The following is a 56,047-nucleotide window of genomic DNA, read 5'->3' as shown; positions in this document are numbered from 1 at the left end:
TTTCCGCTACCGGGAACATGCCTTCCCTGAATCCCTGTGCCCGATACAAACTCAGCAAGTGGATCGGTGGGTAGTGATAGCCGATGCCCACGCCCTGAGCCTGCATGCGCTCCATAAACGTGGCGCGGGCCGGCAGGCCATCCCCACGCTCAGGCAGTACCAGTTGGAACAGGTGCCAGTTGCTGTTTTCAAAGTCCGCAGGCGGTAATTGTGCGCCGTACGTTGTCTCGAAGTCGCTGCCAAAACACTCGAAATAATGCCGGGCCAGCGCTTGGCGATGGGCAGTTATCTGCTCGATATGGGCAAACTGGCCCAGGCCAATGGCGGCGGCGATATCGGTCATGTTGAACTTGCCGCCCAATACATCCACGTCCAGGCCATCAAACCCGCTGCGGGTCACGCCTTGCAGGCGGTACTTCTCTGCCAGGCGCGCCTCCTCAGCATTGTTCAATACCAGGCAACCGCCTTCGGAACAGGTGATGTTCTTGTTCGCCTGGAAACTGAACGAGACAAAATCCCCGGTGGCGCCAATGCGCTGGCCATCCCAACGGGAGCCCAGCGCCTGGGCGGCATCCTCGATGATCCGCAGACCGTACTTGTTGGCCAGCGCGTAAAGCATCGGCATGTCCAGCGGCAGGCCGGCCAGGTACACCGGGATGATCGCCTTGGTGCGCGGCGTAATAGCCGCTTCCAGTCGGGCCAGGTCGATATTGCGGGTCACCGGATCAATATCGGCAAACACCGGCGTGGCGCCCACCTCCAGAATCACATTGGCCGTTGCCACCCAGGAAATCGGCGTGGTGATCACTTCATCCCCCGGCCCGACACCGGCGATGCGCAAGGCAATCTCCATGGTGCAGGTGCCGGAGTTGAAGGTGCGTACCGGCCGGCCGCCAAAATATTCCGACAGCTGCGCTTCGAACGCCTGCACCTTGGGCCCGCTGGTGATCCAGCCGGAACGCAACACATCACCGACCGCCGCGATGGTGGCTTCATCAATGGTAGGTTTTGAAAACGGCAGGAAGGGCAGTTGGCTCATGACGTTGAAGGCATCCGTTTTAAGAAGAACTAAGAATAAAAGCTCATATCAACCCCGGCATCGTCGCACGGGGCAACTGAATATAGCCTGTCGTCCGTGAACGAATCGTCGAACGACGAGCGCAAAAAAGCCGCTTCATAAGCGGCTTTTTTGCGTGTCGTGTATTACTCGGCGGCGATGGCGTTCTTCGCCAGGATGGCGTTGGCCAGTTCCATGTCAGTGGCCTTCAGGCCGGGGTTGTCGGCACGCACTTTCTGCATGGCGGCTTCCAGGTAAGGGCCACGGATGCCGCCGTCGCTGGCGACGAAGCTACCGGCGTCGTCCTGGGCGGCGACTACCAGCTTGTGGTCCTTGAAGGTCAGGTACGTGGAGCCGGTGGTGGCGCCCGATGAGATGACATTACGCCAGAAGCTGTCGGCCATGGCCGATCCAACTGGGAGAGAGAGCACGGCGAGGGTGGCGACAGCATATTTGAGACGCATGATGGGTGACTCCGACTGGGTTATCTGAACGGTTTGATTGTAGATAACCCAGCCTAGTTCCATGACTGACTAAACAGTTTCGATCCGTAAAATCACGCCGTCCTGACCAATCACCCGTACTTGAGCCCCTACAGGCGCATCGGGGCCGGTGACCATCCAGACGCCGTCACCGACCTTGATCTTGCCCCGACCGTCGATAATTGCCTGATGCACCACAAAGGTGCGGCCAACCAGCTCCGATCCGCGCATATTCAGCCCTGGCTGGTCGCTGGCCTTGGCACTGCTGCGCTGGCGCTTCCACCAGTACACCGCCGTCAGTATGGACAGCACGGCAAACAGCAGCAGTTGCAGTTCCAGCCCAAGCCCCGGAATCAGGAACTTGAGTACGCCAACGGCCGCCGCCGCGATCCCCATCCACAGCAGATAACCGCCGGCACCAAACACTTCAAGAATCAACAGCACCGTGCCCAGCGCCAGCCAATCCCAGAACGACAGGTGTTGCAGGAATTCCCACATGGTGCCGGCCTCAGGCTTTCTTGTTGTCGAAGGTAGCCTTGACGATTTCGCCGATGCCGCCCACCGCACCGATGACCTGGCTGGCCTCCAGCGGCATCAGAATCACTTTGCTGTTGTTGGCCGAAGCCAGCTTGCCCAGGGCATCAATGTATTTCTGCGCGACAAAGTAGTTGATGGCCTGCACGTTACCGGTGGCAATCGCTTCCGACACGACCTGCGTAGCGCGGGCTTCCGCCTCGGCCTGACGTTCACGGGCTTCGGATTCGAGGAACGCGGCCTGACGACCCCCTTCAGCCTCGAGGATCTGCGCCTGTTTCTTGCCTTCAGCGGTCAGGATTGCAGAAGCCCGCAGGCCTTCGGCTTCGAGGATCTGGGCACGCTTGATCCGCTCGGCCTTCATCTGACCGGACATGGCAGCCATCAAGTCGGCAGGCGGGCTGATGTCCTTGATCTCGATACGGGTGATCTTGATGCCCCAGGGAGCAGTGGCTTCATCGACCGTGCGCAGCAGCTTCTCGTTGATGCCGTCGCGCTGGCTGAGCATGGCGTCCAGCTCCATGGAGCCGAGCACCGTACGGATATTGGTTTGCAGCAGGTTGCGGATCGCATGTTCGAGGTTGTTCACCTCGTACGCCGCCTGGGCGGTGTTCACCACCTGGAAGAAACACACTGCGTCGATCTGCACCGTGGCGTTATCGGCGGTGATCACTTCCTGAGGTGGAATATCCAGCACGCTTTCCATGACGTTGATCTTGCGACCGATGCGGTCCATCACCGGAATGATGATATTCAGGCCCGGCTTGAGCGTATTGGTGTAGCGGCCGAAGCGCTCCACTGTCCACTGGTAGCCCTGGGGTACGACCTTGAAGCCCATGAACAGGATGGCGATGGCCAAGCCTACGAAGAGAAGAAGCACTGTTCCGATCTGCATAACGATTCCTTGTCTGGTGGTGGCGGTAACGCGAGGTCTGTCGATTGTAACGGGCTTGTCGCAGATAAGAACGGTTTACTCGTTCGCAGGCGTGACCCTTAACACTTCTTCCAGGGTGGTCAGCCCCGCCGCAACCTTGTGGGCGCCCGACAATCGCAGGCTGTGCATGCCGCCCTTGAGCGCCTCGCGACGCAAGGCCTGCAGATCGGTATCGGCGCCGACCACGGCCTTCGCCGCGTCATTCATCAGCATGATCTCGTAGACCCCGATGCGTCCACGATAGCCACTTTCCCGACACTCTGCGCATCCGTTGGCCCGGTATACGCTGGCGGGGGGCGGCGTGCAGGACTGGGTGGCGCTGCGCCAATCGTCCTGGTTCAGTGCCACCGGGCTTTTACAGTGCGGGCACAACCGGCGCACCAGACGCTGGGCCATGACCCCAATTAATGTGGCCTTGATCAAGTAATGGGGGATGCCCAGTTCCAGCAGGCGACTGATCGCGCTGGGGGCGTCGTTGGTGTGCAGGGTCGACAGCACCAGGTGGCCGGTCAATGCCGCCTGGATCGCCATTTCAGCGGTTTCCAGGTCGCGGATCTCGCCGATCATGATGATGTCCGGATCCTGGCGCATCAGCGCGCGGATGCCGCTGGCAAAGGTCAGGTCGATATTGTGCTGGACCTGCATCTGGTTGAAGGCGGGCTCCACCATCTCGATCGGATCTTCCACCGTACACAGGTTGACCGTGCGGGTCGCCAGCTGTCGCAGGGTGGTATAGAGCGTGCTGGTCTTGCCTGATCCGGTGGGGCCTGTGACCAGGATGATACCGTTGGCCTGGCCGGTCATATGTTGCCAGCGCTGCAGGTCATCGGCCGACAGTCCCAACTGCGGGAAGTCCTGAAGCAGCACCTGGGGATCGAAAATCCGCATCACCAGCTTCTCGCCGAAGGCCGTGGGCAGGGTCGCAAGGCGCAGTTCCACTTCGATACCCGTGGGCGTCTTGGTCTTGACCCGGCCATCCTGGGGTTTGCGCTTCTCGGCGACATTCATCCGGCCGAGGCTTTTCAGGCGGCTGACCACGGCGGTCGTGACCTGGGGCGGAAACTGATAGACATCGTGCAGCAACCCATCAATACGGAAACGCACGCGGCCCTGGTCGCCACCGGGTTCGATATGGATATCGCTGGCGCGCTGGCCGAAGGCAAATTGCAGCAACCAGTCGACAATGTTGACGATGTGCGCATCGTTGGCATCGGGCTCCTGGTCGCCGGCACCCAGGTGCAGCAGTTGTTCGGCAGGGACCGCCGTGGGGGTGGTCTGGTCGGCCCCGCTGACCGACCGGGCCAGCCGGAAGAACTCCTGGGTACAACTGCGGATCGTCTGGGGGTTGGCCAGTACGCGCTTGATCGAGCGTTTCAACACGTGGGCCAGGCCGGCCTCCCACTCTCGCAGGTACGGTTCGGCACTGGCCACCGTCACGCTGTCGCGATCAAGGGCGACGGCAAGGATATGGTGGCGCTGGGCGAAGGCGTGGGACATCAGGGGCACCATGCTTGCTACGTCGATTTTCAGCGGGTCGATGCGCAGATAGGGTTGCCCCACATGACTGGCGAGCCATTGCGTCAGTTGCTCCAGGGACAGCGCCATGCCGGGCCGGGCGGGATCGGGCAGTGACTGGTTGGCAAGCAATTCCAGCGGGTGCAAGCCATTGCCCGGGGTGCGCCGCAAGCGCTCGGCCAGGGCGTTGTCGAGCATGCCGTGGGCGGTGAGGGCGGGCAGCAGTTCGTCGAGGCAAAGCCTGCGATCCTGAAGTTCTGGCGCAGCGGGCATGGTGGTTTCCTGGGCGGTTTCAAGTGGTAGCGCCAAGGCTAGTCCGGTCCTGGTTGCTGTCGCCCCGAGGGTTGTTGCCGCTTTTTACTGCGCCACTGCCTGTACGGTTTGCAGCCTCGTGGATTCAACGGGTTGCAGTTCGAGCGAGCACACGCTGATCAGGTTACGAAGTTTTTCGCCGATCACCTGGGCGCGGTGCCAGCTCAGGCCATCCATCACCACGTCGATGTTCAGCAGGTCTTCGTCGCGTGTCACGCTCACCTGTTGTGGCACCAAAAACTGCAAGGCGAAGTAATTGAGGATCCGACACAGCACATCGGGTTCAGCCTCGGCGAGGATCTGATAGCGCGCCTGGCAATGGCTGTTGCTGACTGCCCAGGCGTCGAGGCGCGTGGCTGGGCTGGCGGGGACTGAATGCATGGCCGTTCTCCGAGTTTGACTGGAGAAATTTTTACATGGGCTGTGGGGTATTTCTTATCTATGTTGGAGTGATATGCCTTATAAATGAATCAGACAATTCGCAGAATATGGATTGAAAGGTATTTTTATGCACAGTGAGTTGGATATCTACGACCGCCGGATTCTGGCGCTGCTCCAGGAAGACGCATCGCTCTCCAGCGCGCAGATTGCCGAACAGGTCGGCCTGTCGCAGTCGCCCTGCTGGCGACGGATCCAGCGGCTCAAGGAGGAGGGGGTGATTCGAGGCCAGGTGACGTTGCTCGACCGCAAGAAAATCGGCCTTAACACGCAGATCTTTGCCGAGGTCAAACTCAACGCCCACGGGCGTTCCAACTTCACGGAATTCACCGAGGCGATTCGCGGGTTCCCGCAAGTGCTGGAGTGTTATGTGCTGATGGGGTCGGTGGATTTTCTACTGCGCATTGTCACCTCGGATATCGAGGCATATGAGCGTTTCTTCTTCGAGAAACTGTCGATGGTGCCGGGGATACAGGAGGTCAACTCGATTGTGGCACTGTCGGAGATCAAGTCCACTACCAGTCTGCCAGTGTTGCGGTGAGAGGGCGGGTGTCATCGCGGGCAAGCCCACCTTCAAACCGGTCTCCTCTAGAAAGCTCGGTCAAATGTGTGTGGGCTTGCCCGCGATAGCAATCTTACATGCGCAACAAGGTCTTCCAGGCACGGTTCTGATACACCGCAATCACCTGATGCATCCGCGCATCCAGCGACTCATCGGTGATCGGCTGGTTGGCCAGTGCCGCCAACTTGTTCAGTTCACCGTACAAGCGATCCAGTTCTGGAACCTCCAGCAGGTGACGGGCATGGTGCAGCCAGGCCTGCAGACGCTCGATGCGCGGCAGTTGCTCGGCCAGGTCTTCCGGCTGTTGCTGGTAGCGCGGCAGGCGTAGGGCGACGGCTTCGTCGGCCAGCAGGCGTGGCAGCCAGTTGGCGACCTGGGCCGCACCTTGGCGGTTGCCGCGCACATTGCGCTCCAGGGTCCAGGTGCGGGCCAGCACCCAGCGGGACGTGTTCAGTGAGAACAGGCCCCAGCGCACGTCGGTCAATTCTTCGAGGAACTGTTCCGGCGCGGCCTTGCGCACGTCTTCATCGTCTTCACCGGCCTGGACCAGCGGGCGCCAGTCTTCCAGCAGGGCGTCGAGGGCGCTGCGCAGTTCGCTGGTGGATTGGCGTGGCGCGGCCTGGCCAAGGCTGCCGATCAGGGCGCGCATTTCGGCGAGGTTGTCTACCCAGTCCTGCAACAGGCGCCAGTGACCGTTGAAACGGTACTGTTCGGCCAGGCGCTGGCTGCTGCCCAGCAAATGCCAGGTCAGCGCGGCGAAGGCGTCGTCCAGGGGCATTTCTGGTTGCAGTTGCGGGGCCGGCAGGCTCAGGGAATAGCTGTTGGCGTCGAACAGGCGATAACCGCGCTCGGCCTTGCTGATATCGCAGGGCATCAGCGCCAGGGTTTGGGCCAGTTCGGCAGCCAGTTCCAGCAGGGCGGCAGGTTCGCCTTCGCGCAGCTCCAGCTCCAGCTCGCAGATTTCTTCCTTCTGCTTGCCGGCAATCACATGGCCTAGGTCCAGGGCGGCTTCGATCACCACCTTGGCCTTGCCACGGCCCCAGGCGATCTCGGCACGTTCACGCACGAAGTCGGTGGTGAAGATCGGCTTGAGGGTCTTTTTGTCCAGCTCGGCCAGTTGCTCGGGCCAGCATTCGCCGTCGAGTTTCTTCACGTCGAGCTTGGCCTTGGCCAGTTTCCAGTCGTATTCATTACGCTCCGACAAGCCGGCAACGCTGTGGCCGCGGGTCTTGAGGGTCTGGATCACTTCGTCGCCATCCTTGCGCAGGCGCAGGGCAACCTTGGCCTGGGCCAGGTCGCGCTCGGGGGTGTCGAAGTACTGGTTCATCAACTCACGGCGTTCCCAGCCACTTTTGTTGCGTTTTTTCAGGAGCGGGTGCTCACGCAGCGCGGCGAGGGTCTCGCGACTGACGCGGAGCTTGATTTCGGTTTCTTTTTGCATGGCCGGAACATCCAGGATCGGGAGTGCAGCCGGGAGAATAGGTGGCTGCCAAGGTCGTGCAGTGTACAGGACTGAGCCGGGCAACGTGCCGCAACGGGTTTATTGTGCAGCGCAGATGGTTCTATGATGGGTTTCATCTGTGGAAGTTGAGAGACAGCGCATGCCTTTACCGTCCATGAAAGAACAATTTGCCGCCCTGATTGCCGCGCCCTCTGTCAGTTGTACCCAAGCGTCTCTCGACCAGACCAACCGCCCGGTGATCGACTTGCTTGCCACCTGGCTCGGCGACCTGGGTTTTGCCTGCGATATCCAGCAAGTCAGCCCCGGCAAATTCAACCTGTTGGCCAGCTTCGGCAGCGGCCCCGGTGGCCTGGTGCTGGCGGGGCACAGCGATACGGTGCCGTACGATGAAGCGCTGTGGCAGACCGATCCGCTGAAGCTGACGGAAGTCGACGGCCGTTGGGTAGGGCTGGGTAGCTGCGACATGAAGGGGTTTTTCGCGCTGGCCATCGAAGCGGTCCTGCCGCTGTTGGATCAACCGTTCAAGCAGCCGCTGCTGATTCTCGCCACCTGTGATGAAGAAAGCTCCATGGCCGGCGCCCGCGCCCTGGCTGCAGCCGGACGCCCGCTGGGGCGTGCCGCGGTGATTGGCGAGCCCACAGGCCTCAAGCCGATCCGCCTGCACAAAGGCGTGATGATGGAACGCATTGATATCCTCGGCCGCAGCGGCCATTCGTCGGACCCGAGCCTGGGCCACAGCGCCCTCGAAGCCATGCATGACGCCATGGGCGAGCTGCGCGGCCTGCGCCTGGCCTGGCAACGGGAGTACCGCAACCCACAGTTCAGTGTGCCCCAGCCGACCTTGAATTTCGGCTGCATCCACGGTGGCGATAACCCCAATCGCATTTGCGGCCAGTGCTCCCTGGAGTTCGACCTGCGGCCCTTGCCCGGCATGGATCCCCAGGTGTTGCGCGAGGCCATCCGCCAGAAACTGCGGCCCATCGCCGAGCGCCATCAGGTGCAGATCGACTACGCGCCGCTGTTCCCCGAAGTACCGCCCTTCGAGCAGCCTGAAGACGCCGAACTGGTGCGGGTCGCGGAACGATTGACCGGTCATCGTGCCGAAGCAGTAGCGTTCGGCACTGAAGCGCCTTATCTTCAGCGCCTTGGTTGTGAAACCCTGGTACTCGGCCCTGGGGACATCGCCTGCGCCCACCAGCCGGGCGAGTACCTTGAAATGTCACGCTTGACGCCTACAGTGCGTCTATTGCGGGAATTGATTGAACATTACTGCCTCAAGCCTGCATAAATTAACCCCATTGCATCCCGTACTTAAAAGGAGAGCGAGCGTGTCGCCAAGCCTGTTCCGACGATAACCATCAGCCCGCTGTGCGTTTAGCGATTCATCCTTTTTTGGCTGCTTTTTATTACAGGCCCAGGTTTTATGCCCGAATACGTCAATTGGCTTCGCCACGCTTCGCCCTACATCAATGCCCACCGTGACTGCACCTTTGTGGTCATGCTGCCGGGTGATGGTGTGGATCACCCCAACTTCGGCAATATCGTCCATGACCTGGTGCTGCTGCACAGCCTCGGCGTGCGCCTGGTACTGGTGCATGGTTCGCGCCCGCAAATCGAAACCCGCCTCGCCGCTCGCGGCCTGACCCCGCATTACCACGATGGGATGCGCATCACCGATGCCGCGACCCTGGAGTGCGTGATCGACGCGGTCGGCCACCTGCGTATCGCTATCGAAGCGCGGCTGTCCATGGACATGGCGTCCTCGCCGATGCAGGGCTCGCGCCTGCGGGTGGCCAGCGGCAACCTGGTGACCGCGCGGCCTATCGGCGTGCTGGACGGCATCGACTACCACCACACCGGCGAAGTGCGCCGGGTCGACCGCAAGGGTATCAACCGCCTGCTCGACGAACGCTCCATTGTCGTCCTGTCGCCCCTGGGCTATTCGCCGACCGGGGAGATTTTCAACCTGGCCTGTGAAGATGTGGCCACCCGCGCCGCCATCGACCTGGGCGCCGACAAGCTGCTGCTGTTTGGCGCAGACCTGGGCCTGATCGACGAAAACGGCCGGCTGGTGCGCGAACTGCGCCCGCAACAAGTACCGGTGCACCTGCAGCGCCTGGGCAACAATTACCAGGCCGAACTGCTGGATGCGGCGGCCGAGGCCTGTCGTGGGGGCGTGGGGCGCAGCCATATCGTCAGTTATGTCGAGGACGGTGCGCTGTTGACCGAGCTTTTTACCCGCGACGGCGGCGGTACCCTGGTGGCCCAGGAGCAGTTCGAACTGGTGCGTGAGGCGGCGATTGAAGATGTCGGCGGCTTGCTGGACCTGATCAGCCCACTGGAAGAACAGGGCATTCTGGTACGCCGCTCCCGGGAAGTGCTGGAGCGGGAAATCGAGCAATTCAGCGTAGTGGAACGCGAAGGCATGATCATCGCCTGCGCTGCGCTGTACCCGATTGCCGACTCGGATGCTGGCGAACTGGCGTGCCTGGCGGTCAATCCGGAGTATCGCCATGGCGGCCGTGGCGATGAGCTGTTGGAGCGCATCGAAACCCGCGCCCGCACCCAAGGCTTGAAGACCTTGTTCGTGCTGACGACCCGCACCGCCCACTGGTTCCGCGAGCGCGGCTTTGTGCCGAGCAGCGTGGATCGCCTGCCGTCGGCGCGGGCCTCGTTGTACAACTTCCAGCGTAACTCGAAGATCTTCGAAAAGACCCTGTAAACACGGTATTCGGTACACCCAATACCTAATGTGGGAGCGGGCAAGCCCGCTCCCACATTCTTTGTCCGGGTTTATTCTTTGATGAATTTTCCGGTCACATAGGCCGAATAGTCCGGTAACACGGTCTCTACTTTCCCTTGTTCCTTAAGAAACTTCGCCGTCTCCCCAATGGCCTTGGCTGTCCCACCATTGAGCAAGGCGTCGGTTCGCTGCGCCTGTGCATCGGGGAAGGTGCTGCCTTCCAGCAGTTCGGGGATGTCTGCGGCGTTTGCGCCGGTCAACCGGGCGATCTTTTGCACCGGGGCGGAATCCACCGTCCAGCTGCTTTTATTGGCTGCATAGTCGGCAAACGAATCCAGGGTGATCTTGGCAAACTTGGCCACGACCTCCGGATGTTTCTCGGCAAAGTCCTTGCGCACTACCCACACCTCGAACGTCGGCGCGCCCCATTGGCCCACCTCGGTGGCGTCGGTCAACGTCTTGCCGGTCTTGCGGATTTCTCCCAGGGCCGGCGACCAGACAAAGGCGCCGTCGATATCCCCGCGTTTCCAGGCTGCGGCAATTTGCGCCGGTTGCAGGTTCACCACTTTCACCTGGCGGGTGTCCAGGCCCCAGTGTTTCAAGGCCCCGAGCAGGCTGTAGTGGGATGTGGAGACAAAAGGAGTGGCAATGGTTTTGCCGATCAGGTCCTTGGGTGCGTCAATTTGGCTACCGTTACGCACTACCAAAGCTTCAGAACTATTGATTTGAGCCGATACGATGAACGCCACAATGGGTAGATTACGGGATGCGGCGGCCGCCAACGGGCTGGAGCCGAGATTGCCGATCTGCACATCGCCTGAGGCAATCGCGGTGATGACTTGCGGGCCACTGTTGAAGCGGCGCCAGTCGATTTTCTCGCCAATGGCTTGTTCGTAAAGACCATCGGCCTGGGGCACTTTGCTCGGATCAATGCCGGTCTGGTAGCCGATGGTGAGGTTGGCTGCCTGCACGCCAATAGAAAGTGTAAGCGATAGTAAAACTGTAACAAATTGACTAGAGGATGCGCGTTTGGCCATGATGGCGTCGCCTTTTTGATCGTGAGTGACGTGTGCAAGATTCTGCTCACACTAAACGATCTAAAAAATGGCCAACAAATACCCTTTGGGAATTAGCTTATGGAGCGATACCCCACTGCGGGCTAGTTGCTCCATGGAAAGTGTTATTCCTGAATAGTATGAAAAAGGATGAAATAATTCTTTTTGGGTGTATGAAAAACTCATTACCCTGCAAGGACCAAATCAACTGCGGTTAGACGAAAGTAGTAGACACACAAGGTTACGATTGACTTGTCAGTCACTATCTGGCGCTAATCGCGCATCTGTGGATCGAGGGCGTCAGACCCGAGACCAAAGAACTACAAAAATTAGAAACGAGAGGAGCGGTACATGAAGAAGTCCACATTGGCGTTCGCCATCGCGGCTGGGGTTTTGGCTCAGCAAGCAGGCGCCGCTGGTTTTGTTGAAGACACCAAGGCATCCGTCAGTTCTCGGACCCTGTATTTTGATAACGATCAACGCGAAGGCGGTGCTGACCAGCGCGAAACGGCCACTGGCCTGAAGTTCAACGTCCAGTCTGGTTTCACTGAGGGCACCGTTGGTTTTGGTATTGATGCCCAGGCATTGGTCGGCATTCACCTGGACGGTGGCCGTGGTCATCACCCAGACAACAACTCTTTCGTTCCAAGCGACACCGACGGTTCGGCTGTGAGCAATTGGAGCAGCGCGAGCGCCAACGTCAAAGCCCGCTTCTCCAAGACCGAAGCGCACCTGGGTGGCGCTCTGGCGCCAAACCTGCCGATTCTGATTGCAAGCGACGGCCGTCTGCTGCCACAGACCTTTGAAGGCGGCACTGTCACTTCCAAAGAAATCGACAATGTGACGTTTAACGCCGGTCAACTTGAGCACGCCACCGGCCGTGCTTCGACCAACAGCACGGGCCTGTCTATCGCGGGCGCTACTCAGGAAAGTAACCAGTTCCGCTTTGGCGGTGCTGATTGGAAGGTCACCAAAGACCTGACCTTGCAGTACTACTACGCCAACCTGGAAGACTTCTATAAGCAACACTTCCTGGGCCTGGTTCACGTCTACCCGATCACCGAAGGTCAGTCGTTCAAAACCGACGTGCGCTACTTCGATAGCAGCTCCGACGGCAAGAATGGCCAGGCTGGCTATCAGTTCAGCAACAACGGCGGTTACGCGAAGGACGCTGGCGAGGTTAATAACAAAACCTGGAGCGCCATGTTCACTTACACCTTGGGTGGCAGTGCGTTCCTGCTGGGTCACCAGCGCGTCAATGATGATGGCGGTTTTGTCTGGATGAACCAAGGCAACGTTGTCGACGGCAATGGTCGTAACGAAGGTGCCGGTGGTTCCAGCTTCTACCTCTTCACCGATAGCATGATCAACCCTTTCGTGCGTGCGGGTGAAAACACCACCTTCGGTCAGTACTCCTATGACTTCGCTGCGTTGGGCGTTCCAGGTCTGAAAACCTCGATTGTTTACCTGCGTGGCGACAACATCAAAGCCAAGAACGGTGGCAGCGACCAGTCCGAGTGGGAGCGCGATATGCGCATCGACTACACCATCCAGCAGGGTGCCCTGAAAGGCTTCGGCACCACGCTGCGTCACGGTGTCTATCGCGGTAGCGGTACCGGCGTTCAGGACCAGGATCAGACTCGTCTGATCTTTAACTACACTTACAGCTTCCTGTAAGCCAAGTTAAGAAAAAAACCTCGCGTTTATCGCGAGGTTTTTTTTTGCATGATGGCCCACGTGCAGACTATTCATATTCATTTATCATCTAAACAAATCGATATTTATTCTTTTTAAATTACTCCAGGCACAGGCACAGTGGGTTCCATAAGCACCCATCAGGAGCCACACCATGAGCCTCAGACTGGGCGATATCGCCCCCGACTTTGAACAGGATTCCAGCGCCGGCAAGATTCGTTTCCACGAGTGGCTGGGCGACAGCTGGGGTGTGTTGTTTTCCCACCCGGCGGACTTCACCCCGGTGTGCACCACCGAGCTGGGTTTTACCGCCAAGCTCAAGGACGAGTTCGCCAACCGTGGGGTCAAGGCCATTGCCCTGTCGGTGGATCCGGTGGACTCCCACCACAAGTGGATCGAGGACATCAACGAAACCCAGCACACCGTCGTCAACTTCCCGATCCTGGCGGATGCCGACCGCAAGGTCTCGGACCTGTACGACCTGATCCATCCCAATGCCAATGACACGCTTACTGTGCGTTCGCTGTTCGTGATCGACCCGAACAAAAAGATTCGCCTGACCATCACCTACCCGGCCAGCACCGGGCGTAACTTCCATGAAATCCTGCGGGTCATTGACTCGCTGCAGCTGACCGACAACTACAAGGTCGCGACGCCGGCCAACTGGCAGGACGGTGATGAGGTGGTGATCGTGCCTTCGCTCAAGGATGAGGAAGAGATCAAGAAACGCTTTCCCAAGGGCTATCGTGCGGTTAAGCCCTATCTGCGGCTGACCCCGCAGCCCAACCGGTAACCCGAATCCAATGTGGGAGCGGGCTTGCTCGCGAATGCGGTGGTTCAGCAAGAAATGTGCTGACTGATACGCCGCAATCGCGAGCAAGCCCGCTCCCACAAGTTAATCGCATTTCAGGACTCACATAGCAGGGGTTTTCAGGCCGTTTCGACGGCCTTTTTTTTCGCCCGCCGAATGCTCTTTCTCATATGCAATTTAAGAATAAACAAATGAATAAATAAGATTTATAGATATATAAATCTGCTGATATGGTCTGTTCCATCTTGGCGCCATCGCTGCACTGCGAACCGCCGACACTTGCTCAAGGAAACTCCAGATGCTGGTCGTAACACTTGGTGGCAGTCCCAGTCAGCGTTCCCGCTCCGGGGTCTTGCTGGATCATTCCCGGCGCTGGTTGCAGCAGCAAGGCGTGGAAGTGGTGAGTTATCAGGTGCGGGACTTCCCGGCCGAAGATTTGCTGTATGCCCGCTTTGACAGCCCGAAGGTGCTCGACCTGCTGGCCCAAGTGGCCAATGCCGATGGTCTGGTGATTGCCACGCCGGTGTACAAGGCCTCGTTTTCCGGCGCGTTGAAAACCGTCCTCGACCTGCTGCCGGAACGGGCCCTGGCCCACAAAGTGGTGTTGCCCATGGCCACCGGCGGCAGCATTGCCCACATGCTGGCAGTGGATTACGCCTTGAAACCGGTGCTGTCGGCGCTGAAAGCCCAGGAGCTGCTGCATGGGATTTTTGCCGAAGACAGCCAAATTGCCTACGGCGAAGGCAGTGCCCAGGCGCAGTTGGTGCCGATCCTTGAACAACGCTTGAGCGAAGCCCTGGAGCAGTTCTACAGCGCCATGGCTCGCCGCCCGCAACTGCTGGACCCCCATGTGTTGAATGAACGTTTGTTGAGTGCTCGCTGGAGCATCTAAGCCGAACCCGAATACCAGAAACCCTCACCTTACTCAGCCGCCAACGGCCAAGCAGGTGCAGCCACAACCCTCATCGTCAATTTGGAGAGCGCCATGCGCACTGTCATCTTGCGTCGGGGCCTGGTCGCACTGTTTGCTGCGGCTGTGTCCTTCGGCGCCATTGTTCAAGCCCAAGCCGCAGAAATCCTGCGGATCGGTTATCAGAAGTACGGCACCCTGGTGCTGCTCAAGGCCAAGGGTACCCTGGAAAAACGCCTGGCTGAGCAGGGCGTGAACGTGCAGTGGACCGAATTTCCCGGTGGCCCGCAGTTGCTGGAAGGGCTGAATGTGGGCTCCATCGACTTTGGCGTCACCGGCGAGACTCCGCCGGTGTTCGCCCAGGCCGCCGGTGCCGATCTGCTCTACGTCGCCTACGAACCGCCAGCGCCGACCAGCGAAGCCATCCTGGTACCCAAGGACTCGCCGATCACATCGGTGGCCGAGCTCAAGGGCAAGAAAGTCGTGCTCAATAAGGGCTCCAACGTGCATTACCTGCTGGTGCGCGCCCTGGAAGACGCTGGCCTGAAATACACCGACGTACAGACCGTGTTCCTGCCACCCGCCGACGCCCGTGCCGCCTTCGAGCGTGGCAGTGTCGACGCCTGGGTCATCTGGGACCCGTACCAGGCGGCTACCGAGAAGCAACTGCAAGCCCGCACCCTGCGTGACGCCACCGGCATTGCCGATAACCACCAGTTCTACCTGGCCACCAAGCCTTACACCGAAAAACACCCCGAGGTAATCAAGGCGCTGATTGAGGAAGTGCGCGCCGTGGGCGAATGGTCCAAGGCCAACCCTCAGGAAGTCACTGAGCAAGTCGCACCGCTGCTCGGCCTGCCGGCTGACATCACCCTGACTTCGGTGAAGCGCCAAGGCTACGGCGCGCTGTTCCTGACCCCGGCAGTGGTCGCCGCCCAGCAGAAAATCGCCGACAGCTTCTACCAACTCAAATTGATTCCCAAGCCCTTGAGCATCAAGGACGTGATCTGGACGCCACCTGCGAGCGTTGCCAAAGCGCCGTAATCCGATTTCTTCAGGAGACAACTCCATGAGCCTCACTATTTTCTGGTTCCTGCCTACCCATGGCGACGGCCATTATCTGGGCACCGCTGAAGGCGCTCGCGCCGTGGATCACGGTTATCTGCAACAGGTGGCCCAGGCCGCTGATCGCCTGGGCTTTGGCGGGGTGTTGATCCCTACCGGACGCTCCTGCGAAGACTCGTGGCTGGTGGCCGCCTCGTTGATCCCGGTGACCCAGCGTTTGAAGTTTCTTGTCGCTCTGCGCCCCGGGATCATTTCCCCGACGGTGGCGGCGCGGCAGGCGGCGACCCTGGACCGGCTGTCCGGTGGCCGGGCGCTGTTCAACCTGGTGACCGGCGGTGATCCGGAGGAGTTGGCCGGCGACGGTCTGTTCCTCAGCCATGAGGAGCGTTACCAGGCCTCGGTGGAATTCACCCGCATCTGGCGTCGCGTGCTGGAAGGCGAAACCGTGGACTACGACGGCCAGCACATCAGCGTCAAAGGCGCCAAGCTGCTGTACCCGCCGATCCAGCAACCTCGGCCGCCGCTGTACTTCGGCGGATCTTCCGAAGCGGCCCAGGACCTGGCAGCCGAACAAGTGGAAATGGTCCTGACCTGGGGCGAACCGCCGGCTGCGGTGGCGGAAAAAATCGAACAGGTGCGGGCCAAGGCGGCCAAGCTCGGGCGCACTGTGCGCTTCGGTATTCGCCTGCATGTGATCGTGCGTGAAACCAACGAGGAGGCATGGAAAGCCGCCGACAAACTGATCTCCCACCTGGACGACGACACCATTGCGCGGGCCCAGGCATCCCTGGCGCGCTTTGATTCGGTGGGCCAGCAACGCATGGCCGCCCTGCATGGTGGCAGCCGCGACAACCTCGAAGTCAGCCCCAACCTGTGGGCCGGTGTCGGCCTGGTACGTGGCGGGGCCGGCACGGCGCTGGTGGGCGACGGCCCGACCGTGGCGGCGCGGGTCAAGGAGTACGCGGACCTGGGCATCGACACCTTTATCTTCTCCGGCTATCCCCACCTGGAAGAGTCGTACCGGGTCGCGGAGCTGCTGTTCCCGCACCTGGATATCGAACGTCCCGAGCTGCCGAAAAGCGCCGGCTACGTCAGCCCGTTTGGCGAAATGGTGGCCAACGACATTCTTCCCAAAGCCGCGTCACAGAGCTGAGGCGCCGTCATGAACAGTCAACGGATTTTGCATCGACTGGCACCCTGGGCGCTGCCGATCCTGTTGCTGGCGGTGTGGCAGTTGTCGGTGTCGGCGGGCTGGTTGTCGACACGGATTCTGCCGGCCCCCAGCGCGGTGATTGCAGCCGGGGTGCACCTGGTCAGCAGCGGTGAAATCTGGACGCACCTGGCCATCAGCGGCTGGCGCGCCGGCCTCGGTTTTGTGATCGGCGGCGGCATCGGCCTGGCCCTGGGGTTTATCACCGGCCTGTCGAAATGGGGTGAGCGCCTGCTGGACAGCTCGGTGCAGATGATTCGCAACGTGCCGCACCTGGCGCTGATCCCGCTGGTGATTCTGTGGTTTGGCATTGATGAAACGGCGAAGATTTTCCTGGTCGCCCTCGGCACGCTGTTCCCGATCTACCTCAACACCTATCACGGTATCCGCAACGTCGACCCGGCGCTGGTGGAGATGGCACGCAGTTATGGTTTGTCGGGCTTCAGCCTGTTTCGCCAGGTGATCCTGCCCGGGGCCTTGCCCTCGATCCTGGTGGGGGTGCGTTTTGCCCTGGGCTTTATGTGGCTGACGCTGATCGTTGCGGAAACCATCTCTGCCAGTTCCGGTATTGGCTACCTGGCGATGAATGCCCGGGAGTTCCTGCAAACCGACGTGGTGGTGCTGGCGATTGTGCTGTACGCGGTACTCGGCAAGTTGGCGGACCTTGCCGCGCGTGGCCTGGAGCGGGTTTGGCTGCGCTGGCATCCGGCCTATCAAGTGCATAAAGGAGGTGCGGCATGACCGCCCAACAACCTCCACGTCTGCTGCGGGGCATCCCGTTGGCGGTGCGCACATTGCGCAAGGCATTTGGCGCGCGGGAGGTGCTCAAGGGCATCGACCTGCATATTCCGGCGGGTCAATTTGTCGCCGTGGTCGGGCGCAGCGGCTGCGGCAAAAGTACCTTGCTGCGCCTGCTGGCCGGCCTGGATGAAGCCAGCAGCGGCGAGTTGCTGGCCGGCTCTGCAGCGTTGAGCGAAGCCCTGGAAGACACGCGGCTGATGTTCCAGGAAGCGCGCCTGCTGCCGTGGAAAAAGATCATTGATAACGTCGGCCTGGGCCTTAAGGGCAACTGGCGACCCCAGGCCATGGAGGCCTTGGAAGCGGTCGGCCTGGCCGAGCGTGCCGATGAATGGCCAGCGGTGTTGTCCGGTGGCCAGAAACAACGGGTGGCCCTGGCCCGCGCCTTGATTCACCAACCGCGCCTGTTGCTGCTGGATGAACCCTTGGGCGCGCTGGATGCCCTGACCCGGATCGAGATGCAGCAACTGATCGAGAACCTGTGGCGCAAACACGGGTTTACCGTGTTGCTGGTGACCCATGACGTCAGCGAAGCCGTGGCCATTGCCGATCGGGTGATCCTGATCGAAGACGGCGAAATCGGCCTCGACCTGCACGTCGAACTACCGCGCCCGCGGGTCCGTGGCTCCCATCGCCTGGCGGCCCTGGAAACCGAAGTGCTTAACCGTGTGCTGTCACTGCCCGGCACGCCGCCTGAGCCGGAACCTGTTTCACCGTTGCCTACGCAGTTGCGTTGGGCGCACTAACTCACTTGTCCCTTGAGGAATAACACCATGACTATCAAAGCGATCAACGTGCGTAACCAGTTCAAAGGCACCATCAAGGAAATCGTCGAAGGCGACGTACTGTCGGAAATCGACGTGCAGACCGCGTCCGGTATCGTCACGTCGGTGATCACCACCCGCTCGGTGAAAGAGCTGGAGCTGGTGATTGGCAGTGAAGTGATTGCCTTTGTGAAATCCACCGAGGTGTCGATCGCTAAACTGTGATGATCGTTCCCACGCTCTGCATGGGAATGCACCCCGTGACGCTCTGCGTCACAAGAGCGGACGCAGAGCGTCCTATGAGGCGTTCCCACGCAGAGCGTGGGAACGATCATTGAGGGCGCTTGGGCAAAAACACCGGCAAATAAAGCCCCACATACGCATCAAACACCCGCATCCCTTCCTCCGCCATGCGCGGGGTGATCTGCCCATGCTGATGCACCGAGCGTGCATACACGCGGTCGCTCAGCTCCAGCGCCAGGGCAAACACGTCCACATCCGCCGGCAGCACCGGCACTTCAAAGTGGCGGTTGAACACTTGCTGCATCAAGTCCCCCAACTCCAGGTCATGCTGGCGGTCGGCCTGGGTCACTTCGGTGAGGCCGTGCTGGGCGAGGATCAGTTGGCGGGCGGCGGCGTCCTTGCTGTAGATCGCCAGCATGCGCAACTCCACCAGGCGCGACAGGTCGCGCCAGTGGTGCAGGCTGTCGTGGTCGATGGGGGCTTGCAGCGCGGCGCGGAAGGCGGCGTGAATGTCAGCGGTCAGGGCTTCGAGCAAGGCCGGGACGCTGGCGAAAAAGTGATACACCGATGACGGCGGAATCTGCGCCCGTTCGGCCACGCTGTAAATCGACAGACTGGCCACGCCTTCGGCGGCCAGCAGGGTGCGGGCAGCATCGAGGATCGCGTCGATCCGGGCCTGGCTGCGGGCGCGGGGTTTGCGAGGGGCGGCGGGGCGGGTCATGGATGTCTCCTACAGGGCAGCGGGCATTGTACGCGACCTTGATCGTTCCCACGCTCTGCGTGGGCACGCCTCTTAGGACGCTCTGCGTCCGCTGTTGTGACGCAGAGCACCACGGGCTGCATTCCCACGCAGAGCGTAGGAACGAGATAGCAGGCCATAAAAAACGCCGCAGGCCATAAGCCTGCAGCGTTCATTTGTTGCAGCATCCGCTTACACGGTATGCAGGTACCAGTTGTACTCAAGGTCGGAGATGGAGTGTTCAAACTCCTCCAGCTCACTTTCCTTACAGGCGACGAAGATATCGATGTATTTCGGGTCGATGTACTTGGCCATCACCTCGCTGTCGTCCAACTCGCGCAGGGCATCGCGCAGGTTGTTCGGCAGGCTTTGCTCGTTCTGCTCGTAGCTGTTGCCTTCCACCGGTGCGCCAGGTTCGATCTTGTTGGTCAGACCGTGGTGCACGCCCGCCAGGACCGAAGCCATCAGCAGGTAAGGGTTGGCATCGGCGCCGGCCACGCGGTGTTCGATACGGACGGCGTCGGACGAGCCGGTCGGTACGCGAATCGCCACGGTGCGGTTGTCCAGGCCCCAGCACGGCGAGTTCGGCACGTAGAACTGTGCGCCGAAACGACGGTAGGAGTTGACGTTGGGGCACAGGAAGGCCATTTGTGCAGGCAGGGTCTCCAGCACACCGCCGATCGCGTGACGCAATGCGGCGTTCTGCTCGGGATCCTCGCTGGCAAAGATGTTCTTGCCGTCTTTGTCCAGGATCGAAATATGCACGTGCAAACCATTGCCGGCCTGGCCTGGGTAAGGCTTGGCCATGAAGGTGGTGTCCATCTCATGGTCGTAGGCAATGTTCTTGATCAAACGCTTGAGCAGTACCGCGTAGTCGCACGCCTTGATCGGGTCGGCGACGTGGTGCAGGTTCACTTCGAACTGCGCCGGGGCACTTTCCTTGACGATGGCGTCAGCCGGGATGCCTTGCTCTTTGGCACCTTCCAGAATGTCCTGGAGGCAGTCGACGTATTCGTCGAGGTCGTCGATCAGGTAGACCTGTGTCGAGTGCGGGCGTTTGCCGGAAATCGGCGAGCGGGGAGGTTGTGGCCGGCCGTTCACGTTCTCCTGGTCGATCAGGTAGAACTCAAGCTCGAAGGCGGCGCAGATGGTCAGGCCCATGTCGTCAAACTTGGTTACAACTTGGCGGAGCACTTCGCGCGGATCGGCGAAGAAAGGTTCACCTTCAAGTTCGTGCATGGTCATCAGCAGTTGCGCGGTAGGGCGCTTTTGCCAGGGTTCATTGCACAGGGTGTCGGGGATTGGATAACAGATTCGGTCAGCATCACCGATGTCCAGACCCAGGCCGGTGCTTTCCACCGTTGAGCCATTGATATCCAGGGCAAATAAAGAGGCCGGCAAGTTGATGCCTTTCTCGTAAACCTTGTGGAGGCTGGTGCGTTCGATGCGCTTACCGCGCACCACACCATTCATATCCGCAATTAGAAGGTCTACGTACAGAACCTCAGGATGATCCTTAAGGAACGCGTTCGCTTCGTTAAGCTGAACGGCACGCGGGGGTACCGACATGATGCAACACCTTTGTTGTTAAAAATATCAATCATTGATCTTTTCTGGTTTCAGTCAACCCGAACGGCTTGCCGAAGTCAAGCGAGGCCTTTTTTGCCCTAAAAAAGCGCCTTGAGGGGTTTTTTGCGGCTTTTTTGGGCAGTTTTGCCAGTTTGACCGGCTTGGGACTAGCAGGCTTGAGCGGGCCGTGTTGTATTTTTTACGGGGGTGTTGTGTAAAAAAATGAACAAGGCTAAGCTCGATTCAAACCCATAACAGCAATAATACCGGGGTGCTTCATGTCTGGCCTGCCGTTAATCGGCGTCACCGCCTGCTCCAAACAGGTTGGTCTGCATGCTTATCACATCAGTGGCGACAAATACGTCCGCGCCGTGGCAGTCGCTGCCAAGGGCCTGCCATTGATTATTCCGTCCCTGGCGGAGCTGTTCGAACCGGCCAATATTCTTGACGGTCTGGATGGCATTCTCTTTACCGGCTCCCCTTCCAATATCGAACCCTATCATTACGACGGTCCGGCCAGCGCGCCCGGGACTGCTCATGATCCTGCACGGGACCAGAGCACCCTGCCGCTGATTCGTGCTGCGATTGCCGCAGGTGTGCCGGTGCTGGGGATCTGCCGGGGCTTCCAGGAAATGAACGTGGCCCTGGGCGGCAGCCTGCACCAGAAGGTTCATGAGTTGCCGGGTATGCTTGATCATCGCGAAGACGATACCCAGCCGCTGGATATCCAGTACGGCCCGGCGCACGCCGTGGCGATCACGCCGGGCGGGGTATTGGCGGGCCTGGGCTTGCCGGCCACGATCCAGGTCAATTCGATCCACAGCCAGGGCGTTGAGCGCCTGGCGCCGGGCCTGCAGGTCGAAGCGACCGCGCCGGATGGCCTGATCGAGGCTTTTTCGCTCAAACAGGGCAAGGCATTTGCAGACGCTTTTGCATTAGGAGTGCAATGGCACCCCGAATGGCAGGTAAGCTCCAACCCGTACTACCTCGCGATCTTCCAGGCATTTGGCGATGCCTGCCGAACGCGGGCGAAACAAAGAGACGCACACGCGTCAAACAACGCCTGACCTTTAATGGATGTCAGGAAACCCAGCCCAGAGGCATTTATGAGTAACAACCTCGACCAGCTCACCGATTGGTTGAAAGACCACAAGATCACAGAAGTCGAATGCATGATTGGCGACCTCACGGGGATCACCCGGGGCAAGATCTCGCCGACCAACAAGTTCATTGCCGAAAAAGGCATGCGCCTGCCCGAGAGCGTTCTGTTGCAGACCGTGACCGGCGACTATGTCGAAGACGACATCTATTACGAATTGCTCGACCCGGCCGACATCGACATGATCTGCCGTCCCGACCAGAACGCGGTGTTCCTGGTGCCCTGGGCCATCGAGCCCACCGCCCAGGTGATCCACGACACCTACGACAAGCAAGGCAACCCGATCGAGCTGTCGCCGCGCAACGTGCTCAAGAAAGTCCTCAAGCTCTACGCCGACAAAGGCTGGCAGCCCATCGTGGCGCCGGAGATGGAGTTCTACCTGACCAAGCGCTGCGAAGACCCGGACTTCCCGTTGCAACCGCCGATTGGCCGTTCCGGCCGCCCGGAAACCGGTCGCCAGTCCTTCTCTATAGAAGCGGCCAACGAATTCGACCCGCTGTTCGAAGACGTCTACGACTGGTGCGAGCTGCAGGAGCTGGACCTGGACACCCTGATCCACGAGGACGGCACGGCGCAGATGGAAATCAACTTCCGTCACGGCGATGCCCTGTCCCTGGCCGACCAGATCCTGGTGTTCAAGCGCACCATGCGTGAAGCCGCGCTCAAGCACAACGTGGCCGCCACCTTTATGGCCAAGCCGATGACCGGCGAGCCCGGCAGTGCCATGCACCTGCACCAGAGCATCATTGATATCGCCACCGGCAAAAATGTGTTCTCCAATGAGGACGGCTCCAAGAGCGAGCTGTTCCTGCACCACATCGGTGGCCTGCAGAAGTTCATCCCCGAGCTGTTGCCGCTGTTTGCGCCCAACGTCAACTCGTTCCGCCGCTTCCTGCCCGACACCTCGGCGCCGGTGAACGTGGAGTGGGGTGAAGAGAACCGCACCGTGGGCCTGCGCGTGCCGGATGCCGGCCCGCAGAACCGCCGCGTGGAAAACCGCCTGCCGGGCGCCGATGCCAACCCGTACCTGGCCATCGCCGCCAGCCTGCTGTGCGGTTATATCGGCATGGTCGAAGGCATCAGCCCGAGCGCCCCGGTGGTCGGTCGTGGCTACGAGCGACGCAACCTGCGCCTGCCGTTGACCATCGAAGATGCACTGGAACGCATGGAAAACAGCAAGACCATCGAGAAATACCTGGGTCACAAATTCATCACTGGCTACGTCGCGGTCAAGCGGGCCGAGCATGAAAACTTCAAGCGCGTGATCAGTTCGTGGGAGCGGGAATTCCTGCTCTTCGCCGTCTGATGCGCCGGGTGCGGCCAGGATGGGCCGCACCTTCACCTACTTTTTGGAGATTGGTATGTCCAGCAACAACCCGCAAACCCGTGAATGGCAAGCCCTGAGCAACGATCATCACCTGGCGCCGTTCAGCGACTTCAAGCAGTTGAAAGAGAAAGGCCCGCGCATCATCACCAACGCCAAGGGCGTTTACCTGTGGGACAGCGAAGGCAACAAGATCCTCGACGGCATGGCCGGCCTGTGGTGTGTGGCCATCGGTTATGGCCGCGATGAGCTGGCTGACGCCGCCGCCAAGCAGATGAAACAACTGCCTTACTACAACCTGTTCTTCCAGACTGCCCACCCGCCGGTGCTGGAACTGGCCAAGGCCATCGCCGATATCGCCCCGGCCGGCATGAACCACGTGTTCTTCACCGGCTCCGGCTCCGAAGGCAACGACACCATGTTGCGCATGGTCCGCCACTACTGGGCGATCAAGGGCCAGCCGAACAAGAAAACCATCATCAGCCGCAAGAATGGCTACCACGGTTCCACCGTGGCCGGCGCCAGCCTGGGCGGCATGACTTATATGCACGAGCAGGGCGACTTGCCGATCCCGGGCATCGTGCATATCGCCCAGCCGTACTGGTTCGGCGAAGGCGGCGACATGAGCCCTGAAGAGTTCGGGGTGTGGGCCGCCAACCAACTGGAAGAGAAAATTCTGGAACTGGGCGTGGACAACGTCGGAGCCTTTATTGCCGAGCCGATCCAGGGCGCCGGCGGTGTGATCGTGCCGCCAGCCAGCTACTGGCCGCGCATCAAGGAAATCCTCGCCAAGTACGACATCCTGTTTGTCGCCGACGAAGTGATCTGTGGCTTTGGCCGCACCGGTGAGTGGTTCGGTAGCGATTTCTACGATCTCAAGCCGGACATGATGACCATCGCCAAGGGCCTGACCTCGGGCTATATCCCCATGGGCGGCCTGATTGTGCGCGACGAAGTGGTGGCGGTGCTCAACGAAGGCGGCGATTTCAACCACGGCTTCACCTATTCCGGGCACCCGGTGGCTGCTGCGGTGGCCCTGGAAAACATCCGCATCATGCGCGATGAAAAAATTGTCAGCCGCGTCCATGACGAAACGGCACCGTATTTGCAGAAGCGTCTACGCGAGCTGGCGGATCATCCGCTGGTGGGCGAAGTGCGCGGTGTCGGCATGTTGGGTGCGATCGAGCTGGTCCAGGACAAGGCCACGCGCAAGCGTTATGAAGGAAAGGGCGTGGGTATGATCTGCCGCACCTTCTGCTTCGAAAATGGCCTGATCATGCGCGCCGTGGGCGACACCATGATCATTTCGCCGCCGCTGGTGATCAGCAAGGCCGAGATTGACGAGCTGGTGACCAAGGCTCGCCATTGCCTGGACCTGACTTTGGCGGCATTGCAGGGCTAAGTGCTAGGCTCAGGATGCAGCGGCTGCGGCTGTTGCATTCGGGTAATGATAAATGCGGGGCTTTGGTTGAAAGCCGGCCCCTGAACTTGCCAGACTGTCGCCCTGTTTTGTCGCCCTTCGACGGGCCATGAAACGTAGAAAAATGTGGCCCAAAAAAGAAAAATTGGAGCATGACCGAATGAAGGCATTAGGTTTGAAGAACGCCGGCAAGACCCTCCTGGCCTTGTCCCTGATGGGCGCAATGGCAGGCACGGCCCAGGCTGCCGACAAAGTGCTGCACGTCTACAACTGGTCCGACTACATTGCACCGGACACCGTAGCCAACTTTGAGAAAGAGTCCGGCATCAAGGTGGTGTACGACGTTTTCGACAGCAACGAAACCCTGGAAGCCAAGCTGCTGGCGGGCAAGTCCGGCTACGACATCGTCGTACCGTCGAACAACTTCCTGGCCAAGCAGATCAAGGCCGGTGTGTATCAGGAGCTGGACAAGTCCAAGCTGCCAAACTGGAAGAACCTCGACACCGACCTGCTCAAGGCCGTGGGTGATGCCAGCGACAAAGGCAACCTGCACGCATTCCCCTACATGTGGGGCACCATCGGCATCGGCTACAACCCGGACAAGGTCAAGGCTGCGCTGGGCGTCGACAAGATCGACTCGTGGGATGTGCTGTTCAAGCCCGAGAACATCGAAAAACTCAAAAGCTGTGGCGTGAGCTTCCTTGACTCGCCAACCGAAATGATCCCGGTGGCCCTGCACTACCTGGGCTACCCGACCGACAGCCAGGACAAGAAGCAACTGGCTGAAGCCGAAGCGCTGTTCCTCAAGATCCGTCCTTCGGTGGGTTACTTCCACTCCTCCAAGTACATCTCGGACCTGGCCAACGGCAACATCTGCGTGGCCGTGGGTTACTCGGGTGACCTGGAACAGTCCAAATCCCGCGCGGCTGAAGCCGGTGGCAAGGTTAAAGTTTCCTACGCCATTCCCAAGGAAGGCGCAGGCAGCTTCTACGACATGGTCGCCATCCCCAAAGATGCCGAGAACCTGGACGCCGCCTACCAGTTCATGAACTACCTGCTCAAACCTGAAGTCATGGCTGAAATCACCAACAGCGTACGTTTCCCGAACGGTAACAAGGCTGCCACGCCGCTGGTGAGCAAGGATATCTCGGGTGACCCGAGCATCTATCCGTCGGATGCAGTGAAAGCCAAGCTGTATGCAATCAGCGATCTGCCGGCCGCTACCCAGCGCCTGCTGACGCGCAGCTGGACCAAGATCAAGTCGGGTAAATAAGCCTTGATAGGTGTGGGAGGGGGTTTGGAGGGGAGCGGGCTTGCTCGCTCCCACACAAGCCCGCTCCCACCCATTAAATGACAGAAAGCTTTGCCGGATCGGTTTATCGAGGGTAAGTTGCGCGCCGGTTTTGTTGTCGGGCAACAACTTTGGGCCCAACTATTTAAGAGGACCTCCACTTGCCAATTTCTTTATTTCGCAAAGCCTTGCTGGTAGGGGCGGGTCTCACGTTGGCAGTCAGCGTGCAGGCGGCTTCGACTGTGCATGTTTATAACTGGTCGGACTATATCGGCCCCGACACCCTGGCCAACTTTGAAAAGGCCACCGGCATCAAGCCCGTCTACGACGTGTTCGATTCCAACGAAACCCTGGAAGGCAAATTGCTGGCCGGGCGCACCGGGTATGACGTGGTGGTGCCGTCCAACCACTTCCTGGGCAAGCAGATCAAGGCGGGCGCGTTCCAGAAAATCGACAAGGCGCAGTTGAGCAACTACGCCAACCTCGACCCGGCGCTGCTCAAGCGCCTGGAAAAGAACGACCCGGGTAACCAATACGCCGTGCCTTACCTGTGGGGCACCAACGGCATTGGCTACAACGTCGACAAAGTCAAAGAAGTGCTGGGTGTCGACAAAATCGACTCCTGGGCCGTGCTGTTCGAGCCGGAAAACATGAAGAAGCTGGCCAGTTGCGGCGTGTCCTTTATGGACTCGGCGGATGAAATGCTGCCAGCGGTGCTCAACTACATGGGCCTGGACCCCAACAGCACCAACCCGGCCGACTACAAGAAGGCTGAGGAAAAACTCCTGAAAGTGCGTCCCTACGTGACCTACTTCCACTCATCCAAATACATTTCGGACCTGGCCAACGGCAATATCTGCGTGGCCGCCGGGTTCTCCGGCGATGTGTTCCAGGCCAAGGCCCGCGCCAGCGAGGCTGGCAAGGGCGTAAACATCGCCTACGCGATTCCGAAAGAAGGCGGCAACCTGTGGTTTGACGTGCTGGCGATCCCCAAGGACTCGACCAACGTCAAGGAGGCCCACGCCTTCATCAACTATTTACTGCAACCTGAAGTGATCGCTCAGGTCAGTGATTACGTCGGCTACGCCAACCCTAACCCAGGGTCGGATACGTTGATGGAGCAATCAATACGCACCGACGAAGCGGTTTACCCACCGCAGGCGGTTCTCGACCGGACATTTGTCAACTTCGAGCTACCCCCGAAAGTGCAACGCTTGATGACCCGTAGCTGGACCAAGGTCAAGACGGGCAAGTAAGGCTCACACTATCTAAGGTTCGTCTGTATTGGACGTTCTGCACTCTTTTTTTCTGGGAGTTTCGTAAATGGCAGTTGCCTCCGGCGCCTATAAGAAAGCCCTCGAGGGCGACCAGACACCGAAAAAGGTGTTGGTCAAAATCGACCGGGTCACGAAGAAGTTCGACGAGACGATTGCCGTGGACGATGTGTCCCTGGAAATCAAGAAAGGCGAGATCTTCGCCTTGCTCGGCGGATCGGGTTCGGGCAAATCCACCTTGCTGCGCATGCTCGCAGGTTTCGAGCGCCCGACCGAAGGGCGGATTTTCCTCGACGGTGTTGATATCACCGATATGCCGCCCTACGAGCGGCCGATCAACATGATGTTCCAGTCCTACGCCTTGTTCCCCCACATGACCGTGGCGCAGAACATCGCCTTCGGCCTGCAACAGGACAAGATCCCCAAGGCCGAAGTCGAGGCCCGCGTAGCCGAGATGCTCAAGCTGGTACAGATGAGCCAGTACGCCAAGCGCAAGCCGCACCAGTTGTCTGGCGGCCAGCGTCAGCGGGTGGCCCTGGCCCGTTCCCTGGCCAAACGCCCGAAACTGCTGCTGCTCGATGAGCCGATGGGCGCCCTGGACAAGAAGCTGCGTTCGCAGATGCAGCTTGAACTCGTCGAAATCATCGAGCGCGTCGGCGTGACCTGCGTGATGGTGACCCACGACCAGGAAGAGGCCATGACCATGGCCGAGCGCATCGCGATCATGCACCTGGGCTGGATCGCGCAGATCGGCAGCCCGATCGACATCTACGAAACCCCCACCAGCCGCCTGGTGTGCGAGTTCATCGGCAACGTCAACATCTTCGACACCGTGGTGGTGGATGACGCCGAAGGCCACGCAGTGCTCAAGTGCGCCGACCTGGACCGCGATATCTACGTGGGTTATGGCATCGCCACGTCGGTGGAAGACAAGTCGGTGACCTACGCTATCCGCCCGGAAAAGCTGCTGGTCACCACCGAGATGCCGACCTGCGAGCACAACTGGTCCAGCGGCAAGGTGCATGACATCGCCTACCTGGGCGGCCATTCGGTGTTCTACGTCGAGCTGCCGAGCGGCAAGCTGGTGCAGTCCTTCGTCGCCAACGCCGAACGCCGTGGCGCGCGGCCGACCTGGGGTGACCAGGTCTACGTGTGGTGGGAAGACGACAGCGGCGTGGTACTTCGCTCATGAACATGAAGAAATTCAAACGGCGATTGCACCGAATAATTCCCAGCGGCAAGCAGGTGGTCATCGGGATTCCGTTCCTGTGGCTGTTCCTGTTCTTCATGCTGCCGTTCTTCATCGTCCTGAAGATCAGCTTTGCCGAAGCGGACGTGGCGATCCCGCCCTACACCGAGATCTACACCTACATCGAGCAGAAGCTGGAGGTGGTGCTCAACCTGGCCAACTACAGCCTGCTGGCCGGCGACGAGCTGTACATCGCCGCCTACCTGGGCTCGTTGAAGATGGCGTTTTTCAGCACGGCCTTGTGCCTGCTGATCGGCTACCCGATGGCCTACGCCATCGCCAGTGCGCGCAAAGAGATGCAGACCGTGCTGGTGCTGCTGATCATGATGCCGACCTGGACCGCGATCCTGATCCGCGTGTATGCGTGGATGGGCATCCTCAGCAACAACGGCTTGCTCAATGGCTTCCTGATGTCCATCGGCCTGATCAACGAGCCGTTGCAGATCCTCAACACCAATATCGCGGTGTATATCGGCGTGGTCTATTCGTACCTGCCGTTTATGATCCTGCCGCTGTACGCCAACCTGGTGAAGCACGACCAGAGCCTGCTGGAGGCCGCGTCGGACCTGGGTTCGAGCACCTTCAACAGCTTCTGGAAAATCACCGTGCCGCTGTCCAAGAACGGCATCATCGCCGGCTGCATGCTGGTATTCATCCCGGTGGTGGGCGAGTTCGTGATCCCGGAACTGCTGGGCGGCCCGGAAACCCTGATGATCGGTAAAGTGTTGTGGCAAGAGTTCTTCAACAACCGTGACTGGCCGGTGGCTTCTGCGCTGGCGGTGGTGATGCTGGCGATCCTGATCGTGCCGATCATTCTGTTTAACCGCAGCCAAGCCAAAGAGATGGAGGGCAAGGTATGAAGCGCTTCAGTTTCTCCAGCTTCATGCTGGTCGTAGGGCTGCTGTTCATCTACCTGCCGATGCTGATCCTGGTGATCTATTCGTTCAACGAATCGAAGCTGGTGACGGTGTGGGGGGGTTGGTCGATCAAGTGGTACGTGGGTCTGTTGGACAACTCCCAGTTGATGGGCTCGGTGGCGCGCTCCCTGGAAATCGCCTGCTACACGGCGGTGGCCGCGGTGGCGCTGGGTACGTTGGCAGCGTTCGTGCTGACCCGTATCAGCCAGTTCAAGGGCCGCACGCTGTTTGGCGGCCTGGTGACCGCGCCGCTGGTGATGCCGGAAGTGATCACCGGTCTGTCGCTGTTGCTGCTGTTCGTGGCCATGGCGCAGATGATCGGCTGGCCCCAGGAGCGTGGCATCGTCACCATCTGGATCGCCCACACCACGTTCTGTGCGGCGTATGTGGCGGTGGTGGTGTCGGCGCGCTTGCGTGAGCTGGACCTGTCGATCGAAGAGGCGGCCATGGACCTCGGTGCGCGGCCGTGGAAGGTGTTCTTCCTGATCACCATCCCGATGATCGCGCCGTCGCTGGCGGCGGGCGGCATGATGTCCTTCGCGTTGTCCCTGGATGACCTGGTACTGGCCAGCTTCGTCTCGGGCCCGGGTTCGACCACCTTGCCGATGGAAGTGTTCTCGGCGGTGCGCCTTGGGGTCAAACCCGAGATCAACGCCGTGGCCAGCCTGATTTTGCTGGCGGTGTCGCTGGTGACGTTCCTGGTGTGGTTCTTCAGCCGCCGTGCTGAAGAGCGGCGCAAGAAGGCCATCCAGCAAGCCATCGAAGAAGCGGCAGCGGATGGCTGGAAACAGCCGGATGTACGCCGGGCGCCAGCACCGGTCTAAACGCCGGAATAGGCTCAAAATGTGGGAGCTGGCTTGCCTGCGATAGCAGAGTGTCAGTCACTGAAGATGTGACTGAACCACCGCTATCGCAGGCAAGCCAGCTCCCACATTTGATTGCATTTCAAGTTGATTAAGCCGTCCACGGCGACTGGCGAATCACTTCGACAAAGTTCATCGGCTTGAACCCCGGTTCCTGATCCACCAGCACATCGGTCTTCACGTTGCCAAACGTGGTCTGCGGGCGATGGCGCAAACCGTCGGCAAACGCGCAGATGATGCACTCCTTGAACCCTTCACCCCGTGGATGCGCATGCACCACCGCCTCGCGCTGCACGTGGGTAAACGCGGCGTAGTCCATGCCCAGCACGTCCATCTCCACGCCAGCGGTCACCAGGGCGACGGTAGGGCGCAGGTGCTTGGGCACGCCTGGCGTGGTGTGCAGGGCGATGGACAGCCATACTTGCTCGATATCGTCATCGCTCAAGCCATAGGGCTTGAGAAAGGCGGCGGCCGCGTTGGCGCCGTCCACTTCAAAACGCTCGTCATCGCTGCGGTGCCCGTCCATCAGGCCCAGGTCATGGAACATCGCGCCGACGTACAGCAGTTCCGGGTTATAGGCCATCTGCTTGCGCTCGCCGCTCAAGGCACCAAACAGGAACACCCGGCGGGAGTGGTGGTAGAGCAGGTCGGATTCAATGTCGCGGATGTATTCGGTGGTGGCCTTGGCCAGGGCGCTGTCGGGGATTTGGATGCCGGCGATGGTGGTGCTCATGGTCATGATCCTCAAGAAAACGCGGGGTTGGCGCTGATGAGTGCAGTCTGATCGCCCAGTTGCCAGGCAACCACCACCGCAGGGGCGCGATCCCGGCCAATGTGCCTTCATATCGCGCCATGGTTGTACACGATCCAGTGTGGGAGCTGGCTTGCCTGCGATAGCATCGCCTCGGTACATCAGGTATACCCAGGGGATGCCATCGCAGACAAGCCAGCTCCCACAGGGTTTTGCGACAGTCCAGAGGAAGGTTTACCCATGCACAAGACCGTCGCGATCCTGATCTTTCCCGGCGTCCAGTCACTGGATGTGACCGGTCCCATGGATGTGTTCTGCGAGGCCAATCGCTTCCTGGCGCCGGAGGATCATTACCAGCTCGAAGTCATCGGCCAGGTCCAGGGTCAGATCGCCTGTTCCAACGGTCTGTCCTTGCAGGCCCACACCCATTACAGCGAAGCCCTGCAAGCCTATGACCTGCTGTTGGTCGCTGGCGGCCCGCAGTTGCCCTTCGAGGATTTCGGCCTGGCGTTCAATCAATGGCTGCAGGACGCCAGCGCCAGGGCCCGGCGCTTCGGTTCGATCTGTAACGGCGCCTTCATGCTGGCCCGGGCCGGATTGCTGGATGGCAAAACCGTTACCACCCACTGGAGCGACGCGGCTGATCTGGCGCGCCTATGCCCCTCGACTCAGGTCGACGCCGACCGCCTCTACGTGCAGGACGGCAACCTCTACACGTCGGCCGGGGTCACGGCGGGTATCGACCTGTCGTTGTACCTGCTGGCCCAGGACCACGGCCCGGAAGTGGCCCTGAGCGTGGCCAAGCGCCTGGTGGTGTTTACCCAGCGCAGCGGCGGCCAATCGCAGTTCAGCCCGTTTCTCACGCCCCACGCCGAAGCCACCTCGGCCGTGGCACAGGTGCAGTTGTATGTGCTGGCGAACCTGACCGGCGACCTGGGCATTGCTGATCTGGCCCGCGCGGCCAATATGAGTGCGCGCAATTTCTCGCGGGTATTTGCCCGCGAGGCGCGGATCACTCCGGCGGAGTTTGTCGAGCGGGCGCGGGTGGATGCGGCGCGGGTGCTACTGGAAAGCAGCACGGCGCCGCTGAAGACCGTGGCCTACCAATGCGGCTTTCGCGACGCCCAGCACCTGCGCAGTGTGTTCAATCGCCGGCTGGGGGTGACGCCGCAGCAGTTCCGACTCAACTTTGCGGCGCTGGTTTGAGCTCCCACATGTTTAGTGTGTTTCTTCAGGGCTGTTGTGGGGGGCGGGAGGGCAACAGTTTGAGGGTGCCACGGGTATTGGCCTGGACCTCTTCTTCATCAAAATGCGCCTGTTCGTACCCGCCTTCGATATAGGTCTCGGCCTGATCGGCATAGTGCTTGTCGAATGGCACGCCGCTTTGGCCCACCGGGTTGATGGTCAGGGCGTGAGCGGCGTCGGCGAAGTCCACCAGGCGTCGGGTGGACGGGCCGTAAGTCACCGGCCACGGTGCCGGGCCAATGATTGCCGACAGGTTGTTCGGCACTTCGTGGCTGCCCGGTGCGGCAAACGGCCCGACATTGACGATCTGGTCCAGCGGCTGCTTGACCCCCAGCGGATGGCCGTGGGTCAGGGTATGGGCCTTGCCCCACTGCCATTGTGCCGGGTCGTCGCCGAAGGTGCTTTTCAGATGGGCCAGGCTGTTGTCCCAGGCGCGCTTGACGGTCGCGGCGCGCTGCCCGTTCCACCACGGCGAATCGGCAGTAGCGGCCAGGCGCGGCAAGGCGGCGTCGACCACACGGGTGGTGATCAGGGTCTTGAACATCTCGTCACCCAGCTTGGGACGAAAGGCCGCGTCGGTCAGGTCGTATAACAGTTGGTTGAACAGCGTGGCGGGGATCGACTCCACCGGGTAATCACCTTTCCAGGCGGCCAACTGTTCCAGCAACTTGAGTTCGGCGGGATCCTTGACCACCTCGCGCAGCACCGGCAACAGCGGCGCCAGCAGGCGTGGCCCGTAGGCGGTGGTGGTGCCCAGTTGCAGGGCCTGGCTGTTGTCCAGGTCCCATTTGACCTGGTTGTCGCTCAATTGCGCGTTCAACTGTTGGCCACGGTCCGCCAGGTTGTAGTAGCCGGGGATCTGCACGCCAGTAGGCGACACCGGCTGGGCATTGGCCGAGACCACGTAGCCACGGGCCGGGTTTTCTTCCTGGGGGTTGGCGCTGAAAGGGTAGAAGCCCAGCTTGTCGGCCTGGGCCGTGCTGCCATCGAGGATGAATCCGGCGTTGGCCCCGGCCGGGCGGATCGGCAACTGCGCTGCAGCCCACCAGCCAATATCGCCCTTGGCATTGGCCCACACGATATTCAGCCCGGGCGCATGCACCTTGGCCACTGCCATGCGGGCCTTGGCCAGGGTGTCGGCGCGGTTGAGCTGGTAGAAACCATCGAGGATCGGGTTTTCGGTATCGAGGAACGCCCACCACATGGCAATCGGCGTGGTGCCGGCATTGGCGCCGAGCACGTCGTTGATGATCGGGCCGTGGGGCGACTGGCGCAGGGTCAGCGTCACCGGGGCCTGGCCCTTGACCGCGATCTGTTGCTCGCTGGTCGTCATGTCGACCCACTGGTCGTGGTAGCGCACCTGGTTGGGGTTGTCCGGGTTGACCTGCTCGGCGATCAGGTCGAGGTCATCGTTCTGGAACATCGTCAGGCTCCAGCCGAACGCTTTGTTGTGGCCCAGGAACGCCACCGGCACCAGGGCGTTGTGATAACCGTAGAGTTCAAAGCCGGGCGCCGACAGGTGCGCCTCGTACCACACCGACGGCACCGAGAAACGGATATGCGGGTCGCCCGCCAGCAACGGCTTGCCGCTCTTGGTGCGGTTGCCATTGATGGCCCAGGCGTTGCTGCCTTCGAACTGCGGCAGGCCATTGTCGGCCAGGGCCTGTTCGCTGAGGCGGGCGATGGCACTCAAGCCCTGCCAGTCGGCGGCGGCCAGGCTCAGGTCGCCCTTGGGTTTCCAGTCGAGGTCAAACACCTTCAGGTAGTCGCTGCCCAGTTGGTCGCGCACGTAGGTCAGCAAGGGCTCTGTGCGAAAAGCCGCAGCAAAGCTGTAGGCCAGGTAACCGGCGATGCTGATGGTGTCTTCGGCGGTGAACGGCCGCTTGGGGATGCCCAGCACGTCAAACTCCATGGGGCTGGCGTGGCGGTCCTGATATTGGTTGATCCCGTCCAGATAGGCTTGCAGGGCCTTCCAGTGCGGTGACTGGCGGTCCATCTGCGCCGCGTAGGTGGTGGCGCGCTCGCGGATGCGCAGGCTGCGGAATAGCTTGTCGGTGTCGAGCAACTTGGCGCCGAGCACCTCGGCCAGCTCACCGCGCGCCAGGCGGCGCATGATTTCCATCTGGAACAGGCGGTCCTGGGCATGCACATACCCCAGGGCACGATACAGGTCGGCCTCGTTCTCGGCGCGGATATGCGGCACCCCACGGTCGTCGTAGCGCACCGTCACCGAGCCTTGCAGGTTGGCCAGCTCCACCGTGCCCTGGCGGGTCGGTTGCTTGCTGTAGACGTACCAGCCAGCCCCGAGGGCGATCAACACCAGCAGGGCCGCGAGACCCGACAAGACGCGCTTCATGAACGATCCTTATTATTAGAAGTTGGGCTAGGAGCCTTTTGGCCAGGAACAATAGCAGCCCACCGCCAGGGTGTGGGTCGCATTCACCGCCCGGCCGCCGTTGAGCGCCTGCAGGATCGGTTCGATAAAGCTGTTGCTCGAATTACAGGTCAGGCCCTCGCTGTACGGGCCGAAATACGCCAGTTTGCCGTTGCGGTCCCAGATGCCCACCGCTGGGCTGGCGGGCACCTGGTCGGCGCCGGGCAGGGCGGTGATGATTTTCATCGCGCCGAGGTTCTCGGGCAGTTGGCCGTGGCTGCCGGTTTTTTGCAGGGCATAGAACTCCACGCCCTGGGGCGCGTATTGCTCGATCAGTTCGCTCAGGTGCTGCTGGTTGCCGACATTGCACGGGCAGGCCGGGTCCCAGAAGTGCACCAGGCGGATCGGGCCGGGCCCGGCGAGGTCGTCGGGCAGGCGCAGCAGGTCGCCGGAGAACACCGCCGTATGCTCGCTGAATGCCCGCAGGTAGCGGCCCTGGAACCAGTCATACGCGGCCCACAGCACGGCGGCGCAGATCAGCAGGATCAGGCTGGCGAGCAGGGCAGAGCGGTAGGGTTTTCGCATTCAGAACAATCCTCGACGGTGGCGTAGCTTGCCATGCTTGCCCTGACAGATGAATATCGCGACTCGATATTCATCTGTTCACTGCTGTGAAGCCCTAGTCTGGAAGTACTTATGCCCGTTACCTTTGACCCCGATCATCTGCGCGAAAGCTTGCGGCCCCTGGTGGACGCGCAGCCGCTTTCGGCTGAGGCCAGGGTCTACCAGCGCTTCTACGGGCTGGACCTGGCCGCGCGCAAAACCCTGGTGGCCAGCCGCCTGGGGCGCTTCGAAGTGGATGGGTTCGAGGTAGTCAGCCAGGTCTGGTGGCCGGCGCAACCTGTGGCAACACTGTTTATGTTCCACGGTTTCTACGACCACATGGGGTTGTACCGCAGCGTGGTGGAATGGGGTCTGGACCAGAGCTTCGTGGTGATTGCCTGCGATTTGCCGGGCCATGGCCTGTCCAGCGGTGAGCGCGCCAGTATCGACGACTTCGCGGTGTACCAGCATGTGGTGCAGGGCTTGTTTGCACAGGCCGACGCGCTGCAGCTGCCCAAGCCCTGGCATCTGTTCGGGCAAAGCACTGGCGGGGCGATTGTAGTGGACCATCTGCTCAACCAGGGCGCCAGCAGCCCGGCGCAAGGCCAGACCTTCCTGTTGTCGCCACTGGTGCGGCCGCGTGCCTGGGGTTGGTCGCAACTGAGCTATTACCTGCTCAAGCCGTTCGTCAAAGGCATCGCCCGACGTTTCAGCGATAACAGCAATGACCCGGCGTTCCGTCCGTTCCTCGAAGCCGATCCGCTACAGCCCCGGCAGTTGCCGACCGCCTGGGTGGGCGCGCTGGCGCGCTGGATCAAACGCATCGAGGCCGCGCCGCGCAGCACGCGACGGCCCCTGATCGTGCAGGGCGAGGAGGATATGACGGTGGATTGGCAGCACAATCTGCAGGTGCTGCGCGGCAAGTTTGATCAGCCGCAGATCCTGATGTTGCCCAAGGGCCGGCATCATCTGGCCAATGAGCTGCCGCAAATTCGCGAGGAATACTTCAAGTTTCTCAGCGACCATCTGACCTGACGCAATCAAATCTGGGAGCAGGCAAACCCGTTCGCAGATTGTTACGGGGCCAGGCTTGAAGTGCTTTGCCCCACCGCCAGCCCGGCGCGGATCGCCTCCAGTGCCGCCTGGTAGTAAGCCTTGCCTTCTGGCGATTCGGCAAAGGTGGCGAACTCTTCCAGCTCCGGGTCCGACAGATCCCGATAGACGTACAGCAAAGTGTTGTTCAGGTCATTGCCGATCTGCTGCATCAAGCGCTCGCGCTGGCCGTTGAGCATGCTTTGCGCCTGACCGCCGCCCAACAGGCCGGGGATCATCTGGCTCAGGCTGTCTGCGGCCACGCCGGCAATCGCCAGGCTGACCTCGGCCCCGGCTTCGCGGGCGGGCAGGGCCTGGGCCAGGTGGCCGATGATCAGGCTGCGGGTGGCGTCGGCCTGGATCTGCGGCAAGCCCTGGGCGTTCTTGGCCAACTGGTCACGGCGGGTCGCCAGCAACTCGGCGGCGACAATCTTGCGCCCCAGCGGCGATTGGAAAAACGCCAGCGCCGGTTTGGGGTCCGCCAGGTTCTGGCGCAACTGGGCTTCGGCGCGCTGATCCATGGCCTTGGGGGCGAAGCGTTTATTGCTGTTGTCCACCAGCGCCTGGTACACCGCCGGCGGCAAGCTGTTGCGGTAGCGCTGCTGGGCAGCACTCAAGGCGTCATTAAAATGCGCGCGTTGTTCCGGCCAGCCGGCGACCGCATACAACTGGTCATGGCTGTCTGCCCAGGCGGGCAATACGCAGAACATCAGCAAGGATAAAAACAAACGACGCATAGGGACTCCTGTCAGTCGGCCACTATTGTCCGTGTCGGGCGTAGGATTTGTCGAGAAGTCCTATCAGTCACCTGACTAAAGTGTGTTTAGGCGCTAGGCGGCGCTGTCGGTTTGCCAGGCGTATGGATACTATGCGCGCCATGCAAATATCCCCTGATGACCCGCTGCTGCTACGCATTGTCGACGACCTGGCCGTGAAGGGCTGGTCGCAGCAGAACATCTTCCTGCCAGAGGCTCTGACCCTGGAACTGGCGGCTGAGTGCCATAAACGTGCCGCTGAAGGTGAATTGGCACCGGCCGCTGTCGGACGCGGCCCGGCCCAGGAGATTCGCGAGGGGATCCGTGGCGACCATATCCAGTGGCTGGAGCCCGGCCAAGCAGCTATCTGCGACCGCTATCTGGCGTTGATGGACAGCCTGCGGCTGGCGATGAACCGTGGGCTGTTCCTCGGCCTGGAAGAGTTCGAATGCCACTTCGCCATGTACCCGCCGGGGGCGTTTTACCTCAAGCACCTCGACCGTTTTCGCGACGATGACCGGCGCATGGTCTCGGCGGTGGTCTACCTGAACCAGGACTGGCTGCCCGAGCACGGCGGCCAGTTACGCATGTACCTCAAGGACGGCGTTGAGCACGATGTGGACCCCGCCGGCGGTTGCCTGGTGGTGTTCCTGTCGGGGGAAGTGCCCCATGAAGTCCTGCCTGCCCACCGCGAACGCTTGTCCCTGACCGGCTGGTTTCGCCGGCGGGGCAACGAGCCGTTTTGAGCATGCAAAAGATTCTGGTCAGCCGCTGCCTGCTGGGGCATCGCGTACGTTACGACGGTGGGGCCAGCGGGCCGTTTGACCAACTTGCGACCTGGCAAGCCGAGGGCCGAGTGGTCGCGGTGTGTCCGGAAGTGGCCGGTGGCCTGCCTACCCCACGGCCATCTGCCGAGATTCCGGGCGGGCAGGGCATGGATGTGTGGGAAGGCCGCGCCCAAGTGTTGACCGCCAATGGCGAGGACTTCAGCGAAGCCTTCCTTGACGGCGCGCGCCAGGCCCTGGCTTTGGTGCAGCTTCATGGCATCCGCATCGCCGTACTCAAGGCCAACAGCCCGTCATGCGGCAACCTGCTGACGTATGACGGCACCTTCAGTGGGGTGAAAGTCACGGGCGAAGGCGTGACGGCCGCGTTGCTCAAGCGCCATGGGGTACTGGTGTTCAGCGAGCTGGAGCTGGTTGAGGCGGCTGCCGCCCTGGCCCAGCTCTCAAACCCGACCTAGATCCAATGTGAGGTTAGGCTTGTGCCCACATTGCTTATTGGGTGGGTTTGCTGGTGTCAGCCTCAAACCACTTTTTCGACAGCGCCGTCAGCCGCCCATCGGCCTTGATCCGCTCCAGTGCTTTGTCCAGGCTCGATTTGAACGCCGGGTTGCCCTTCTGGAAGGGGATCGCCAGGGTCAACGTCGCGTTGGCATTCACCGGGCGGCGCAGGTCCACACCTTCAGCGGGCTGCGCCTTGGCTATGAACTGGCTGCTCTTGAGCGCATCGAGGCTGCCCAGCAGGGGCTTTTGCTGCTTGTGTGCAATCAAGCTTGCGCTGGAATAGCTATACGGCGCGCTGAAATCGAAACGATCCTGCAGTTCAGGAGTCACAGCGATGTGGTTGATCGCCACGTCGTACTTGCCGCTTTCCACGCCGGGCAGCAAGTCGCTGTCGTCGGTGGTGATAAAGGAGGCGCGTACGTCCATTTCCCGAGCCAGTAACTCACCCAGTTCCACTTCAAAACCGGTGAGTTTGTCGCCTTCCTTGAAGTTGAAGGGCGGCGTGTCCGCTTCCAGGGCAATGCGCAGCTCCCCACGGTCAAACACGTCGTCGAACAGTTCGGCGTGAGCCAGGGGGCTCAGCAAAGGCAGCACAAGTAACAGGCCAGGCAGAAAACGCATGGTCACTCCTAAAGAATTCGAAGGTGCGAGACGCGGTTAAGGCTCGCTTTGCTATGGTGTCGAGTGCCTTGGACAACGTTTCGTCACTAAGTTGTCATAACCCTACAGATTTCACAGAAAAACTGGAGAAGTTAATGAAAGCCATTTTGTCTCGTGCAACCCTGGCCAGCCTGCTGCTGGGGGCTTCAATGCTGGCGTCTGCCGCAGATATCCCACGTACACCGGCGCCAAAGGGTGCTGAAGTGTTCATTGTTTCACCCAAGGATGGTGCTACGGTCGATAAGACCTTCACCGTCGAGTTCGGCATCAAAGGCATGGACCTGGAACCCATCGACAAACAGGTGCCAGGCGCAGGCCATCACCACCTGCTGGTCGACCAGACCCAATTGCCTGACCCAAGCCAGCCGATTCCGGCCACCGATACCGTGATTCACTTCGGCAAGGCGCAAACCAAGACCGAGCTGACCCTGGCCCCAGGCAAGCACACCCTGCAACTGGTGGCGGGCGATAACCTGCATCGTCAGTTCGAGCCTACTGTAGCCTCAAAAGTGATCACCGTTACCGTCAAGTAAGATTTGTTCAGACGAAAAAAAGGGAGCCCCGAGGGGCTCCCTTTTTCGTACACGCTTGAAACCTTAGAACAATACGCGGCTACGAATAGTGCCGCTGATGTGCTGCAGCTTCTCTTGCGCCAGGTCCGAGTATTCGGCGTCGACGTCGATCACCACGTAGCCGACCTTCTCGTTGGTCTGCAGGAACTGACCGGAGATGTTGATGCCGTTTTCCGCGAAAACCTTGTTGATCTCCATCATCACACCCGGGATGTTCTGGTGGATGTGCAGCAGGCGGTGCTTGCCAGGGTGAGCCGGCAGGGCCACTTCCGGGAAGTTGACCGAGGACACCGACGTACCGTTGTCGCTGTACTTGACCAGCTTCTCTGCCACTTCCAGGCCGATGTTGGCCTGGGCTTCAGCGGTGGAACCGCCGATGTGCGGGGTCAGGATCACGTTGTCCAGGCCGCGCAGCGGGCTTTCGAAGATGTCGTCGTTGGAGCGCGGCTCCACCGGGAACACATCGATGGCGGCGCCGATCAGGTGCTTGTCCTTGATCGCGTCGGCCAGGGCATCCAGCTCGACCACGGTGCCGCGCGCGGCGTTGATCAGGATCCCGCCCTTCTTGATGGCGCGGATTTCTTTCTCGCCGATCATCCACTGGGTCTCAGCGGTTTCCGGCACGTGCAGGGTAACGATGTCGGACATGCCCAGCAGTTCGGTCAGGCTCGACACCTGGGTGGCGTTGCCCAACGGCAGCTTGGTCAGGGTGTCGTAGAAGAACACCTGCATGCCCAGGCCTTCAGCCAGTACCGACAGTTGGGTACCAATGGAGCCGTAACCGACGATACCCAGCTTCTTGCCGCGGATTTCGAAGGAGTTGGCCGCGCTCTTGATCCAGCCGCCACGGTGGCAGGAAGCGTTCTTCTCAGGGATACCGCGCAACAGCAGGATGGCTTCCGCCAACACCAGCTCCGCCACGGAACGGGTGTTCGAGTACGGGGCGTTGAACACCGCGATACCGCGCTCGCGCGCTGCATTGAGGTCGACCTGGTTGGTGCCGATGCAGAAACAGCCGACCGCCACCAACTTCTTGGCGTGGTCGAAGATCTCTTCGGTCAACTGGGTGCGGGAGCGAATGCCGATAAAGTGCGCGTCGGCGATCTTTTCCTTGAGCTGGGATTCCGGCAGAGAACTGGTGATGTACTCAATGCTGGTGTACCCGGCGGCCTTTAGGACGTCGACGGCCGATGGGTGGACGCCTTCCAGAAGAAGGAACTTGATCTTGCTCTTATCGAGAGAAGTCTTGCTCATCTGCGTAAACCTGTATCCCGGAGAAAAATGGCAGGGAATCGGATCGCTTAAGCTGACCCGGACGGCAGGAAAGCCGTCACCGCAGAAACGCCCTTGGGCTCTGTCCTGCGGGGGCGGTATGCTAGCATACGCGCCCCGCTAAACACTCATTCCTGCGACGTGAAGCGTTCTCAGGATGACCATGAATTGTTCGAGAGTTCTGTCGATGACCCATCCTGCCCTGATTGATGAGCTAAAGACCCTGGTTGAGCCCGGCAAAGTGCTGACCGATGCCGACTCCCTGGAGGCTTACGGCAAGGATTGGACCAAGCACTTCGCCCCCGCGCCGACCGCTATCGTCTTCCCCAAGACCATTGAACAGGTGCAGGCCATTGTCCGCTGGGCCAACACGCACAAGGTGGCGCTGGTGCCATCCGGTGGGCGTACCGGTCTGTCGGCGGCCGCCGTGGCGGCCAATGGCGAAGTGGTGGTGTCGTTCGACTATATGAACCAGATCCTCGACGTGAACCTCACCGATCGCACCGCCGTGTGCCAGCCGGGTGTGGTCACCAAGCAGTTGCAGAACGTCGCCGAAGAAAACGGCCTGTACTACCCGGTGGACTTCGCCTCGTCCGGTTCCAGCCAGATTGGCGGCAATATCGGCACCAATGCCGGCGGGATCAAGGTCATTCGCTACGGCATGACCCGTAACTGGGTGGCGGGCATGAAGGTCGTCACCGGCAAGGGCGATGTGCTGGAACTGAACCGCGACTTGATCAAGAACGCCACCGGCTACGACATGCGCCAGCTGTTTATCGGCGCCGAAGGCACCCTGGGCTTTGTGGTCGAAGCCACCATGCGCCTGGACCGGGCGCCGAAAAACCTCACCGCCATGGTGTTGGGCACTGCTGACTTCGACTCGATCATGCCGGTACTGCACGCGTTCCAGAGCAAGCTGGACCTGACCGCCTTTGAGTTCTTTTCCGACAAGGCATTGGCCAAAGTCCTCGGCCGTGGCGATGTGCCGGCACCGTTCGACACCGAGTGCCCGTTCTACGCCCTGCTGGAATTTGAAGCCACTACCGAAGAAGTGGCCAACCACGCCCTGGAAACTTTCGAACATTGCGTCGAGCAGGGCTGGGTGCTGGATGGCGTGATGAGCCAGAGCGAAACCCAGTTGCACAACCTGTGGAAGCTGCGCGAGTACATCTCCGAGACCATCTCCCACTGGACGCCGTACAAGAACGACATCTCGGTCACCGTGTCGAAAGTGCCGGCATTTCTTAAGGAAATCGATGCGATCGTCGGCGAACACTACCCAGACTTCGAAATTGTCTGGTTCGGCCATATCGGTGATGGCAACTTGCACTTGAACATCCTCAAGCCGCAAAACCTGTCCAAGGACGAGTTCTTCGCCAAGTGCGCCACCGTCAACAAGTGGGTGTTCGAGACCGTCGAGAAGTACAACGGCTCGATCTCCGCCGAGCATGGCGTGGGCATGACCAAGCGCGACTACCTGACGTACAGCCGTTCCCCGGTTGAAATCGAATATATGAAGGCAGTGAAAGCGGTGTTCGACCCGAACGGGATCATGAACCCGGGCAAGATCTTCGCTGTTTAACCATCACGAAAGAGGAAGCGGGCCATGAGCTATCAGCACAAGTACGTCGACGGCACCAACATCCACTTTCCACTGGGTAAAGTGGTCTGCATCGGGCGCAACTACGCCGAACACGCGAAGGAACTGGATAACCCGGTGCCGACCGAGCCTCTGCTGTTTATCAAGCCGGGCAGTTGCGTGGTGCCGTTGGAAGGCGGCTTTGCCATTCCAGCCGAGCGCGGTTCGGTGCATTACGAAGCGGAAATCGCGGTGCTGATCGGCAAACCCCTGTCGAAAACCCCGAGCCGTGAAGAAGTGCTGGACGCCATCTCCGGCTTCGCCCCGGCCCTGGACCTGACCTTGCGCGACAAGCAGGCCGAACTCAAGGCCAAGGGCCTGCCGTGGGAAATCGCCAAGTCCTTCGACGGCGCGGCAGTCATTGCCCCGTTCGTGGTGGGCAGCACCTTCCCGGACTTTACCGATATCGGCATTCGCCTGACCATCAATGGCCAGGTGCGCCAGGACGGTAACAGCGCGCAGATGCTCAACCCGATCGTGCCGATGATCCAGCACATGGCCGGTTGCTTCTCGCTGCAGGCCGGGGATGTGATCCTGACCGGCACCCCTGTGGGCGTGGGCCCGCTGCAAGTAGGTGACGAACTGGTGCTGGAACTGCCGGGTGTCAGTCGCTTCGAAAGCGCCGTACGCTAACCCCATCCCTCTGTAGGAGCCGGCTTGTGTGGGAGCTGGCTTGCCTGCGATAGCATCCCCGCGGTGTGCCTGATACACCACGGTGCTTGCATCGCGGGCAAGCCCGGCTCCCACACAAGCTTGTACACAGATTATTTGTGCGTGCTGCGCACATCGGGGTTTTGCATTTTTTTCACACGCCATCCGGATAATCCTCGGCCATATGGCACCCAGGCGCTCTGAGCCCTGGGCCATCACCGACAGCCGATTATCTGGAATGCCTCCATGGCCGTACCCCTTTCTTCTGCGAATCCCACCCCGCGCCCGCGCCTGAATATGCGCTGGTACTCCTGGCTGTTGCTGGCCGGGGTGATCATGTATGGGGTTTCCTGGTTGATGCACTGGGATGACCGGGGCGCGTTATGGGTGTTGGAGCGCTTTGAAAGCCCGGTCGAACGCCGAGAAAGCGTCTGGCTTCCGGACTACCAGACGGTGATCGACGCCAAGCCATTGCCCGGCATGGAAAAGGACGAAGCGTCGGACCTGGCCTACAACCCGCAGACCAAAACCTTATTCGCAGTGATGGGCCGCAACCCGTTCCTGGTGGAACTCAGCCTGCAGGGCGATGTGCTGCGCAAGATTCCCCTGGTGGGCTGGAGCAACCCGGAAGGCGTGACGGTCATGGAAAACGGCGTGATAGGCATCGTGGATGAGCGCAGGCACAACGTGACGCTGGTCAAGGTGGATGCCGACACCCACGAACTGGCTTTCGCCGACTTCCCAAGCTACGACCTGGGCCCCTCCGAGAACCAGAACAAGGCATTCGAGGCCATCACCTGGGACAAACGCAATCAACAGCTGGTGCTGGGTATCGAGCGCCCGGCGCAGTTGTTTACCTGGGCCAGCGATGGCGGCCAGGTCCTGGCGGGCGACAAGCGGAAGTTGCCCAGCTCCGAACTGGATATCCGCAACCTCTCGGCCTTGAGTGTCGATCCGCGTACCGGCCACCTGTTGGTGCTGTCCGCCGACTCTCATCTGCTGCTGGAGCTGGACGAAAAGGGTCAGCAGGTCAGCTTCATGACCGTGCTGGGCGGCTTCAATGGCCTGAAAAGCACGATCCCCCGCGCCGAAGGCGTAACCATGGACGAAAACGGCACGCTGTACATGGTCAGCGAGCCCAATCTGTTTTATCGGTTCGATAAGCAGAAATAGCTGATTGATTACGTCGGACTCTTCTCTATGCGCGGCATTCCCCAGACATTGAGCTGCGTTTAAGTTTAAATTCAGACGGCTGTGATATTCATTTGCCAGTTTTGACTTTGAGCCAGCCTCCATGCGCCGATTTGCCCGCCCCAAACCTGCCCTTCTTATCCTACTGTTGATCGCCCTGGTTGCCGTGGGCGTGGTTGCCCAGCAGTTTCGTTTATTCGAGCGCGCCTGGTTCAACTGGCAGACCTGGCGCCAGCCGCTGGATGAACGCTCCATTGGCCTGGCGGACTATGAGGTGGTGCTGGAAGCCCAGGTGATTGAGGGCCTGGATGATGATGTCTCGGCGTTGACCTACGACCCGGTGCGCAAGAGCCTGTTTACCGTGACCAATCAAAACGCCGAACTGGTTGAACTGTCCCTGGACGGCAAGATCCTGCGGCGTATCAACCTGGTGGGGTTTGGCGATGCCGAAGCGGTGGAGTTCATCAGCGAGAACACCTATGTGGTCAGCGATGAGCGCCAGCAGCGGCTGATCAAGATTCACCTGGAGGACGACACGCAGTTTCTCGACGCGGCCGAGGCCGAGCAGATGACCCTGGGTGTGCACCTGAAGGGCAATAAAGGCTTTGAAGGGCTGGCCTATGACTCGGTGGGCAAGCGCCTGTTTGTCGCCAAGGAGCGGGACCCGATGCTGATCTACGAAGTGCACGGCTTTCCCCATTTCAAACCGGAAAAAACCTACTCGGTCCACGTAGTCAACAACCCCCGACGCGATGCCGGGCTGTTTGTACGCGACCTGTCCAGCCTGCAATACGATGAGCGCAGCGGCCATTTACTGGCGCTGTCCGATGAGTCGTACCTGGTGCTGGAACTGGATATCGACGGTCGCCCCTTGAGCAGCTTGTCGCTGCTCAAGGGGCGCAATGGCTTGAAAAAACGCGTGCCCCAAGCCGAGGGTATCGCCATGGATGACGATGGCACGTTGTACCTGGTGAGTGAGCCGAACCTGTTCTATGTCTTCAAGAAAAAGCCCGAGCAGCGGTAGGCGCGGGTCAGAACATCCACTGCACACCCAGCGAATAGCCGGTCTGGCTGCCTTCGGCATGGCCCAGGCGGCCGTTCACTTCGGCGTACACCCCAAGCTGTGGGGTGATCGCCAATTGGCTGCCGACCTGCGCGCGGCCGAAACTCTTGTCCACTGAACCCAGGCGTGCGGTGCGGGCCTGGCCGTCGGCGCGGGCGGTCAGGTCGAGGTCGTCGAGGCGGCCGTCGGCCAATTCCTTGACCCAGGCGATGTCGCCGTAGGGCATCAGGCTCAGGCCGTAAGGCAGGGCCACGGCACCGCGCACACGCCAGCCGAGGCTGGCTTCAAGGGAGTCGAAGGATTGCTCTTCATATTCGAGGGCGGTGCGCAGGTTCTGCTTCTCGTGGAACTTGTCGATGCGCGAGTGGCTGTAATCGAGCCCGGCAAACGGCCCGGTCTTGATCGCGCCCAGATCGAAGTCATAACCGCCGAGCACTCGGGCACCCAGGGACAGGGCGTCGGTCTCGCCAGTCAGTTGCTGGTTAAGCAGCACGGGGCCACCATTGGCCTGGATCAGCAGGTTGCGTTTTGAGTCGAAGCTGCTGTGGCCCACGCTCAGGTCACCGGCCAGCCAGGTCGGGCCGCCATCGTTCAACAGGGCGTAGACCGCAGCTTGCCAGGTGTCGCTTTGCAGCTTGCCACGGTGTTCCAGCTTGTCGCGGCCGTTGAGGTAGCTGAGGCTGGCGCCGATGTTCAGGCTGCTGCTCAGTTGATAGTCGCCCAGGGCATGCAGGCCCAGGCGCCGGGCCTCGGGGTTGGGGGCGGTGTCGAAGCCGCTGTCCGGGTTGTATTCGCCGTCCACGCCGATCTCGCCATCGAAACTGCCCACTTCACGGCTGGCCGATTGCAGGGTCAGCCAGCGCCGGTCATGCAGGCGCACCATGGCCTGGTGCTGGCGCTGCAGGTTGTCCTGCATATTGCGCGCAACTGCGCCGCCCGAGGTGGTGGAAGCCATCAAGTCGGCATTGGTCAGCTCCAGCACCAGGCGGCTGAGCAGGCGCGAATAGTCGCGCAGGCGCTGGTCGATGCGTTCCTGGCCGAAGGCGTTGGTCAGGACTGTCTTGTTGTCTTCATCGGGGTCGTGCCAGGTCGAGCCGCCGGGGATCGCCGGGTTGTCGGTCTGGGTGTAGCCGTCCAGGGCACCCAGTTCCCAGTTGGTGGCTTCCACATACAGGATTGGGATATTGAGCCCCTCGAAGGCTTCGCCGTCACTGCAACAGCCGGTGCCGGCGGGGTATTGCGCGTCCAGGCCGGGGTTGGTGAACAGGTTGATGTTCAGCTCCTTGGCGATCTGGAAGGTGTGCTCGCGCAATGAGGCGAGGGCCGGGTTGGCGGTGCTGTTCTGGCCGGCGTGGGCGTACATCATGTCGCCGGTGATCAGGCTGTCGAGGTTGATCATGGCCAGCATATTGGCGCGCTGGCTGGCGCTCAACGAATCGACAAAGGCCCTGGAGCCACGCAAGCCTTCCTCTTCGGCGCCGAAGCCGACGATCTGCAAGCCGTTTTCCAGTTGCAGGCCGCCGAGGTTCTTCGCCACTTCGGTCAGCACGCTGGCGCCTGAACCGTTGTCGTCCAGGCCTTGCAGGGCCGGGCGGCCGAAGTAGGTATCGAAGTGCGCGCCAATCACCACGTACTGCGGTTTGGTGCCGGCGGCGTAGGCCACCACGTTCTGCGAGGCGCGGCTGCCGCCATTCCAGGTGAAATCCTGGCGGCTGATGTCATAGGCGCTGCCCATCTGGCTCTGCATCCAGTCGGCGGCCCCGGCGAAGTTGGCCGTGCCGCGATAGCGGCCGGGGTAGTCGGTGATCAGCTTTTCCAGGGTGACATTGGCGTGCTCGCCATAGTCGTAGGCATGGGATTGAGTCGACAGCAGGGCACAGGCAACGCTGACAGCGAGGGCTAGGGGCTTGATCACAAGGTCTTCCTTGAGGTGGTTGAGGGAGTGGCTCGGCGGGACCGACTGCACAATGCGCGCCTCATTCCATGGGGCAAGCGCGAATTGGCGCGTTGTTGGAAGTGGGGGTCGCCTGGCTATAAGTTGTAACGGATTTGATACCAGATGCGGCGGGGGCTGCCGTGACCTGGCGCACAGATTGGGGCAGGCGGGGGAGGGGATGCTGCGAAAAGTAGCGGTTTTGTTACATGTCCATCGGATGGAGCGCGGTCAAAAATGTGGGAGCGGGCTTGCTCGCGAATGCGGTGTGTCAGCTAGCAAAATCGGTGACTGGCACACCGTATTCGCGAGCAAGCCCGCTCCCACAGGGGTTCTGTGTGTACTTAGGCCTTGAGGGTCTTCACGCCTTCACGGGTCCCCAGCAGCAGCACATCAGCAGGCCGTGCCGCAAACAAGCCATTGGTCACCACACCGACGATGGCATTGATCTGGGTCTCCAGCTCCACCGGGTTGGTGATCTGCATGTTGAACACGTCGAGGATGATGTTGCCGTTATCGGTCAGCACACCTTCGCGGTACACCGGGTCGCCGCCCAGTTTCACCAGCTCGCGAGCCACGTGGCTGCGGGCCATGGGGATCACTTCGACGGGCAGCGGGAAGTTGCCCAGGACCGGGACCAGCTTGCTGGCGTCGGCGATGCAGATAAAGGTCTTGGCCACGGCCGCGACGATCTTCTCGCGGGTCAGGGCTGCGCCGCCGCCCTTGATCAGGTTCAGGTGCTCGTCGCTTTCATCGGCGCCGTCGACGTAGAACTCCAGGTCGCTCACGGTATTGAGCTCGTACACCGGAATGCCATGGCCCTTGAGGCGCGCGGCGGTGGCTTCGGAGCTGGCCACGGCGCCGTCGAATGCGCCCTTGTGCAAGGCCAGCGCGTCAATGAAGCAATTGGTGGTGGAGCCGGTGCCGACGCCGACGATGCTTTTATCGTCGAGTTTAGGAAGGATTAAATCGACGGCGGCCTGGGCCACTGCCTGTTTGAGTTGATCCTGGGTCATGCGGGCTCCGGAACGGGCGGGGAGTAAAGAGGGGCGCGAGTATAACCCAACAAAACCTCTGGATTCGTGTGGTCGTCCGGCCAAAAGGCGGGTTAGACTCCTCGGCCCTGCCCAACCCGCCCAGTGATGCTTTCCGATGCTCGAACAGTACGTCAAAAAGATCCTCACCTCGCGCGTTTACGACGTTGCCGTGGAAACCCCGTTGCAGACCGCCCGCCAGCTCTCCGAGCGCCTGGGCAACAAGGTCTGGCTCAAGCGCGAAGACTTGCAGCCGGTGTTTTCCTTCAAGATTCGCGGCGCCTACAACAAGTTGACCCAACTGACGGCCGAAGAACGCGCCCGTGGCGTGGTCACCGCCTCGGCGGGTAACCATGCCCAGGGCCTGGCCCTGGCGGCCAAGGTGCTGGGGGTCAAGGCCACGATCGTGATGCCCAAGACCACCCCGGAAATCAAAGTCGAAGGCGTACGCTCCCGTGGCGGCAAAGTGGTGCTGCATGGCGACTCCTTTCCGGAAGCGCTGGCGTATTCGCTGAAGCTGGTCGACGAAAAAGGCTACGTCTACATTCACCCTTACGATGATCCGCACACCATTGCCGGGCAGGGCACCGTGGCGATGGAGATCCTGCGCCAGCACCCGGGGCCGCTGGACGCGATTTTCGTCCCGGTGGGCGGTGGTGGTCTGATTGCCGGTATCGCGGCGTATGTGAAGTACCTGCGCCCGGAGATCAAGATCATCGGTGTCGAGCCGGACGACTCCAATTGCCTGCAGGCTGCCATGGCCGCGGGCGAGCGCGTGGTGCTGCCGGCCGTGGGGATCTTTGCCGATGGCGTGGCGGTGGCGCAGATCGGCCAGCACACCTTCGATATCTGCAAGGACTACGTGGATGAAGTGATCACCGTCAGCACCGATGAAATCTGCGCGGCGATCAAGGATATCTACGACGACACCCGCTCCATCACCGAGCCTGCAGGGGCATTGGGCGTGGCGGGGATCAAGAAGTATGTAGAAACCCGTGGTGTCAGCGGCCAGACCTTTGTCGCCATTGATTCCGGGGCCAACGTCAACTTCGACCGCCTGCGCCATGTGGCCGAGCGCGCCGAGTTGGGTGAAGGTCGCGAGGCGATCATTGCCGTGACCATTCCCGAGCGCCCGGGCAGCTTCAAGGCCTTCTGCGAGGCTGTGGGCAAGCGCCAGATCACCGAATTCAACTACCGCTACCATTCCGGCAGCGAAGCGCACATTTTTGTCGGGGTGCAGACCCACCCGGAAACCGACCCGCGCAGCGCGCTGATTGCCAGCCTGAGCGAGCAGGGTTTCCCGGTGCTGGACCTGACCGAGAACGAACTGGCCAAGTTGCACATTCGCCATATGGTCGGCGGCCACGCGGCGCACGTCAGCAATGAACTGGTGTTCCGCTTCGAGTTCCCGGAGCGTCCGGGGGCCTTGTTCAACTTTCTTAACAAATTGGGCGGGCGCTGGAACATCTCGATGTTCCACTATCGCAACCACGGCGCGGCCGACGGCCGTGTGGTCGCCGGGCTGCAAGTGCCGGCCAACGAGCGCCATCTGGTGCCGGCGGCGTTGGCAGCGATTGGTTACCCGTATTGGGATGAAAGCGACAACCCGGCCTATCAGCTGTTCCTCGGTTGAGCGACTACGCTGATTGGGCGGCCTTTAAGGAATCGAGAGCATGGAATATCTGACAACCCTCAAGACGATCCACATGGTGGCAACGGTGCTGCTGTTGGCCAGTGGCCTGGCCCTGGCCGTGCTGAGCTGGCGCAAGCGCGCCGCTGGCCCGGCGGTTACGTTGCATCGGCCATGGCTGTTTGTCTGGTTGTTGATGGGCGTAAGCCTGGTGAGCATGCCGTTTACCGGCTGGTGGCTGGTGCACCTGGTCGGCTGGCCGTTGGGGCAGACGTGGATCCTGGGTTCCAGCGTGATCTACAGCGTCGCGGCGCTGGCCTGGTTCTGGCTGGTGGTGCGCCTCAATCGCCTGCGGCTGGGCGGTACGGGCAGTGCGAAGTTCACCCTGGCCCTGGCGATTGTCAGCCTGGTGGGGTTTGTGGCGATTGCCGGGTTGATGGGCGCCAAACCCGTTTAAGGCTGGAAACCGGGTCGCCTTCATTCGCGAGCAAGCCCGCTCCCACATTCGACTGCATTCCAAAGGTGGAACCCGATCAAATGTGGGAGCGGGCTTGCTCGCGAAAGCTTTATCAGCCGCGTAGGCTAATCACCGGCCAACCACGCTTCTGGGCCTCGGCCCGCAGATTTGCATCCGGATCCACTGCCACCGGGTGAGTCACCTGCTCCAGCAGCGGCAGGTCATTCATCGAATCGCTGTAAAAATAGCTGTCTTGCAGGCTAAAGCCGGTTTCTTCCAGCCACCGATTCAAGCGCGTCACCTTGCCCTCACGGAAGCACGGTACATCGGTGCTGCGCCCGGTGTAGCGGCCATCGGCCATCTCGCATTCGGTGGCGATCAGGGTTTCAACCCCCAAACGTGCGGCAATCGGCGCGGTGACAAAGCGGTTGGTGGCGGTGATGATCACCAGCGTGTCACCGGCGGCGCGGTGTTTGGCCAGCAGTTCCACGGCCTGGGGCAGGATGATCGGCTCGATGCAGTCGCGCATGAAGTCGCGGTGCCATTCGTCGAGCTGGGCCATCTCGGTGCTGCCGAGGATTTCCAGGCTGAAGTTCAGGTACGCGGCGTTATCCAGCTTGCCGGCCAGGTAATCCTGGTAGAACTCGTCGTTGCGGGTCTTGTAGGCAACGGCATCGAGGATGCCGCGTTCACACAGGTAATCACCCCAGGCGTGGTCACTGTCGCCGCCCAAAAGCGTGTTGTCCAAGTCGAATAAAGCCAGGCGCATTGCGGTTACTCGCTGAAAAGTCTGTAAAAAGGCGTCCAGAATACGGTCTTTTCACAAGAGTGCACATAAGGTAAGCAGCCTCGTTGCCGCTGCAACAAGCTTTGTGGAACAATGCGGCGACATGCGTTTGCGAGGTTGTTGCCGTGATCGACCCCGATGGTTTCCGTCCAAATGTCGGGATTATTCTTACGAATGATGCCGGACAGGTGCTATGGGCTCGCCGAATCAACCAAGATGCCTGGCAGTTTCCCCAGGGTGGGATCAACCCCGACGAAACCCCTGAAGACGCCCTGTACCGTGAGTTGAACGAAGAAGTCGGCCTGGAGCGCGAAGATGTGCAAATTCTGGCCTGTACCCGAGGCTGGTTGCGCTATCGTTTGCCGCAACGCCTGGTGCGTACCCACAGCCAACCGCTGTGCATCGGCCAGAAGCAAAAGTGGTTTCTCCTGCGCCTGATCTCCAACGAGCAGCGGGTGCGGATGGATTTGACCGGTAAACCGGAGTTCGATGGCTGGCGCTGGGTCAGTTATTGGTATCCGTTGGGCCAGGTGGTGACATTCAAGCGCGAGGTTTATCGTCGCGCTCTCAAAGAGCTTGCCCCGCGCCTTTTATCGCGCGACTGACGACGGAGTTCGACCCCGAGCCATGCTCAATACGCTGCGCAAGATCGTCCAGGAAGTTAACTCCGCCAAGGATCTCAAGGCGGCGTTGGGGATTATTGTGTTGCGCGTCAAGGAAGCCATGGGCAGCCAGGTCTGCTCGGTTTACCTGCTGGACCCCGAGACCAACCGTTTTGTGCTGATGGCCACGGAGGGCTTGAACAAGCGCTCCATCGGCAAGGTCAGCATGGCGCCCAATGAAGGTCTGGTGGGCCTGGTGGGGACGCGTGAAGAACCCCTGAACCTTGAAAACGCGGCCGATCACCCGCGTTATCGCTACTTTGCCGAAACCGGTGAAGAGCGCTACGCCTCATTCCTCGGCGCACCGATCATCCACCACCGCCGCGTTGTCGGCGTATTGGTCATCCAGCAGAAAGAGCGCCGCCAGTTCGATGAAGGTGAAGAAGCCTTCCTCGTGACCATGAGTGCGCAGTTGGCCGGGGTGATCGCCCATGCCGAAGCCACCGGCTCGATTCGCGGCCTGGGGCGCCAGGGCAAGGGGATCCAGGAAGCCAAGTTCGTCGGCGTGCCGGGTTCACCGGGCGCGGCGGTCGGTACTGCGGTGGTCATGCTGCCCCCGGCCGACCTGGACGTGGTGCCGGACAAGTCCGTCGACGACATCGACGCAGAAATCAAACTGTTCAAGACCGCCCTGGAAGGCGTGCGCGCCGACATGCGCAACCTGTCGACCAAGCTGGCCACCCAGCTGCGCCCCGAGGAACGGGCGCTGTTCGACGTGTACCAGATGATGCTCGACGACGCGTCCCTGGGTAACGAAGTCAAGACCGTGATCAAGACCGGCCAGTGGGCCCAGGGCGCGCTGCGCCAGGTGGTCACCGATCACGTCAACCGCTTTGAACTGATGGACGACGCCTACCTGCGCGAGCGCGCATCGGATGTGCGCGACCTCGGTCGGCGCCTGCTGGCCTACCTGCAGGAAGACCGCACCACCAACCTGGTCTACCCCGACAACACCATCCTGATCAGTGAAGAACTGACTGCCACCATGCTTGGCGAAGTGCCGGAAGGCAAACTGGTGGGCCTGGTCTCGGTGTTGGGCTCGGGCAACTCCCACGTGGCGATCCTGGCCCGGGCCATGGGCATCCCGACGGTGATGGGCCTGGTGGACCTGCCGTATTCCAAGGTCGACGGCATCTCGATGATCGTCGACGGGCACCGTGGTGAGGTGTATACCAACCCCAGCGAAGTGCTGCGCAAGCAATACGCCGAAATCGTCGAGGAGGAGCGCCAGCTGTCCCAGGGGCTCGATGCCCTGCGCGAACTGCCCTGCGTGACCCTCGACGGCCACCGTGTACCGCTGCTGGTCAATACTGGCCTGCTGGCGGACGTGGCGCGTGCGCAACAACGTGGCGCTGAAGGGGTGGGCCTGTACCGCACCGAAGTGCCGTTCATGATCAACCAACGTTTCCCGAGCGAGAAGGAGCAGCTGGCGATTTATCGCGAGCAACTGTCCGCCTTCCATCCGTTACCGGTGACGATGCGCAGCCTGGATATCGGCGGCGACAAGTCACTGTCTTATTTCCCCATCAAGGAAGACAACCCCTTCCTTGGCTGGCGCGGTATCCGCGTTACCCTCGACCACCCCGAAATCTTCCTCGTCCAGACCCGCGCCATGCTCAAGGCCAGCGAAGGCCTGAACAACCTGCGCATCCTCCTTCCGATGATCTCCGGCACCCACGAGCTGGAAGAAGCCCTGCACCTGATCCACCGGGCCTGGGGCGAAGTGCGCGACGAAGGCGCCGACGTGCCGATGCCGCCGGTTGGCGTGATGATCGAAATCCCGGCAGCGGTGTACCAGGCCAAGGAATTGGCACGGCAGGTGGACTTCCTGTCGGTGGGCTCCAACGACCTGACCCAATACCTGCTGGCCGTGGACCGCAACAACCCACGGGTGGCCGACCTCTACGACTACCTGCACCCGGCGGTGCTGCAAGCCTTGCAGAACGTGGTGCGCGACGCCCATGCCGAAGGCAAGCCGGTGAGTATCTGTGGGGAAATGGCCGGTGATCCGGCGGCGGCGGTGCTGTTGATGGCCATGGGCTTTGACAGCCTGTCGATGAACGCCACCAACCTGCCAAAGGTCAAGTGGATGCTGCGCCAGATCAACCTGAGCAAGGCCAAGGATCTGCTGGCGGAATTGATGACCATCGACAACCCGCAAGTTATCCACAGCTCGCTGCAGTTGGCCCTGAAAAGCCTGGGGTTGGCGCGGATGATCAATCCGTCTGCGACAAAAACCCTCTAGACCGAGGGGGGCCATCGCAGGCAAGCCAGCTCCCACACTTGGAATGCATTTCAAACGGTGGGAGCTGGCTTGCCTGCGATGACGGTGGCCCAGTCTCCACTAAATCCTCAGTTCCACCTCGCCCAGCCGCCCGCCATGGGGCCCAAAGCTGCGCTCAACCATGTGCCGCAGCCCATCGGCATGCACAATCAGCGCGGTACTCGCCCGCGTCCCGTAACTGGGGCTGGCGATAAACACACTCGATAACAGACTCTCCGTGGCCAACCCGACCCCGGTATCCGGCAGTTCGGCAAAGGGTGCGGTCTGCGGGTCGCTCAAAATCCCCAGCAAGGCTTCAGGCTGCGGATCATCCAGCACTTGGGCCAGTGCTGCCTTGGCCTTGAGCAGCTTTGGCCAGGGCGTATCCAGCCCGGCATTGGATAAGCCATAGATCCCGGCCGTCAGTTGGGTAGGCGTCGACTCATTGGCGTTGTAGTGCCACAGCTCTTGTGGCGTGCCAATCAGCAGGTTGAAGCCGGCATATTCAATTGATCTGCCGTTAACATCGGCTAAATAGTGGTCAATCGGCAGGGAACCGTGGAGAAAACGCGCCACCAACTCACCCCGGGACTTGCGCGCCGGTGGCTGGTGCGGGTCACGGATATTGGTCAGCGCGGCAAACCGTCCGTCGGCGCCGATCCCCAGCCAGGTGCCCCCGGCTTCCTGGTCGCGACCGGCATACACCTGCGGTGTATCGGGCCACTGGGCCAAGGGCAGGCTGGGCCGGGCGTAGAATTCGTCACGGTTGGCCGCGACGATCAGGGGCTGGGCATGGCCCGGCCGCCAGGCGAAAACAATCAGGCACATAAGGCGATCCTTTTGTGTTTTGCTCACTCTACCCATAGATCCGCCGGCTATCCATCGTATCCAAGTTGGGCCAGATGCCTCCCATCCGTTAACATGCCAGGCTGCTTGGCGCGGGTGCGAACTTCTTCATTTGATCGAGCCGCTGTAACGCAGGCTTAATCGTCCACCGGCAAGGTCCGTGCGCAATAACGAATGATTTAACGAGGAGTCGCAATGCTGCCTTACCCGCAGATCGACCCGGTGGCCCTGGCCATCGGTCCGCTGAAAATCCACTGGTACGGGTTGATGTACCTGATCGGCATCGGCGGCGCCTGGCTGTTGGCTTCCCGACGCCTGAACCGCTTTGACCCGACCTGGACCAAGGAGAAGCTCTCCGACATGGTGTTCTGGATGTCGATGGGCGTGATTGTCGGCGGGCGCCTGGGTTATGTGTTGTTCTACGACCTGAGCGCGTACCTGGCCAACCCGACCCTGATTTTCGAGGTGTGGAAGGGCGGCATGGCGTTCCACGGCGGTTTTATCGGCGTGATGCTCGCGGCCTGGTGGTTTGGCCGACGCAATGGCAAGTCATTCTTCCAACTGATGGACTTTATCGCGCCGATGGTGCCGATTGGCCTGGGTGCCGGGCGTATCGGTAACTTCATCAACGCCGAATTGTGGGGCAAACCGACCGACGTGCCGTGGGCCATGGTGTTCCCGCCGTTCAGCGACCCGGCGCAGTTGGCGCGCCATCCGTCGCAGTTGTACCAGTTCGCCCTGGAAGGCGTGGCGCTGTTCCTGATCCTCTACATCTACTCGCGCAAACCCCGTCCAACCATGGCGGTTTCGGGGATGTTCGCCCTGTTCTACGGGATTTTCCGTTTCATCGTCGAGTTCGTGCGGGTGCCGGATGCGCAGTTGGGCT

Annotated in this window: 53 protein-coding genes (2 of these 53 only partly in view); 33 read left to right on the top strand and 20 right to left on the bottom strand. The window is 60.8% G+C overall.

The annotated features are described in order from the left end of the window. The 6 genes from PSH73_RS25305 to PSH73_RS25280 form a co-directional block, all read right to left on the bottom strand. Window positions 1-1,039 carry the 5' portion of a DegT/DnrJ/EryC1/StrS aminotransferase family protein gene (locus PSH73_RS25305; RefSeq protein WP_057960935.1) on the bottom strand. Its footprint begins 101 nt before the window's first position, so 1,039 of the gene's 1,140 nt are visible here — the first part of the coding sequence; the start codon lies at window positions 1,037-1,039; its stop codon lies beyond the left edge, outside the window. 164 nt (window positions 1,040-1,203) lie between these two features. Next, entirely contained in the window at window positions 1,204-1,521 is a 318-nt protein-coding gene (locus tag PSH73_RS25300) for a DUF2388 domain-containing protein (RefSeq protein ID WP_057440438.1), read from the bottom strand. Window positions 1,522-1,590: 69 nt separating this feature from the next. Beyond that, window positions 1,591-2,037 (bottom strand): NfeD family protein, encoded by a 447-nt coding sequence (locus PSH73_RS25295; RefSeq protein ID WP_057440437.1) that lies wholly within the window; start codon window positions 2,035-2,037, stop codon window positions 1,591-1,593. A gap of 10 nt (window positions 2,038-2,047) precedes the next feature. Further along, window positions 2,048-2,968: an SPFH domain-containing protein gene (locus tag PSH73_RS25290; protein WP_027608388.1), complete on the bottom strand. Its 921-nt coding sequence runs from the start codon at window positions 2,966-2,968 to the stop codon at window positions 2,048-2,050. 75 nt (window positions 2,969-3,043) lie between these two features. Further along, window positions 3,044-4,795: a GspE/PulE family protein gene (locus tag PSH73_RS25285; protein ID WP_057960934.1), complete on the bottom strand. Its 1,752-nt coding sequence runs from the start codon at window positions 4,793-4,795 to the stop codon at window positions 3,044-3,046. A gap of 84 nt (window positions 4,796-4,879) precedes the next feature. Continuing rightward, window positions 4,880-5,215 (bottom strand): hypothetical protein, encoded by a 336-nt coding sequence (locus tag PSH73_RS25280; protein WP_057960933.1) that lies wholly within the window; start codon window positions 5,213-5,215, stop codon window positions 4,880-4,882. 127 nt (window positions 5,216-5,342) lie between these two features. Between PSH73_RS25280 and PSH73_RS25275 the strand changes: the two genes are divergently transcribed. Next, a complete protein-coding gene (locus PSH73_RS25275; RefSeq protein WP_057440435.1) occupies window positions 5,343-5,813 on the top strand; it encodes an Lrp/AsnC family transcriptional regulator in 471 nt (156 codons plus the stop codon). Window positions 5,814-5,907: 94 nt separating this feature from the next. Here PSH73_RS25275 and PSH73_RS25270 read toward each other — a convergent pair whose 3' ends face one another. Further along, window positions 5,908-7,275 carry an inorganic triphosphatase gene (locus PSH73_RS25270; protein ID WP_305461587.1) on the bottom strand — a complete coding sequence of 456 codons (1,368 nt, stop codon included), beginning with the start codon at window positions 7,273-7,275 and terminating at the stop codon, window positions 5,908-5,910. A 160-nt stretch (window positions 7,276-7,435) separates the two neighbouring features. Between PSH73_RS25270 and argE the strand changes: the two genes are divergently transcribed. Then, the gene (argE, locus tag PSH73_RS25265; protein ID WP_169960088.1) at window positions 7,436-8,584 is read left to right on the top strand and encodes an acetylornithine deacetylase; all 1,149 of its coding nucleotides are present in this window, start codon (window positions 7,436-7,438) and stop codon (window positions 8,582-8,584) included. A gap of 135 nt (window positions 8,585-8,719) precedes the next feature. Next, window positions 8,720-10,018 carry an amino-acid N-acetyltransferase gene (gene argA, locus PSH73_RS25260; protein WP_169989459.1) on the top strand — a complete coding sequence of 433 codons (1,299 nt, stop codon included), beginning with the start codon at window positions 8,720-8,722 and terminating at the stop codon, window positions 10,016-10,018. Window positions 10,019-10,089: 71 nt separating this feature from the next. On the opposite strand, the gene tauA is transcribed toward argA, so the two are convergent. Continuing rightward, a complete protein-coding gene (tauA, locus tag PSH73_RS25255) occupies window positions 10,090-11,076 on the bottom strand; it encodes a taurine ABC transporter substrate-binding protein (RefSeq protein WP_120734310.1) in 987 nt (328 codons plus the stop codon). 369 nt (window positions 11,077-11,445) lie between these two features. Here tauA and PSH73_RS25250 point away from each other — a divergent pair, with 369 nt between their 5' ends. From PSH73_RS25250 to PSH73_RS25215, 8 genes are all read left to right on the top strand, one after another. Continuing rightward, a complete protein-coding gene (locus tag PSH73_RS25250; protein ID WP_198791885.1) occupies window positions 11,446-12,771 on the top strand; it encodes an OprD family porin in 1,326 nt (441 codons plus the stop codon). Between the two features lie 172 nt (window positions 12,772-12,943). Next, complete coding sequence (locus tag PSH73_RS25245; RefSeq protein WP_057440433.1) at window positions 12,944-13,582, top strand: peroxiredoxin; 639 nt, start codon at window positions 12,944-12,946, stop codon at window positions 13,580-13,582. Between the two features lie 316 nt (window positions 13,583-13,898). Beyond that, window positions 13,899-14,492: an NADPH-dependent FMN reductase gene (gene ssuE / locus PSH73_RS25240; RefSeq protein ID WP_305461585.1), complete on the top strand. Its 594-nt coding sequence runs from the start codon at window positions 13,899-13,901 to the stop codon at window positions 14,490-14,492. A 93-nt stretch (window positions 14,493-14,585) separates the two neighbouring features. Further along, on the top strand, window positions 14,586-15,554 hold the full coding sequence (locus PSH73_RS25235; RefSeq protein WP_305461583.1) for a sulfonate ABC transporter substrate-binding protein: 969 nt from the start codon (window positions 14,586-14,588) through the stop codon (window positions 15,552-15,554). Between the two features lie 25 nt (window positions 15,555-15,579). Then, window positions 15,580-16,728, top strand: coding sequence for an FMNH2-dependent alkanesulfonate monooxygenase (ssuD, locus tag PSH73_RS25230; protein ID WP_057960927.1), 1,149 nt, complete (start codon window positions 15,580-15,582; stop codon window positions 16,726-16,728). A gap of 9 nt (window positions 16,729-16,737) precedes the next feature. After that, a complete protein-coding gene (gene ssuC, locus PSH73_RS25225; RefSeq protein WP_029289469.1) occupies window positions 16,738-17,526 on the top strand; it encodes an aliphatic sulfonate ABC transporter permease SsuC in 789 nt (262 codons plus the stop codon). Continuing rightward, the gene (gene ssuB / locus PSH73_RS25220) at window positions 17,523-18,329 is read left to right on the top strand and encodes an aliphatic sulfonates ABC transporter ATP-binding protein (RefSeq protein WP_057960926.1); all 807 of its coding nucleotides are present in this window, start codon (window positions 17,523-17,525) and stop codon (window positions 18,327-18,329) included. Before ssuC ends, ssuB begins: the two co-directional genes overlap by 4 nt. 27 nt (window positions 18,330-18,356) lie before the next feature. Beyond that, a complete protein-coding gene (locus PSH73_RS25215) occupies window positions 18,357-18,572 on the top strand; it encodes a molybdopterin-binding protein (protein WP_003213899.1) in 216 nt (71 codons plus the stop codon). 106 nt (window positions 18,573-18,678) lie between these two features. Here the strand turns inward: PSH73_RS25215 and PSH73_RS25210 are convergent, their stop codons facing one another. After that, entirely contained in the window at window positions 18,679-19,311 is a 633-nt protein-coding gene (locus PSH73_RS25210) for a TetR/AcrR family transcriptional regulator (protein WP_057440428.1), read from the bottom strand. 210 nt (window positions 19,312-19,521) lie between these two features. Continuing rightward, on the bottom strand, window positions 19,522-20,898 hold the full coding sequence (locus PSH73_RS25205; protein WP_057440427.1) for a glutamine synthetase family protein: 1,377 nt from the start codon (window positions 20,896-20,898) through the stop codon (window positions 19,522-19,524). Window positions 20,899-21,176: 278 nt separating this feature from the next. Here PSH73_RS25205 and PSH73_RS25200 point away from each other — a divergent pair, with 278 nt between their 5' ends. From PSH73_RS25200 to PSH73_RS25165, 8 genes are all read left to right on the top strand, one after another. Then, window positions 21,177-21,965: a gamma-glutamyl-gamma-aminobutyrate hydrolase family protein gene (locus PSH73_RS25200; protein ID WP_057960925.1), complete on the top strand. Its 789-nt coding sequence runs from the start codon at window positions 21,177-21,179 to the stop codon at window positions 21,963-21,965. Between the two features lie 39 nt (window positions 21,966-22,004). After that, window positions 22,005-23,363, top strand: coding sequence for a glutamine synthetase family protein (locus tag PSH73_RS25195; protein ID WP_029289457.1), 1,359 nt, complete (start codon window positions 22,005-22,007; stop codon window positions 23,361-23,363). A 55-nt stretch (window positions 23,364-23,418) separates the two neighbouring features. Continuing rightward, complete coding sequence (locus tag PSH73_RS25190) at window positions 23,419-24,783, top strand: aspartate aminotransferase family protein (protein WP_057960974.1); 1,365 nt, start codon at window positions 23,419-23,421, stop codon at window positions 24,781-24,783. Between the two features lie 178 nt (window positions 24,784-24,961). Further along, entirely contained in the window at window positions 24,962-26,074 is a 1,113-nt protein-coding gene (locus tag PSH73_RS25185; RefSeq protein WP_057440608.1) for a polyamine ABC transporter substrate-binding protein, read from the top strand. 179 nt (window positions 26,075-26,253) lie between these two features. After that, entirely contained in the window at window positions 26,254-27,348 is a 1,095-nt protein-coding gene (locus PSH73_RS25180) for a polyamine ABC transporter substrate-binding protein (RefSeq protein ID WP_057440426.1), read from the top strand. A 67-nt stretch (window positions 27,349-27,415) separates the two neighbouring features. Next, entirely contained in the window at window positions 27,416-28,558 is a 1,143-nt protein-coding gene (locus PSH73_RS25175) for an ABC transporter ATP-binding protein (RefSeq protein ID WP_029289449.1), read from the top strand. Continuing rightward, entirely contained in the window at window positions 28,555-29,475 is a 921-nt protein-coding gene (locus PSH73_RS25170) for an ABC transporter permease subunit (RefSeq protein WP_057960924.1), read from the top strand. The genes PSH73_RS25175 and PSH73_RS25170 overlap by 4 nt, the downstream gene beginning before the upstream one ends. Then, entirely contained in the window at window positions 29,472-30,356 is an 885-nt protein-coding gene (locus PSH73_RS25165) for an ABC transporter permease subunit (RefSeq protein ID WP_057960923.1), read from the top strand. The genes PSH73_RS25170 and PSH73_RS25165 overlap by 4 nt, the downstream gene beginning before the upstream one ends. Before the next feature lie 130 nt (window positions 30,357-30,486). Here PSH73_RS25165 and PSH73_RS25160 read toward each other — a convergent pair whose 3' ends face one another. Then, the gene (locus PSH73_RS25160; RefSeq protein ID WP_057960922.1) at window positions 30,487-31,128 is read right to left on the bottom strand and encodes an HD domain-containing protein; all 642 of its coding nucleotides are present in this window, start codon (window positions 31,126-31,128) and stop codon (window positions 30,487-30,489) included. Window positions 31,129-31,386: 258 nt separating this feature from the next. Here PSH73_RS25160 and PSH73_RS25155 point away from each other — a divergent pair, with 258 nt between their 5' ends. Next, on the top strand, window positions 31,387-32,352 hold the full coding sequence (locus PSH73_RS25155; protein ID WP_057960921.1) for a GlxA family transcriptional regulator: 966 nt from the start codon (window positions 31,387-31,389) through the stop codon (window positions 32,350-32,352). A gap of 25 nt (window positions 32,353-32,377) precedes the next feature. Here the strand turns inward: PSH73_RS25155 and PSH73_RS25150 are convergent, their stop codons facing one another. After that, window positions 32,378-34,747 (bottom strand): penicillin acylase family protein, encoded by a 2,370-nt coding sequence (locus PSH73_RS25150; protein WP_198817229.1) that lies wholly within the window; start codon window positions 34,745-34,747, stop codon window positions 32,378-32,380. A 27-nt stretch (window positions 34,748-34,774) separates the two neighbouring features. After that, a complete protein-coding gene (locus PSH73_RS25145; RefSeq protein WP_057960919.1) occupies window positions 34,775-35,350 on the bottom strand; it encodes a DUF6436 domain-containing protein in 576 nt (191 codons plus the stop codon). Window positions 35,351-35,461: 111 nt separating this feature from the next. Here PSH73_RS25145 and PSH73_RS25140 point away from each other — a divergent pair, with 111 nt between their 5' ends. Continuing rightward, window positions 35,462-36,403 (top strand): alpha/beta hydrolase, encoded by a 942-nt coding sequence (locus PSH73_RS25140; RefSeq protein ID WP_057960918.1) that lies wholly within the window; start codon window positions 35,462-35,464, stop codon window positions 36,401-36,403. Window positions 36,404-36,444: 41 nt separating this feature from the next. On the opposite strand, the gene PSH73_RS25135 is transcribed toward PSH73_RS25140, so the two are convergent. Continuing rightward, entirely contained in the window at window positions 36,445-37,197 is a 753-nt protein-coding gene (locus tag PSH73_RS25135) for a DUF2059 domain-containing protein (RefSeq protein ID WP_305461578.1), read from the bottom strand. Between the two features lie 131 nt (window positions 37,198-37,328). Here PSH73_RS25135 and PSH73_RS25130 point away from each other — a divergent pair, with 131 nt between their 5' ends. Both PSH73_RS25130 and PSH73_RS25125 read left to right on the top strand, forming a co-directional pair. Next, window positions 37,329-37,961, top strand: a complete 633-nt coding sequence (locus tag PSH73_RS25130; RefSeq protein ID WP_057440421.1) for a 2OG-Fe(II) oxygenase — start codon at window positions 37,329-37,331, stop codon at window positions 37,959-37,961. 2 nt (window positions 37,962-37,963) lie between these two features. Further along, window positions 37,964-38,458 carry a DUF523 domain-containing protein gene (locus tag PSH73_RS25125; RefSeq protein ID WP_057440420.1) on the top strand — a complete coding sequence of 165 codons (495 nt, stop codon included), beginning with the start codon at window positions 37,964-37,966 and terminating at the stop codon, window positions 38,456-38,458. A 34-nt stretch (window positions 38,459-38,492) separates the two neighbouring features. Here PSH73_RS25125 and PSH73_RS25120 read toward each other — a convergent pair whose 3' ends face one another. Then, a complete protein-coding gene (locus PSH73_RS25120; protein WP_198830355.1) occupies window positions 38,493-39,122 on the bottom strand; it encodes a transporter substrate-binding domain-containing protein in 630 nt (209 codons plus the stop codon). A gap of 134 nt (window positions 39,123-39,256) precedes the next feature. Here PSH73_RS25120 and PSH73_RS25115 point away from each other — a divergent pair, with 134 nt between their 5' ends. Continuing rightward, on the top strand, window positions 39,257-39,694 hold the full coding sequence (locus PSH73_RS25115; protein ID WP_057440418.1) for a DUF4399 domain-containing protein: 438 nt from the start codon (window positions 39,257-39,259) through the stop codon (window positions 39,692-39,694). Window positions 39,695-39,757: 63 nt separating this feature from the next. Here the strand turns inward: PSH73_RS25115 and serA are convergent, their stop codons facing one another. Then, complete coding sequence (gene serA, locus PSH73_RS25110; protein ID WP_029289418.1) at window positions 39,758-40,987, bottom strand: phosphoglycerate dehydrogenase; 1,230 nt, start codon at window positions 40,985-40,987, stop codon at window positions 39,758-39,760. A gap of 205 nt (window positions 40,988-41,192) precedes the next feature. On the opposite strand from serA, the gene PSH73_RS25105 reads away from it, so the two are divergent. From PSH73_RS25105 to PSH73_RS25090, 4 genes are all read left to right on the top strand, one after another. Further along, a complete protein-coding gene (locus tag PSH73_RS25105; protein WP_057960917.1) occupies window positions 41,193-42,587 on the top strand; it encodes an FAD-binding oxidoreductase in 1,395 nt (464 codons plus the stop codon). Between the two features lie 24 nt (window positions 42,588-42,611). Further along, complete coding sequence (locus tag PSH73_RS25100) at window positions 42,612-43,277, top strand: fumarylacetoacetate hydrolase family protein (protein ID WP_057440416.1); 666 nt, start codon at window positions 42,612-42,614, stop codon at window positions 43,275-43,277. A 264-nt stretch (window positions 43,278-43,541) separates the two neighbouring features. After that, window positions 43,542-44,468, top strand: coding sequence for an SdiA-regulated domain-containing protein (locus PSH73_RS25095; RefSeq protein WP_057960916.1), 927 nt, complete (start codon window positions 43,542-43,544; stop codon window positions 44,466-44,468). Between the two features lie 121 nt (window positions 44,469-44,589). After that, on the top strand, window positions 44,590-45,510 hold the full coding sequence (locus PSH73_RS25090) for an SdiA-regulated domain-containing protein (RefSeq protein WP_057960915.1): 921 nt from the start codon (window positions 44,590-44,592) through the stop codon (window positions 45,508-45,510). A gap of 7 nt (window positions 45,511-45,517) precedes the next feature. Here the strand turns inward: PSH73_RS25090 and PSH73_RS25085 are convergent, their stop codons facing one another. Continuing rightward, the gene (locus PSH73_RS25085) at window positions 45,518-47,464 is read right to left on the bottom strand and encodes an autotransporter domain-containing protein (RefSeq protein WP_057960914.1); all 1,947 of its coding nucleotides are present in this window, start codon (window positions 47,462-47,464) and stop codon (window positions 45,518-45,520) included. A 362-nt stretch (window positions 47,465-47,826) separates the two neighbouring features. Then, window positions 47,827-48,498 carry a ribose-5-phosphate isomerase RpiA gene (gene rpiA, locus PSH73_RS25080; protein WP_305461575.1) on the bottom strand — a complete coding sequence of 224 codons (672 nt, stop codon included), beginning with the start codon at window positions 48,496-48,498 and terminating at the stop codon, window positions 47,827-47,829. A gap of 136 nt (window positions 48,499-48,634) precedes the next feature. Here rpiA and ilvA point away from each other — a divergent pair, with 136 nt between their 5' ends. Both ilvA and PSH73_RS25070 read left to right on the top strand, forming a co-directional pair. After that, entirely contained in the window at window positions 48,635-50,149 is a 1,515-nt protein-coding gene (gene ilvA, locus PSH73_RS25075; protein ID WP_057440412.1) for a threonine ammonia-lyase, biosynthetic, read from the top strand. 40 nt (window positions 50,150-50,189) lie between these two features. Next, entirely contained in the window at window positions 50,190-50,603 is a 414-nt protein-coding gene (locus PSH73_RS25070) for a DUF2269 family protein (protein WP_057960912.1), read from the top strand. A 112-nt stretch (window positions 50,604-50,715) separates the two neighbouring features. On the opposite strand, the gene PSH73_RS25065 is transcribed toward PSH73_RS25070, so the two are convergent. Beyond that, window positions 50,716-51,372: an HAD family phosphatase gene (locus PSH73_RS25065; RefSeq protein ID WP_057440410.1), complete on the bottom strand. Its 657-nt coding sequence runs from the start codon at window positions 51,370-51,372 to the stop codon at window positions 50,716-50,718. A 143-nt stretch (window positions 51,373-51,515) separates the two neighbouring features. On the opposite strand from PSH73_RS25065, the gene PSH73_RS25060 reads away from it, so the two are divergent. Next, window positions 51,516-51,995: an RNA pyrophosphohydrolase gene (locus tag PSH73_RS25060; protein WP_053128161.1), complete on the top strand. Its 480-nt coding sequence runs from the start codon at window positions 51,516-51,518 to the stop codon at window positions 51,993-51,995. 22 nt (window positions 51,996-52,017) lie between these two features. After that, window positions 52,018-54,297, top strand: coding sequence for a phosphoenolpyruvate--protein phosphotransferase (ptsP, locus tag PSH73_RS25055; RefSeq protein ID WP_057960910.1), 2,280 nt, complete (start codon window positions 52,018-52,020; stop codon window positions 54,295-54,297). 99 nt (window positions 54,298-54,396) lie between these two features. Here ptsP and PSH73_RS25050 read toward each other — a convergent pair whose 3' ends face one another. After that, window positions 54,397-55,143, bottom strand: coding sequence for an NRDE family protein (locus PSH73_RS25050; RefSeq protein ID WP_057440409.1), 747 nt, complete (start codon window positions 55,141-55,143; stop codon window positions 54,397-54,399). Window positions 55,144-55,356: 213 nt separating this feature from the next. Between PSH73_RS25050 and lgt the strand changes: the two genes are divergently transcribed. Next, window positions 55,357-56,047: the 5' portion of a prolipoprotein diacylglyceryl transferase gene (gene lgt, locus PSH73_RS25045; RefSeq protein ID WP_057440408.1), read on the top strand. Its footprint extends 122 nt past the window's final position; 691 of the gene's 813 nt are visible here — the first part of the coding sequence; the start codon lies at window positions 55,357-55,359; its stop codon lies beyond the right edge, outside the window.

This window comes from Pseudomonas sp. FP2294, assembly GCF_030687625.1.
GTDB classification, from domain to species: domain Bacteria; phylum Pseudomonadota; class Gammaproteobacteria; order Pseudomonadales; family Pseudomonadaceae; genus Aquipseudomonas; species Aquipseudomonas shahriarae.
Note: the sequence above shows the minus strand (reverse complement) of the source record. Positions and strands in the feature narration are given on the sequence as shown.

Excerpts from the sequence above, each read along its gene's own strand:
- PSH73_RS25200 (WP_057960925.1), top strand. The coding sequence starts at position 21,177 with ATGTCTGGCCTGCCGTTAATCGGCGTCACCGCCTGCTCCAAACAGGTT.
- PSH73_RS25160 (WP_057960922.1), bottom strand. The coding sequence starts at position 31,128 with ATGAGCACCACCATCGCCGGCATCCAAATCCCCGACAGCGCCCTGGCC.
- serA (WP_029289418.1), bottom strand. The coding sequence starts at position 40,987 with ATGAGCAAGACTTCTCTCGATAAGAGCAAGATCAAGTTCCTTCTTCTG.
- PSH73_RS25300 (WP_057440438.1), bottom strand. The coding sequence starts at position 1,521 with ATGCGTCTCAAATATGCTGTCGCCACCCTCGCCGTGCTCTCTCTCCCA.
- PSH73_RS25190 (WP_057960974.1), top strand. The coding sequence starts at position 23,419 with ATGTCCAGCAACAACCCGCAAACCCGTGAATGGCAAGCCCTGAGCAAC.
- PSH73_RS25155 (WP_057960921.1), top strand. The coding sequence starts at position 31,387 with ATGCACAAGACCGTCGCGATCCTGATCTTTCCCGGCGTCCAGTCACTG.
- ptsP (WP_057960910.1), top strand. The coding sequence starts at position 52,018 with ATGCTCAATACGCTGCGCAAGATCGTCCAGGAAGTTAACTCCGCCAAG.
- PSH73_RS25070 (WP_057960912.1), top strand. The coding sequence starts at position 50,190 with ATGGAATATCTGACAACCCTCAAGACGATCCACATGGTGGCAACGGTG.
- PSH73_RS25185 (WP_057440608.1), top strand. The coding sequence starts at position 24,962 with ATGAAGGCATTAGGTTTGAAGAACGCCGGCAAGACCCTCCTGGCCTTG.
- PSH73_RS25175 (WP_029289449.1), top strand. The coding sequence starts at position 27,416 with ATGGCAGTTGCCTCCGGCGCCTATAAGAAAGCCCTCGAGGGCGACCAG.
- PSH73_RS25295 (WP_057440437.1), bottom strand. The coding sequence starts at position 2,037 with ATGTGGGAATTCCTGCAACACCTGTCGTTCTGGGATTGGCTGGCGCTG.
- PSH73_RS25235 (WP_305461583.1), top strand. The coding sequence starts at position 14,586 with ATGCGCACTGTCATCTTGCGTCGGGGCCTGGTCGCACTGTTTGCTGCG.
- PSH73_RS25145 (WP_057960919.1), bottom strand. The coding sequence starts at position 35,350 with ATGCGAAAACCCTACCGCTCTGCCCTGCTCGCCAGCCTGATCCTGCTG.
- PSH73_RS25050 (WP_057440409.1), bottom strand. The coding sequence starts at position 55,143 with ATGTGCCTGATTGTTTTCGCCTGGCGGCCGGGCCATGCCCAGCCCCTG.
- PSH73_RS25215 (WP_003213899.1), top strand. The coding sequence starts at position 18,357 with ATGACTATCAAAGCGATCAACGTGCGTAACCAGTTCAAAGGCACCATC.
- PSH73_RS25090 (WP_057960915.1), top strand. The coding sequence starts at position 44,590 with ATGCGCCGATTTGCCCGCCCCAAACCTGCCCTTCTTATCCTACTGTTG.
- PSH73_RS25135 (WP_305461578.1), bottom strand. The coding sequence starts at position 37,197 with ATGCGTCGTTTGTTTTTATCCTTGCTGATGTTCTGCGTATTGCCCGCC.
- ssuE (WP_305461585.1), top strand. The coding sequence starts at position 13,899 with ATGCTGGTCGTAACACTTGGTGGCAGTCCCAGTCAGCGTTCCCGCTCC.
- ilvA (WP_057440412.1), top strand. The coding sequence starts at position 48,635 with ATGCTCGAACAGTACGTCAAAAAGATCCTCACCTCGCGCGTTTACGAC.
- argE (WP_169960088.1), top strand. The coding sequence starts at position 7,436 with ATGCCTTTACCGTCCATGAAAGAACAATTTGCCGCCCTGATTGCCGCG.
- tauA (WP_120734310.1), bottom strand. The coding sequence starts at position 11,076 with ATGGCCAAACGCGCATCCTCTAGTCAATTTGTTACAGTTTTACTATCG.
- PSH73_RS25065 (WP_057440410.1), bottom strand. The coding sequence starts at position 51,372 with ATGCGCCTGGCTTTATTCGACTTGGACAACACGCTTTTGGGCGGCGAC.
- PSH73_RS25275 (WP_057440435.1), top strand. The coding sequence starts at position 5,343 with ATGCACAGTGAGTTGGATATCTACGACCGCCGGATTCTGGCGCTGCTC.
- PSH73_RS25120 (WP_198830355.1), bottom strand. The coding sequence starts at position 39,122 with ATGCGTTTTCTGCCTGGCCTGTTACTTGTGCTGCCTTTGCTGAGCCCC.
- argA (WP_169989459.1), top strand. The coding sequence starts at position 8,720 with ATGCCCGAATACGTCAATTGGCTTCGCCACGCTTCGCCCTACATCAAT.
- PSH73_RS25210 (WP_057440428.1), bottom strand. The coding sequence starts at position 19,311 with ATGACCCGCCCCGCCGCCCCTCGCAAACCCCGCGCCCGCAGCCAGGCC.
- PSH73_RS25100 (WP_057440416.1), top strand. The coding sequence starts at position 42,612 with ATGAGCTATCAGCACAAGTACGTCGACGGCACCAACATCCACTTTCCA.
- ssuB (WP_057960926.1), top strand. The coding sequence starts at position 17,523 with ATGACCGCCCAACAACCTCCACGTCTGCTGCGGGGCATCCCGTTGGCG.
- PSH73_RS25205 (WP_057440427.1), bottom strand. The coding sequence starts at position 20,898 with ATGTCGGTACCCCCGCGTGCCGTTCAGCTTAACGAAGCGAACGCGTTC.
- PSH73_RS25250 (WP_198791885.1), top strand. The coding sequence starts at position 11,446 with ATGAAGAAGTCCACATTGGCGTTCGCCATCGCGGCTGGGGTTTTGGCT.
- PSH73_RS25150 (WP_198817229.1), bottom strand. The coding sequence starts at position 34,747 with ATGAAGCGCGTCTTGTCGGGTCTCGCGGCCCTGCTGGTGTTGATCGCC.
- ssuC (WP_029289469.1), top strand. The coding sequence starts at position 16,738 with ATGAACAGTCAACGGATTTTGCATCGACTGGCACCCTGGGCGCTGCCG.
- PSH73_RS25105 (WP_057960917.1), top strand. The coding sequence starts at position 41,193 with ATGACCCATCCTGCCCTGATTGATGAGCTAAAGACCCTGGTTGAGCCC.
- PSH73_RS25165 (WP_057960923.1), top strand. The coding sequence starts at position 29,472 with ATGAAGCGCTTCAGTTTCTCCAGCTTCATGCTGGTCGTAGGGCTGCTG.
- PSH73_RS25170 (WP_057960924.1), top strand. The coding sequence starts at position 28,555 with ATGAACATGAAGAAATTCAAACGGCGATTGCACCGAATAATTCCCAGC.
- PSH73_RS25280 (WP_057960933.1), bottom strand. The coding sequence starts at position 5,215 with ATGCATTCAGTCCCCGCCAGCCCAGCCACGCGCCTCGACGCCTGGGCA.
- PSH73_RS25270 (WP_305461587.1), bottom strand. The coding sequence starts at position 7,275 with ATGCAAAAAGAAACCGAAATCAAGCTCCGCGTCAGTCGCGAGACCCTC.
- PSH73_RS25125 (WP_057440420.1), top strand. The coding sequence starts at position 37,964 with ATGCAAAAGATTCTGGTCAGCCGCTGCCTGCTGGGGCATCGCGTACGT.
- PSH73_RS25285 (WP_057960934.1), bottom strand. The coding sequence starts at position 4,795 with ATGCCCGCTGCGCCAGAACTTCAGGATCGCAGGCTTTGCCTCGACGAA.
- PSH73_RS25290 (WP_027608388.1), bottom strand. The coding sequence starts at position 2,968 with ATGCAGATCGGAACAGTGCTTCTTCTCTTCGTAGGCTTGGCCATCGCC.
- ssuD (WP_057960927.1), top strand. The coding sequence starts at position 15,580 with ATGAGCCTCACTATTTTCTGGTTCCTGCCTACCCATGGCGACGGCCAT.
- PSH73_RS25195 (WP_029289457.1), top strand. The coding sequence starts at position 22,005 with ATGAGTAACAACCTCGACCAGCTCACCGATTGGTTGAAAGACCACAAG.
- PSH73_RS25245 (WP_057440433.1), top strand. The coding sequence starts at position 12,944 with ATGAGCCTCAGACTGGGCGATATCGCCCCCGACTTTGAACAGGATTCC.
- PSH73_RS25115 (WP_057440418.1), top strand. The coding sequence starts at position 39,257 with ATGAAAGCCATTTTGTCTCGTGCAACCCTGGCCAGCCTGCTGCTGGGG.
- PSH73_RS25130 (WP_057440421.1), top strand. The coding sequence starts at position 37,329 with ATGCGCGCCATGCAAATATCCCCTGATGACCCGCTGCTGCTACGCATT.
- PSH73_RS25095 (WP_057960916.1), top strand. The coding sequence starts at position 43,542 with ATGGCCGTACCCCTTTCTTCTGCGAATCCCACCCCGCGCCCGCGCCTG.
- PSH73_RS25140 (WP_057960918.1), top strand. The coding sequence starts at position 35,462 with ATGCCCGTTACCTTTGACCCCGATCATCTGCGCGAAAGCTTGCGGCCC.
- rpiA (WP_305461575.1), bottom strand. The coding sequence starts at position 48,498 with ATGACCCAGGATCAACTCAAACAGGCAGTGGCCCAGGCCGCCGTCGAT.